Genomic DNA, 56,607 nt, shown 5'->3' with positions numbered 1-56,607 from the left:
GAAGGGGACTGGGTGGTCGCCACCCTCAAACGCCATGCGCTGGTCGACGGCAACTTCTCTGCCGAGATCATCCAGAAGATCGCCGCTCAGGAAGATCACAACGTGCCCTGGTGGGTGGTGCTGGCGCGCCACAACCTGGCCCAGGTCGAACCGGCTGATCTGCCGGAGTGGAAGGTGATCGAAGAGGAGGAGCTGCCCCGTCGTGACCTGACCAAGGTGCCTTTCTTCACCATCGACGGTGCCAAGACCAAGGACATGGACGATGCGCTGGCCATCACCAAGCTGGATAATGGCTGGGAGCTGCTGGTCGCCATCGCCGACCCGACCGCCTATGTGGCCGAAGGGAGCGAGCTGGACAAGGAGGCCGCCCAGCGCGCCTTCACCGTCTACATGCCGGGCCGCAACGTACCCATGATCCCGCGAACCCTATCGGACGAGCTCTGCTCCCTGAAGGAGGGCGAGGAGCGCAACACCCTGTGCGCCCGTCTGCTTGTCGCCGAAGATGGTCTGCTGCTGGAGGAGACCGAGTTCTTCGCCGCCCGCATCTGCTCCCACGCCCGTCTCAACTATGACGACGTCTCCGACTGGGCTGAGCATGGCAAAGAGCTGGCCATCGACGCCGGCGTGCTGGCCCAGCTGCCGCTGATGAAGGCAATGACCGAAGCGCGCATCAAGTGGCGCACCGAGCATGCCCTGGTGTTCCCGGACAGACCCGACTACGACTTCGAGCTGGGCGAAAATGGCGAAGTGCTGGCTATCCACGTCGAGCCACGCCGCATCGCCAACCGCATGGTGGAAGAGTCGATGATCGCCGCCAACATCTGCGCCGGGCGCGTGCTGGGCAAGAGCGTCGGTTACGGCATCTTCAACGTTCACACCGGCTTTGACGAAGAGTCCCTCGACGGCGCCATCGACCTGCTGAAGAGTGCCGAAGCCCCGTTCGAGCGCGACGAGATCGCCAGCCTCTCCGGCTTCTGTGCCCTGCGCCGCTGGATCGACAACCTCGATACCCGCTGGCTGGATGGCAAGATCCGCCGTTTCCAGAGCTATGCGCTGATGTCCTCCGAGCCAGGTGCCCACTACGGCCTGGGTCTGGATGCCTACGCCACCTGGACGTCACCTATTCGCAAGTACGGCGATATGGTCAACCATCGTCTGCTCAAAGCCGTTATCGCCGGCAAGACCCCTGGCGAACGCCCGAGCACCGAACTCACCGAGCATCTGACCGCCTGCCGCCGTCTGCACCGTATGGTGGAGCGTGACATCGGCGACTGGCTCTATGTTCGCTACCTCAAGGCCGATGCTGGCACCGACAAGGTGTTCAACGCCGAGATCATCGACGTGATGCGTGCCGGTCTCAAGCTGCGTCTGCAGGAGAACGGCGCAGTGGTCTTCATGCCTGCCCGTCATATCCTCGACAACAAGGATCGACTGGAGTGCAACTGGGACAATGGCCGCGTCTATCTGGACAAGACCGAGGTGGTCTACGAGCTGGGCCAAATCATCGAGGTGAAGCTAACCGAAGCGGTGGAAGAGACCCGTTCTCTCATCGCCAAACCGGCGGTAGATCTGGTACCGGGTCCGGCACCGGAAGCGCCGGTCGCCGAGAGCAGTGCGGATAACACCGCGGCACAGGCCGATGAAGCCGCCAAGGCGGAATAAATCCCTCTCTCCAGAGCCCGCCACTGTGCGGGCTCTTCTTTTCATAACCCTTCAAATCTCCCTGCCAACCTGCCACTGATTGCTGTTACCCGTAACAGTTAATCACCCCACGCAAAGCCCGTCATCACGCACCATAAAAGGAGCCAAAATCTGGGCTCTGGATCTCCATTTTGACATTTCAATCAATAAATTAAACAGACTCTATATATACTCGCGGGGTTAGACCCAAAGGGATATTGGCATGCAGGAATGGGATCCGGAACACTTCACCAACTTTGCCCAGTTATGCGAAGTCAGCCTCGCTACCATTCGTGACAAGACAGATGCCGACTACCTCTATCTCTGGCTGAAATCCCCCGAACCGAAACTCTACCGCTTCCAGCTGGAGCAGGGGCTGACGACGCTCGATCTCGCCCATCTGGATGCGTTGCCCCTGCCCCACACCTTGATCGACAAGGCCATTCATCAGGGCCAGCTGATGATCGAGCCGGTCCACCAGCCTCCGGACGAGCGGGATGAATCGGAGCCCCAGCCTCCCCGCCTGCGCGCCTGCTTCCCCCTCAAACGTCACCTGAAGCTGGAAGGGGTCATCTACCTCGAAACCCACCGCCGGATCGATCGTCTCTCCCGCCATCAGCGCCAGGGGATCCAGCTGCTGATCCACTACCTGACCGCCGAACTGAGCAACCACCTGCTCGCAGATCAGGTTGATCAGGAGCGGGACCAGCGGCTGCATACCCAGACCGATCTGGTGCAGAGCCAGGCGCTGCAGGGCTCCTTCCTCACCATGCTGCAGGCGCTGCACATGGTCAGCGTCACTCTATCCCGCAGCCGCAGCGAGAACCAGTTACTGCGTGATGCCGTGCTGCTGGCACGCAAGGAGCTGCAATTTGACCGGGTCGCCATCTTTCTCATCGAGCCCGACGGCAAGACCATGCGTGGCACCTGGGGCACCAGTGAAGAGGGAGAGCTGGTAGACGAACACGATTTTGTCAGCCCCATCCCGGATCACCCCACGGTGCAGGAGGCGCTCAAGCGCAAGGATTACGTGCTGGTGCTCGAAGATACCCCTCTCTACTACGAGAAACAGCAGGTGGGACAGGGCTGGAATGCCATGGTATCGCTCTGGGATGGCGCCATCCCCATCGGCTGGATCGCCGCCGACAACCTGCTGTGGCACCGCCCCCTCAAAGCCTATCAGAGCGAAATCTTCAAACAGTACGCCGCCATCCTGTCACAACTGCTGATCCGCCAGCGCACCCAGGAGCAGCTGGAGCGGCTCAATCGCGAGCTGGAGGAGCGGGTTGCCGAACGCACCATGCAGCTGGCCGAGACCAACCGTGCGCTGGAGGAGGCCAACCGGCGCCTTTCCCTGCTGTCGCTGGAAGATCCCCTCACCGGCATCGCCAACCGGCGCCAGTGGGATATCACCATGCAACGGGAGTGGGAGTGGGCAAGACGTACCCAGAGCCTGCTGGCCGTACTGATGATCGATGTAGACGAGTTCAAGGGTTACAACGATCACTTTGGCCACGCCAAGGGGGATGAGTGCCTCCAGCAGGTGGCCCGGGTGCTGCAGGAAGCGGAGCGCCGCCGCACCAATCTGGTGGCTCGCTATGGCGGGGAGGAGTTCGTCATCCTGCTCTGCGCACCGCAACCCGGTGAAGCGGAGCAGCTGGCGGAGCGGATTCACGAGGGACTAGCCCGCCTGCACCTGCCACATCCAGCATCCCGAGTTGCTGATTTCATTACGGTTAGCATAGGCTTTAGCTATCTGGTCCCCTCCCAGGACGAGGCATGGCAGAGCCTGACCGAACAGGCCGACCAGGCACTCTACCACGCCAAATCAGAAGGGAGGGCCCGCACACTGGCTTATCGGTGATCCCATGCTGTTGCGTCGCTATCCCATCTTCAACCGTCGCCTGGCTCTGGTGGCCTACGGCATCGACTATCAGCTCAGCTCACCGGCCGAATGGCCCGCACTGGCCCAACATAGCCACCTGCTGGCGCAGGGGCGCCAATATCTGCTCCCCTTCAACCACGAACAGCTCGATGAGCAACGCCCCCTGCTGTTTGCTCAGGAGACCATCCCGCTGATCGAGGCATCCAGCGAACGGCTACCCACCTCCTTTCCGGTGCTGGAACAGTGGCGCGACAGCCGACGCAGACTCGCCGTGCATGGCGCCAATCGCGATGCCCGCTGGCTCGGCGCAAGCCGCCTGCTGGTGTTCTGGACGGGGGAAGAGGGGATCTGCCAGCCCACCGATCACAAGCGGATGGCGCTGAACGTCGAGGCGTGGGAGGACTTTCTCCCCTTGCGGGAGGCGGGGGTCGATTTCTTCGCCGGCGGCTTTCTCGCCCGTCCCGAGCTGGTCAACCAGCGCGCCCAGCAGCCCGACATGGCACTGGTACAGCAGATCCTCCAGCTCATCTGCCACGAAGAGTTCTCGTTTGCTCAGGTCGCCCGCCTGCTGGAGCAGGATGCCTGGCTGCCGGGCCTGCTGCTCACCTATGTCAACGCCCCCGGTTTCGATCACGCCACCCCCATCACCTCGGTGCCCCGCGCCCTCTCCTATCTGGGGGAGCAGGAGATCCGCAAGTTCGTGCTGATCAACGGGCTGGCCCGGGCCAGCCAGCACATGCCCGAAGCCTGTACCCGGATGGCCATCGCTCGCGGCCGCTTCTGCGAGCTCATCGCCCTCACGGCGCTCGGTAAAGCTGACGCCAGCTGGGCCTTTCTGGTCGGGCTGGTGCAGGATGCCTCCCTGCTGTCGGAGGAGATGAAGCGCCACCTGCCAACTAACGTCAAACGGGCTATCGAGCTGCGCGAGGGGCCGCTGTTTCACCTGTTCCAGCTGGTCAACACCTACGAGCAGGGCAACTGGGCTCTGCTGGCACAGCTGGCCCCACACTACCAGCTCGATCCGGCCAGACTCACCCCCATCTATTTTCAGGCACAAATGTGGGGGCAAGCGTTTCTCACCAGCTAGGTGATGGCGAGCCGGGGAGCCACTGGCTAGAATGGGCTCCCTTTTTTCATAGACAGACCCCGCACCATGACCCTTTCCGGATTCCAAGGCCTGGTCTTTGACCTTGATGGCACTTTGGTCGACTCCATGCCGCTGCACCTCGCCGCCTGGGAGCACACTGCCCGTGAGTTTGGCTTTCGTTTCGATGCCGACTGGTTCTATGAACTGGGTGGCATGCCGAGCCGCAAGATCGCGCTGCTGGTCGCCGAAGAGCAGCAGATCCCCCTCGATCCGCTCGAGGTGACCCGCTGCAAGACCGCCCACTATGTGGCCAACCTGCACAAGGCGACGGTGTTTCCGGCCATGCAGACACTGCTAGATCGCTATCACGGCACCATCCCGATGGGGATTGGCACCGGCTCACCCCGGGTCAATGCCGAAGCGGTGCTGCGCAATACCGGGCTGGATCGCTATTTTCAGGTGGTGGTGACGGCCGACGACGTGGAGCTGCACAAGCCCAATCCGGACACCTTCCTGCTGGTCGCCAGCAAGTTGGGGGTCGCGCCGTCAGACTGTCTGGTGTTTGAAGATACCGGGATCGGCGTACAGGCGGGCGAGGCTGCCGGGATGCAGACCTGCATGGTCAAAGAGGGTAAACCGGTAGGGATCGACTTCTGATGAGATGAAAGTTATCGCCCTGGCAGGGCGATAACGGGAGTCCGCGCTCATACGGGACAGGATGGAGAATGAGCGGAACTCCCGTCAGCCGTTGACGCAGCAGGCGGTCAACGGACAGGCAGTGACGTACGATTACTCGTTGTTGCCGCCGCCCTGATTGTCGTCATAGCGACCCGGCGCACCGTGGGGACGCGGCGCCATGGAGACACGCGGCTTGCGAGCACGCTGGATGTTCACCTGCGGACGGCCGGTGTGCATGGCGATGGTGGAGATCTTGGCCTTGTAGACCAGCTGCTGGTTGCCGTGTGCATCGGTCAGCAGCACGCTGTACTGGTCAAACCCGCTGATGGTGCCCTCCAGCTTGATGCCGCTCACCAGGAAAATGGCGACCTGACTGCGGTTTTTACGCAACCAGTTGAGGGCAGAATCTTGCCCGTTCCCGAGGGAGAAGGCTTGCTCAATCGTGGAGTAGCTTGGGGATTCAGTTGTCATAAATTATTGTCCCGCGGAAAAAAAGTGGCGTTTGATTGTGCTAAATGGCCACTGGCTTGTCAAAGTCATTCTCACACACCGCCCCGCAAATCGCACCGCCGCAGGACTGGTCGCTGACCGGTACAACTGCGATAATCGCCCCTCTGGTTCTCTCGCGAGCCTAATCTGGGGTTTTATCTTGCATCCGGTTTCACACCAACACCATACCACCTACGTTCATGACGACACCGCCTGCGAAGAGTGTGACCTGCTGATCCCGGCCACACCGCTGGCGGTGGGCGAAGCCAGCCACTGCCCCCGCTGCGGTCACACCCTGAGCCAGCATCTGCCACAGCAGGAGCTGCGTCCCATCTCCTACGGGTTTGCAGCGCTCATCATGTTTGTGCTCTCCAACTCCTTTACCTTCATGTCCTTCTCGGCCAAGGGGATCGGGCAGGAGATGACCTTTCTCCAGTGCATCTCGACTCTGGTGGACGAAGGGTATCTGTTTCTCAGCGCCGTACTCAGCATCACCCTGATCGGTCTGCCGCTGGTCTATATCGGCTCCATCATGCTGGTACTGTGGCGCCTCGACAAAGACCTGCACAGCCATGCCCTGCGCTCTCTCGGCCGCCTGCTCTGCCGCATCAAGCCCTGGCTGATGGTGGATGTCTTTCTGGTGGGAGTGCTCATCTCGCTGGTCAAGCTGATGGGGATGGCCGACATCCAGATGGGCCTCTCGTTCTGGGCCTTCGTCGGTTACACCATCCTGCTCATCAAGACCATCTCGTCGCTGGATCGGATGTGGCTCTGGCAACGGTTGTTCGGCCCGACCGAGCAGCGTGAACTGGATCCCGAAGCGGGCGCCATGGCATCGGGTCTGGTGGGCTGCCATATCTGCGGCGCCCTGAGCGAGGCGGGCAGCCACAGCTGCCAGCGCTGCGGCGGCAAGCTGCATGCCCGCAAACCGGGCGGCCTGAACCGCACCTGGGCCCTGCTCATCACCTCGGCCATTCTCTACATTCCGGCCAACGTCTACCCGATTATGGACACCGTCTTTCTCGGCGATGACAGCCCCTCCACCATCCTCGGCGGCGTGGTGCTGCTCTGGGCGATGGGCTCCTACCCCATCGCCGCCGTCATCTTCTTTGCCAGCGTGGTCGTGCCGCTGGTGAAGATCCTGGCGCTGTTCTGGCTCTGTTACATGGTGCAGAGCGGCCATGCCGAGTCGCCGCTCGGCAAGCTCAAGCTCTATCGCATGACCGAATTTGTCGGACGCTGGTCGATGATCGACGTCTTCGTGGTGGCCATTCTGGCGGGCCTGATCCGGCTCGACAACCTGATGACCATCTACCCCGGCCCTGCGGCCGTCGCATTTGCAGGCGTGGTGCTGATCACCATGGTCGCCGCCATGAGCTTCGACTCGCGCCTGATCTGGGATTTACAACAAGGAGAACGCGAACGTGAGTGAGCGTAAAACAAGGTGGAAACCGGGCTCTGACTTTCTGAGCTCCGCCGCCGCAATCTGGATGGTGCCCCTGCTGGCACTGTTCATCGGTCTCTGGATGCTGTTCCAGCACTGGTACTCCCAGGGCCCGAGCTTCACCCTGACAGTCGCCACCGCCGAAGGCATAGTGGCAGGCAAGACGGAGATCCGCTCGCGCGAGGTCACCGTCGGCCGCATCGATGCCGTCCAGCTGAGCGATGACTACAGCCACGCCGTGCTCAAGGGCCGCCTGACCAACGACGCCGCCAGCATGCTGCGCGGCGACAGCAAGTTCTGGGTGGTCAAACCCAGAGTGGGTCGCGAAGGGGTATCGGGTCTCAGCACCCTGCTCTCCGGCGCCTATATCGAACTCGCCCCCGGCAAGAAGGGCAAGGCGCGCGACGAGTACGCCATGCTCGACAAGCCGCCGCTCGCCTCGCTGGATGCCAAAGGGCTGCGCCTCACCCTCTCCAGCCGTGAAGCCAAGGCACTTGGCGAGGGCTCGCCCATCAACTATCAGGGCTTCACCATAGGTCAGGTGGAAGAGGCGAAGTTCCTGCCTGAAAAGAGCGAGATGCAGTATCAAATCTTCATCCACGCTCCTTACGACATTCTGGTGAACAGCAACTCCCGTTTCTGGCTGACCCCGGGCTTCGAGGTCTCCATGAGCAGCGAAGGGATGAAGGTGAAGATGGATTCGCTGGAGAGCCTGATCGACGGCGGCATCACCATGGGCCTGCCTGCCGGCTGGTCTCCGGGTGATCCGGTCAAGCAGCACGAGGAGTTCACCCTGTTCCAGGATGAGGCGAGCGTGCTGGCCGGTAGTCTGGATCAGTTCATCGACTACGTCTTCCTGTTCGACGACAACGTGGCGGGCCTCCATCCGGGCGCAGCGGTGCAGTATCGCGGCATCCGGGTCGGCACCGTCATCTCGGCGCCCTACATGATCGAGGAGAAGGGGGTTCGCATCTTCCAGAACCGCCAGATCCCGGTACTGGCCCGCATCGAGGTGCAGCGTCTCTCCCACCGTTATGCCAAGGCGGAAAAAGATCAGTGGCGCGCCCTGTTCAGCAAACAGTTCAAGGAGGGGTTGCGTGCCAGCCTCAAGACCTCGAGCCTGCTGACCGGCGGCAAGATCATCGATCTCAACTTCTACCCCACGGCGCCCCGCTTCGATCAGGTCAAGCTGGCCGGCTATCAGGTCTTCCCGACCGTGCAGGGCGGGCTGGATCAGATCGAGCGCAAGGTGAACCTCATCCTCGACAAGTTTGTCGACATGGATATGGCCACCACCCTGACCAAGGTCAACAGCTCGCTCTCGACGCTGGATGGCACCCTGAAGAACATCAGCGCAGTCAGCGCCAATCTGGACAAGCTCACCGCCAAGGACTCCACCCAGCAGTTGCCAGCGTCGCTCAACGAGAGCCTCAAGCAGTTGCAGGAGACCCTGCAGGCTTATGATGCCCAGTCGCAAACCAATCAGGATCTGCGTCAGTCGGTGCAGACCCTCAACCAGCTGATGCGCGAGCTGCAGCCGCTGGTGCACTCTCTCAACGAGCAGCCGAGTTCGCTGATCTTCGATCGCGTCCGTCCCCGGGACCCTGAACCCAAGCGAGGCACACCATGAAAAAGTTCATCCTGACGCTGGCGCTGACCGGCCTGCTGGCCGGGTGCAGCGGCACCCAGCCAGCGCTGCACTACTACTCCCTCGCCGCCGACAGCCAGCAACCGGCAGCGGCGCCGGTTACCCCGCAGCACCAGCTGGTGCTGCGCCCCATCGCGCTGGCGGGCCAGCTCGACCGGATCAGTCTGGTCTATCAGCTGGAGGGGCAGGAGCTCCACTTCACCGAGTACCACCGCTGGGCCGGTTCGCTCGACGATCAGCTCAACCAGCTCACCCTCAACGGCCTCTCCACCCGCCTGCCGGGCTGGGTCGTCCGTCAGGATGGCGGCCGCAAGGGCCCGGTGCTGACCATACTGGTCGAGCGATTTCAGGGTCGTCACGATGGCCGCGCCGTGCTGAGCGGGCGCTGGCGCATGCTGGCGGAAGATGGCTCGGTACTGCGTGAAGCCCCCTTCAATCAGGTGCGGGTGCTACCGGCCGATGGCTACAACGCGCTGGTGAGCGAGCTGGGTCTGGGCTGGCAACAGCTGCTCGACCAGATTGCCGACGAGGTACGCAAGCAGGGCTGAACACCGCAAGCTGCGAGCATCAGATAGAAAAAACGACGCCTGTTGGCGTCGTTTTTTTATGGGCGCAAGTCAGAGGCGACTTATGCCTTGGCGGGCAGGCTCAGGCGAGCGACGGCTTCGACGTGCATGGAGTGCGGGAACATATCGACCGGCTGCACCTCGTCCAGCACGAAGCCCTGCTTGACCAGCCAGGCGAGATCGCGGGCCAGGGTCTGCGGGTTGCAGGAGACATAGACCAGACGGCGCGGCGCCATGGCCACCAGGGTCTGCAATACGGCCTTGTCACAGCCTTTGCGCGGCGGATCCATCACCACCACATCAGCGCTCACCCCTTCGGCGTGCAGGGCAGGCATCAGCTGCTCCGCCTTGCCGACGTGGAACTCGGTCTGCTCGATGCCGTTGAGAGCTGCATTGCGACGGGCGTCGCTGATGGCGCTCTCCACCGACTCGATCCCCACTACCTTGGCGGCCTTGCCAGCCAGGAACAGGGAGATGGTGCCGATACCGCAATAGATGTCGAACACCGTCTCGTTGCCAGTCAGCTCGCAATACTCCAGCGCCTTGGAGTAGAGCACATCGGTCTGGCTCGGGTTGTTCTGGAAGAAGGAGAGCGGCGAGATCTCGAATTCGAGTTCGTGGATCTTGTCGCGGATCACCCCGCTGCCCAGCAGCACCCGGTTGTTGTCGCCCAGAATGCGGTTGGTACGCGCTTCGTTGATGTTCTGCACCAGGGTAGTGATCGGCAGATCTTGCAGGGCCGCCAGCAGCTCGGCTTCGAACGGCAGCTCCTCGCTCAGGGTCACCAGCACCACCATCAGCTCACCGCTCTTGAAGCCCTTGCGGGTCATCAGGTTGCGCACACAGCCGGTGTGGTTCACTTCGTCATAGGCCGCGATGTCGTGCGCGCGCATCCAGTTGCGCACCCGGGCGTTCAGCTCCACGTGCAGCGAATCCTGCACCGCGCAATCATCGGCGGTGATGAGGTCGTGGGAGTGCTTGCGATAAAAACCGATCTCGGCACCGGCGTCACAGCCGCGCACCGCGTACTGCGCCTTGTTGCGATAGGCGAACGGGGTCTCCATACCGAGGATGGGATTGACAACGGCATCACCCAGCCCGACCTGCTCCAGGGCGCTCTGCACCAGACTCTGCTTGAGCTTGAGCTGAGCCGGATAGGCCAGCGGGCGCACCTGACAGCCACCGCACTCGGTGTTGGGGCAGAAGTCGGCTACCCGGTCGGCGGAGGGCTGGAGCAGCTCGGCGACCTTGCCGTGCAGGTAGTTGGGCTTCACCTCGGTCAGTTCGACCAACGCCTGCTCACCCGGCAGCAGACCTTCGACAAACAGGGGGCGGTCGAACAGGCGTCCTTTGCCATCTCCTTTGTCGGTCAGTTCCAGGATCTCGATCTGGTGTTGATGTCCCACTAGCGGCATGAGCGGCTCCAAAAGTACAAATAAAAGAGGGGGCGACGGGGCCGGTTTGGCCGACCCGTCACGAAAAGGTGGCAGAGTTTAGCGGAGATCCGGCCAAATTGCAGGCATTAAAAGCCCAATGGTTGTGGTACTACCCGCCCCGCTTTTGCAGCCCGGCCAAATGGCCCATGGGCAAGGCCCCGCCAGCCCCCGTTCCCGCGGGTTGCGGCAAGAGCGGCACCGTCAGGATCGGCCAATCCCCCTAGCGAGCCCTCACTGGCAAGCTGCGGCCCGTTGCAGGGCCAAACTACGCGGTATAAATAAAATTTATGGGTTTTGCCAAAATGGCCAAACTTTTACTTATACCAAGCCAATTGCGGTCACATGCGTCTCCGGCAAGCCGGTGATGGCCAGTCGGGCATCCCCTCCGATCCGCGCAAGATGGCCAGCCCGCGCCGCCCTTTCGCGGCTGCGGCAAATTTAGCCCTTGGGCCGCAACGCCCAGCCTGTTAAAATTCCGCCCTTGAAATTATCCTGGGCCCCGCGCCCGTTCTAGCTAAGGTCTACCGCGATGCGTACCAGCCAATATCTGCTTTCCACTCTCAAGGAAACCCCCTCCGACGCTGAAGTTGTCAGCCACCAGCTGATGCTGCGCGCCGGGATGATCCGTAAACTGGCCTCCGGCATGTATGCCTGGTTGCCAACCGGTCTGCGGGTACTGAAGAAAATCGAGAACATTGTTCGCGAAGAGATGAACAATGCTGGTGCCATCGAAGTCTCCATGCCGGTGGTGCAACCCGCCGAGCTGTGGCAGGAGTCCGGCCGCTGGGATGACTACGGTCCCGAGCTGTGCCGTCTGACCGACCGCCACAATCGTCCCTTCGTGCTGGGCCCGACCCACGAAGAGGTGATCACTGCGCTGGTGCGTTACGAAGTGAACAGCTACAAGCAGCTGCCGCTCAACCTCTACCAGATCCAGACCAAGTTCCGCGACGAAGTGCGCCCCCGTTTCGGCGTGATGCGTGGCCGCGAATTCCTGATGAAGGATGCCTACTCCTTCCACATCGACAAAGAGTCTCTGGTCGATACCTACGAGAAGATGCACGCGGCCTACTGCAAGGCGTTCACCCGCATGGGTCTGAACTTCCGTCCGGTGCAGGCCGATACCGGCTCCATCGGTGGTACCGGCTCCCACGAATTCCAGGTGCTGGCCGAGAGCGGTGAAGACTTGATCGCCTTCTCCGATACATCAGATTACGCCGCCAACATCGAGATGGCCGAAGCGCTGGCGCCGGCTGGCGAGCGCGCTGCCGCAACCAAAGCCCTGACCAAGGTTGCCACCCCGAACGTCCACACCATCGACGAAGTGGCTGCCTTCCTGAACGTGGCGCCGACCGCCATCGCCAAGACCCTGCTGGTACTGGCAGAGGAAGATGAGCACGGCAAGCAGGCCGTCATCGCGCTGGTACTGCGTGGCGACCACGAGCTGAACGAAATCAAGGCCGAGAAGCTGGCTGGCGTGGCCAACCCGCTGACCTTCGCCAACGACGAGCAGATCAAAGCGGCCGCCGGTTGCGATGCAGGCTCCATCGGCCCGGTCGGCTTTGCCGGTCGCATCATCGTCGATCGCAGTGCCGCCCATCTGGCGGACTTTGTCTGCGGCGCCAACGAGACCGGTTTCCACCTGACCGGTGCCAACTGGGATCGCGACATCACCGCTTACGAAGTTGCCGACCTCCGCAACGTAGTAGAAGGCGACCCGAGCCCGTGCGGCCAGGGCAAGCTGCTGCTCAAGCGCGGTATCGAAGTGGGCCACATCTTCCAGCTGGGTACCAAGTACTCCGAAGCGATGAAGGCGAGCGTGCTGAACGAAGGCGGCAAGTCCGTCACCATGGAGATGGGTTGCTACGGTATCGGGGTTTCCCGTCTGGTGGCTGCCGCCATCGAGCAGAACAACGACCAGTACGGCATCATCTGGCCGGACGCCATCGCACCGTTCGAAGTGGCCATCGTGCCGATGAACATGCACAAGTCCGTGCGCGTTGCCGAACTGGCCGAGCAGTTCTACGCCGAGCTGAAAGCGGCCGGTGTCGACGTGCTGTTCGACGACCGTAAAGAGCGCCCGGGCGTGATGTTCGCCGACATGGAGCTGCTGGGCGTGCCGCACGGCATCGTCATCGGCGAACGCGGCATGGACAATGGCGTGGTGGAGTACAAGTGCCGCCGCACCGGCGAGAAGCAGGAAGTGGCCATCAGCGACATCGTCACCATGATCAAGGCCAAGCTGGGCCGCTAAGCCCCAAAGCCGCGTTAACGAACGTACTCAAAATGGTGCCAGTCAGCCAATGCTGACTGGCATTTTTTATTGATCTCTCACGGATGGCCCTGTTACGTCAGGATGCCGGGTATCCTCCTGCACTGTCTCCTGACTCCTGACTCCTGACCGCCAAACCGCGCCACCTGCTCTGGTAAGGAGGTGTCGCTATGTTGGGGTGATCTGGCGGGAAATACCGGAAATCCCCCTGCCATGTGCTCAATATGGCTCTGCGTAAATAAACTGTGGAGCAATCCAGTCGTGCTGCGATATATAACCGTTATTTAACAGAAATATCTGCCTAGCATGCCCTTAATTACCATGAAACCCCCAAGTGAGCCCCCGCAATTACTTTTTCACCACCCGTGAGCGCTCTCACAATCAGCACCACATTCTATTGTCTCTCGTTAATTTCAGGACTATCTCTTGACCCAAATATCAATTGCGTTTTTTAACCGGGAGGATATATGCAAGTCAAAGTGATTGAGAGAACCTTCAGACTGGTCGGCGAAAATGAACTTTTTGCTCAATTTACCTTTATTACATCGGGAATTATACATATCTGGTTTCCAACGACGGGACTGCAAATGGAAGCACACCGTAACCATATTCATATTCAAGACAGCACAATTATATATACCGATGGCCTCAGCTCAGACCAGCATCGTGCCCTCTGGTCGTTAACTCTGCACAGTGAAGACATCAAGGAGTTCATCTCCATCATCTCTTGATGTACCCCATCACCCGTGAAACATGGTGACGATAGTCCAGTCCGCTCAACCGCTGGCAAAGCTCATCATAGCCAGAATGGAGAAACGATGCTGTATATAAAAAACCTTCTATTTCATGTGGTTATGTTTTTGTCGATGTGGCTTGCTTGACAAAAAACGTACAGAGATTGATGCTAAGTAATAGGCGAATTACTTTACTTCGAGACCAGACCAGATGGCGCGTCATCCCAAGCATTTACCGAGCGAAGAGCGGCAAGCCGCCACGATCCAGACGGTCATCACACTGCTGGCCAAGCATCACCCCGGGGAGCTCACCACCACCATCATTGCGCAGCACATGGGGCTCACCCAGGGGGCCCTGTTCAAACATTTTCCCACCAAGGATGCCATCTTCCAGACGGTGATGGAGTGGATCGCCAACACCCTGCTCTCCCGTCTCGAACGTGCCATAGAGGGTATCGAGTCGGCACCGGCTGCACTGGAAGCCATGTTTGTGACGCACACTGAATTTGCCGCTCATCACCCCGGTATTCCGAGAATGATGTTTGGCGAGCTGCAAAAGAGCCGAGCCTCGCCAACCAGAGCGATTGCCAAGACATTGTTATTACGTTATCGGGCGATGTTGATTAAATTAATGCAGCAAGGGATTGCAAACCATGAATTTCCATCAACTCTGGATATGGATGCTGCGGCGACATTATTCATCGGTATGCTGCAAGGTTTGATTATGCAGGCCGTCATTGCCGAGGATATGGAACAACTCCAGAAGCAGGCTCCGGGGGTATTTTCAATATTCCTTGCCGGAATTACCCATCCTGAATCAGCTTCACCAGCGACCAGCTAAATTTATTATTTATTTAATCCATCACCAAATAATATGACCGGTAATCATCGTGGCATAACATGATTGCCATATTGGCCACTGCGTGGAGCCTCTAAATTATGCGACATCCTTTGTTCATGTTAATCATCGCTCAACTATGTCTGACCCCATTAATAAGTGATGCCGCAGAAAACAAAATGGCGACGGCAATCACGACGGTGACACCACTGCGGCAGCTCTGGCCTGACATCATTCCGGCAATGGGCGTTGTTACCCCCTGGCAGGAGGCCATCGTCAGTGCCAATAGCGGCAACATGGCGGTGGTGGAGATCAACGCCGCTGTCGGTGATCTGGTCACTCGAGGCACCATGCTGGCTCGGCTGGATGACAGGATCGCCAGAGCAGATGTGCAGCGAGCCCAAGCCGAGCTCATCAAGGCCGAGGCGAGCCTGCAGCAAAACCTGGCCAATGCCCAGCGCATGCGCAGGCTCTATCAGGCAAAGAGTGTCAGCGATCAGGATCTGCTCAAAGTGGAAACCGAGCTCAAGCTGGCTCAGGCGCAGGAGCTATCTGCCAAGGCATCACTGACCAGTCAGCAGGTGCGTCTGGACGATACCCGCATCATTGCGCCGGATGATGGTCTTATTACTGCTCGCAATGCCACGTTGGGGCAGGTACCAGCCACAGGCACAGAACTGTTTCGGCTCATACGGCAAAATCGCCTTGAGTGGCGCGCCGAACTGACCGCCGCCAAGATGGAGCAAGTCAAGCCAGGCCAGCATGTCTCCTTGCTCCTGCCATCCGGCACCAGAACGGAAGGGCAAGTCAGGCAGCTGGCTGGCGCACTCGACAACAACAGCCGGATGGGTACTGCCTATGTCGATATCCTGCCGGGCAGCGGTGCCAAGTCGGCCATGTATATCGGTGGCCAAATTGAAGTCGAGAAACGGCAGGCACTGACCATCCCGGCACAGGCGCTGTTGATCCGGGATGGCCGCAGCGTCGTTTTCCGCATCGACGATGGCAAGGCCTATATGCAGGAGGTCACCGTGGGCCTGCGCCGCAACAATGCCGTCGAAATCACCCGGGGCATCCGGGAAAACGACCTGATTGCCCTCAAAGGGGCCGGGTTCCTCAACAATGGTGAAGCCATTCGCGTCATGACCGCCAAAGGCAAGGAGTAACCATGAATCTGGCAACCTGGTCGATCCGCAACCCCATTCCCTCCATCCTGCTGTTTATCATGCTGACCCTGGCCGGCGTGGCCGGCTTCCAGAAGCTGGGGATCCAGGATTTGCCGGATCTCGATTTACCGACCGTCAAACTGGAACTCCGTCAGCCGGGCGCCAGCCCCTCCCAGCTGGAAACCGATGTCGCCAAAAAGGTGGAAGATTCGTTGGCGACCGTACGTGGTCTGCGCCACATGACCACCAAAATTAACGATGGAGTGGTCACCATCACGGTGACCTTTGATCTGGAGCGCAATCTGAATGAAGCCTTGTCCGACACCAAGGATGCGGTGGATCGGATCCGCAACGATCTGCCCGATGACCTGCAGGAGCCTATCGTCAGCAAGGTAATCGCGGGACCAGGAGGCGCCATGCTCACCTATGCCATTGCCAGCGACAAGATGAGTGAAGAGGCCCTGTCGTGGCTGGTTGACAACGAACTGGCCAAGGCGGTGCAAGCCGTTCCCGGCATCACAGATTTCACCCGGATCGGTGGCGTGCGCCGGGAAGTGCGCATCGAAGTCGATCCCATTCGTCTCTCCGGGCTGGGGGCCACTGCGGCTGATGTATCGCGCGCGCTACGCAGTGTCCAGCAGGAGTCATCCGGCGGACGGGGTCAGATGGGTGGGGCTGAGCAGAGTGTGCGAACCCTGGCGACGGTACAGCAAGCCGACCAGCTGCGCGCCCTGCCTGTGGTGCTGAGTGATGGACGCAAAATCCGTCTGGACGAGATCGCGACCGTCCAGGATACAACTGCCGACAGAACCCAGTCGGCCATGCTGGATGGCAAACCTGCGGTGGGATTTCAACTCTGGCGCACCAAGGGGTTTGACGAGGTGCGCATTGCCGCAGGGGTAGAGCAAGCGCTGCAGAAGATCCAGCACAAATATCCCGATATCAAGTTGCTACGGGTCAACAGCACGGTCGAGCATACCGAGGAGCAGTACGAAGGTTCAATGCACATGCTCTATGAGGGCGCCATTATCTCCGTGCTGGTAATCTGGCTGTTCCTGCGCGACTGGCGAGCCACCCTGATCGGGGCGGTCGCACTCCCTCTCTCCATCATACCGGCCTTCGCCTATATGCACTGGGCAGGCTATACGCTCAACACCATTACGTTGCTGGCGCTGGCGGTCGTGGTCGGGATCCTGGTCGATGATGCCATCGTTGAGGTCGAGAACATCGCCCGCCATATGAACAAGGGGAAAAGTGCCCGGGAGGCCACTGAAGACGCGGTCAACGAGATTGCGCTGGCAGTAGCGGCGACTACCACCACGCTGATCGTGGTGTTCCTGCCCACCGCCATGATGAGTGGTGTCCCCGGTCTGGTATTCAAGCAATTTGGCTGGACCATAGTGATTGCCGTCGGCCTCTCTTTCATGGTCGCCCGCATCATCACCCCCATGATGGCGGTCTGGCTGATCAAACCCGGTCTGCACCAGCAAGAGCACGATGGCCTCACCATGCAATTCTATCTGCGACTGGCTCGCTGGTGCCTCGATCATCGTCTGAAGACCTTGCTCATCGGGGTCGGTCTGTTTGTACTCTCCGCCGCCCTGTTGCCGCTGCTGCCTACCGGCTTTATTCCACCGGCTGATCGGGGTAGCACCACCATCAGCATTGAGCTGCCTCCGGGAGCCAGCATCAATCAAACCATGGAGATGGCCGAGGAGGCCAGAAATGCGCTGATTGGCACTGAAGGCGTGAAGTCCATGTTCTCCTATGCCGGCAATGCCTCGGCCAATGATCCCGGTGAAGTACGCTTTGCCAGCCTGGTCGTCGTGCTTGCCGAGCGTGGGGAACGTCCGAAACAGAGGGAGATCGAGCTGGCCATGCGGCAGCGGTTGGCTGATGTTCCCGGTGCCCGCTTCTCATTTAGCAGCGGTGGCTCGGGTGAAAAACTCGAGCTGGTGCTCTCCAGCTCAGATACACACGCGCTGATGAATAGCGCCAAACAGCTGGAACAACAGCTACGTGGCTTGCCATTTCTCCACAACGTGACCTCGACAGCCAGTCTGGAGCGGCAAGATGTAGTCATCCGACCCGATGCCGATCAAGCTGCCGAGAGCGGTGTGACAACCCAGGCCATTGGCGACACCTTGCGGGTCGCGCTGGCAGGAGATCGCGAGTCCTCGCTCTCCAAACTGAATCTGGAACAGCGACAACTGGATATCCGGGTGCTGTTGCGCGGGGAGATGCGCCAGAACCTTGAGGCTATCGCGGCGCTGCGCGTGCCGGGTCGCACCGGACTGGTTCCTCTTGGCAACGTAGCCAAGATTGGGCTGGAGAGCGGCCCATCACAAATAGACAGATTTGATCGCGAACGTCAGGTCACGCTGACGGCAGATCTGGGGGGTTATGCCTTGGGCAATGCCCTGAAAGCGGCCAAAGCGCTGCCTGCTCTGCAGGATCGCCCGGAACAGGTACGGCTGCTGGAGTCTGGCGATGCAGAGACCCAGGCCGAGCTGTTTGCCGGCATGAGCGGCGCCATGATTGCGGGTGTGCTTTGCGTTTACGGGGTACTGGTGCTGCTGTTCAAGGATTGGTTCCAGCCTCTGACCATCCTCTCAGCCGTCCCGATGGCCGCGGGAGGCGCCTTTGCCGCCTTGCTGCTGACCCACGGCGAATTGAATCTGCCATCGCTCATCGGGCTGGTCATGCTGATGGGGATCGTCACCAAGAACTCGATACTGGTAGTGGATTTTGCCATCGTAGCCAGGCAGCAGGGGATGAGCCTGCTCGATGCCTGTCATAAACGGGCACAGCCGATCACCATGACGTCGGTCGCCATGACGGCGGGTTTGCTGCCACTTGCGCTGGGCTTTGGCGCGGATGCCAGCTTCCGCCAACCGATGGCCATTGCCGTAATAGGGGGGTTAGTGTCAGCCACCGCCATGAGCCTGCTGATGGTGCCGGTTGTCTACAGCTATGTGGCCGACCTGGAGAGCTGGCTGAAAGGAAAAATGGCCAGCAGAAGCGGCCAAGCAGGGGGACACCAATGATCGATTTTGCTATCAGCTAAAAAACAAGGGAGGCATCACGCCTCCCTCTTTCTTTAACCTGAGCCTGCGCGGCAAGAGAAAAATCTACTCGTTGCGACCGATAAAGAGATCGGTCACATGGCAGCTGCTGCGCGCCTCCAATGCATCGAGCATGTAGGCGGCGGCATCTTCCGGGGTCATGAAACGGGTCGGGTCGACGTGATCCGAGTTGTCCCAGAAGGCGCTGCGGATCCCGCTCGGGTAGAGGTTAACCAGTCGCAGCGGCGAGCCTTTCAGCTCGGCGCGCAACGACTCCAGAAAGCCGCGCATCCCCCATTTGGAGGCGCAGTAGAGACTCTCGTTGGCCTTGCCCACCTGAGCGGCAGAGGAGAGCACGTTGGCCAGCACCCCGCCTTTCTCGCCGATAAGGCGCACCGTCTGCTGGGCCACCAGTATGGTGGAGACAAGATTGCTCTCCACCACACTGCGGATCTGCTCGGCGGTGTAGATGCCGACCGGGCCGAACTCGCCAACTCCGGCGCAGTGGATCACCATCTCGGGCAGGCCGCCCCACTCGACGGCGGCGGCAAACGCCATCTCCACCTCTTCGTGGTGCGCGAGATCGGCGGCAATGCCGATCACCGCCTGACCGAGCTGCTCTTCCTGCTCCTGCAGCTTCTCGTAACGGCGCCCCATCATGGCAACCCGATGGCCCCGCTCAACCAGCCCTGCGGTCAAGGCGCGGCCCAGACCGGAACCGGCCCCCGTCACTATGATGTAGCCCATTACTTCTCCTTGTCGTCAGACACTCAGATTAGAAGGTGAATTCGCCGCCCATGAACCAGCCGTCGATACGCTGGTCGACGTTGTCGAAGTCCACATTGGCTTCACGCCAGCCTGCACGCAGTTTGACCGGCATGTTGGAGAACTTGTAGGAAGCGCCCAGACGGTAGTCATAGTTGTCCGCGTCGTGAGTGCGCAGATCACCGAAGAAGGCGAAACCTGTGTTCGGGATGTAGAGTTCGCTACCGGCGTAGGCCATCACGGTGTCCTTGTCGTAGCCCTTGCGACCGTAGGAGGTCAGCTCGCCATCGTAGTAACGACCGGTCAGACCCAGATCGATCTTGAACAGATCGTTGTTGAACAGACGGTAGTAGAGGTTCAGATCGTAGGCAGTCAGCTCGTTCTTGAAGGCGCCGCCGGAGGTGCTGAAGTCGGAGATCTCAAACTTGGCGTTCGGCAGGAAAATGATGCCGTGTTCCAGCTGCAGGTAGCCGTTCCAGTTGTAGTGATCGTCATAGTTGGTGCTGGCACCATAAACCTGACCACTGCCCTGGGCATTCCATACGTCGGCACCGGCGGCGAAACGCCAGTCATTGGCGGCCATGGCACCCTGGCTGCACAGGGCAAACAGAACACCGGCAATCAGCGTCTTTTTCATCACTTCACTTCCTCTTGCATACATGGAAAGAGCGCTATTTTACCCGGTGCAGCCAAAATACCCAGTCTCAAATCTGAACAAGCGACGACAAATGTCAGTGTTTCATATGCTTCATGTTCATCCCCGCCATCGGCTCGATCGGTTTGACCGGCAGGGAGAGCTCCAGCTTCTCGCCATCATCCATGGTGAGGGTGAGCGGCATCGGAGTTTTTTCGGAGAGAGCGCCAATCTCGAACAGCATGATGTGGAAGCTGCCGGGCTTGAGCGCCACTTCACCCTTGGCCGGAATCTCGATGCTCTCGACCTGACGCATCTTCATCACGCCATTCTCGTGCAGGTGGGTGTGCAGCTCGGCGCGACCCGCCGCAGGAGAGGCTGCCGCCACCAGCTTGACCGGCTTGTCGGCATCGTTCTTGAGCACCATGAAGGCGGCGGTGTTGGGAGAGCCCGGCGGCAGCAAACGCACATAACCGTCAACCGCATCCACCTTGGCCAGCGCGGGAGCCGTCATGCCGAGCACCAGCAGAGAATAAAACGCACGTTTAAACATGGTTGAAATCCTTTTATGATGTTGTTAAACGGCTCCAAGGTTACTCCGGCAGTAACCTTTGTGCACCCTTCAATAACAAGGATTTAGACATGGCCCCCATTCTCGTCGCCGAGCAGCAGGATGGCTTGCTCACCCTGACGCTCAACCGCCCCGACAAGCGCAATGCCCTCAATACCGCCCTCTATCAGCAGCTGGTGAGCGCCCTGCAACAGGCGGCAAACGATGAGGAGGTGCATGTTCTGCTGCTGCAGGGTCAGAGCGACTGCTTTACCGCGGGCAATGATCTGGCCGATTTCGTCGGCAAGAGCTCGCTGGAGCCAGACGACCCCATCCTGCAGTTCCTCCACACCCTGGCTGACTTTCCCAAGCCGGTGATTGCGGCGGTCGGCGGCCCGGCGGTGGGGATCGGCACCACCATCCTGCTCCACTGCGATCTGGTCTATCTGGCGGATAACGCCCGCCTGCAACTTCCCTTCGTCGAGCTGGGGCTAGTGCCGGAGTTCGCCTCCAGCCTGCTGCTATCGCGCATGGTGGGTCACCTCAAGGCAGCGGAGCTGTTGCTGCTGGCCGAGGCGATCGATGCCAACGAGGCGCTGCGGCTCGGGCTCGCCAACAAGGTGGTAGCGGCCGATGCCCTGCTCCCCTTTGCCCGCGAGCAGGGGCTCAAGCTGGCAGCCAAGGCGCCCAGGGCGGTGCAAAAGAGCAAGGCGCTTATGAAACAGGAGCTCAAACAGGCGGTCCACTTCGTCATCGATCTGGAGGCGCGCGCCTTCGCCCAGGCGCTGCAAGGGGAAGAGGCGCAGCAGCGCATCGCTCAAAAGCTCAAGCGCCGCAGCTAAGATCAACGCCCGTCAGTTGAGGCGAAAACGGCCGATCAGTTCACAGCCCTGTACCTTGTCCTGCAACTGGATCAGTTTGGCTATTTCGGGGTTGGGGTGGCGCTTCAAGAAGGCGAGCAGGGCGCCGCGGCAGCAGCCCAGCTCGCTGATCAGCGCCTCGCACTCCCGGTTGGGGCACTGCGGCACCAGCGCCGTCACCAGCTCGGAGGCAAGCTTGAGATAACGCAGCTCGTAGGCGGGCTCATCCATCGCCCGCCAGAAGTCGGCCAGTCGGTGGCAGGTGGCGACCCGCATGCTGGCCAGCTCGGCAAGCTCAACCTCACTCATCTCGTAGACATCCCCCAGCGCCTGCTGATAGAAGCAGACGGCGGCCCCCAGCGAACCGGACTGCCACGACCGCTCCGCCTCCAGCATGTAACGCTGCCAACTCTCTGGTGTCATTTCGTTATCCCCCACCGGCTCAATCGGGAGGTTAATGATGGCTAATTGAGAATAAATATCAACCAGATGGTTAGTGCAGGATCTCCGCTGCAGGTTGGCAAATCGCTGCAATCCCCCTTATGATCCCGCCACTTGCCGATATCAGGGCTTACCCCGAATGCGACCCCGTCTGCCCCAAATGCTGGGCTGTTCCCTGCTCTGCGTGCCCCGCATGCTGGTCTGGATCTATTAGCTGCGCTCCATCGAACGCAACCAATCAAATCCATTCAACAAAGGAGTACCAGAATGAAAACCTGCCAGCACTGGTCACAGGTCGAATACCTGCATCTGACGGCCAGCAACCCCAACATCCGCCTCAAGGGGCAACACAGCTACTACTCGGGTGCCTGGGATGGCCCCTTCGAACAGGAGGTGGTGCGCTACCTCCATGGCGACAGCTTCAGCCGTCATCCCGATACCGGCTGGGAGCCGCTCTGGCATATCGACCAGCTCCATATCGGTGACTACGTGCAGATCGCCGCCGGGGTGAAGATCATCATGGGCGGCAACCACACCCACAACACCGCTTTCATCAGCACCTATCCGTTTGCTGATCTGGAGGCGCTAAAGCGCAGTTACCGCCCTGCCGGCGATACCCGCATCGGCAACGATGTCTGGATCGGTATGGAGGCGATGATCATGCCCGGCGTCACCATCGGCGATGGCGCCATCATCGCCGCCCGGGCGCTGGTCACCAAAGATGTGCCCCCCTACGCGATGGTAGCGGGCACGCCAGCAGCCATAGTGCGGATGCGCTTCACCGAGAGCGAGATAGCCCGGCTGCAGGCACTCGCCTGGTGGGATTGGCCGAACGAACAGGTCAATGCTCTGTTGCCACTGATCCAGCAGGGCGAGGTGGCGCTACTGGAACAGGCGGTCGCCACCTGGCAGAGTCAGGCTTCAACGCCAGATGCGACACCATAACGCGCAGACAGGCATAACAAAGAGGGCGACCCACGGGTCGCCCTCTCTCGTTGTCTGGCTGTCAGCTCGCCGTTTTCGACTGGTTTAGGCTGCACTGCCGGCCGGGATAACCGGGCAGATCTTTGGCATCGCTGCCGCAGGCAAGCCGTTTGGCCTGCTGCAGCCGGGCCGCCAGATTGGCGCTGTCTATCGGCATCCACTGCATCTGCTTGCCGAGCCAGCTGGCCCAGGCGAACTCGACAAAGTAGACCTGATCCTGCTTGCTGAAGTAACCCGCATCCTGCAGCAACCCCGCCAGAGTGCGATAGGGGTAGTCGGGCAGCTTGTCGATGCTGGTCGGCAGCTGCTCCGGCGTGAGGGGTAACCCCTTCTCATCCTTGAGCCAGGCCCAGTGGTTGTTCTGCATCTGGCTCCAGAAGTTGTCTTTATCCTGCAAGCGACCGATCACCTTGACCCGCACCTGCTTGACCCCTTGCTGCCAGAGCGCCTTGGTCAGGTGATGTCGGTCCACCAGCCAGTAGCCACCATCCGGCGCAATCACCACAGGGATCTCTTTCTTTTTCATCAGCTTGTCGAGCTGCTTCGGATTCATGTCCGCCAGCATCGCCTGGGTTTCATCCACCTGCAGCTGCCCCACCCCACCCTGGGTCGGGTGCAGGGTCTCGATCCCCGCCTCGCACCAGCTACCCACCGCCGTGTCGCGCTGACACGGCGTCAACGCCCAGGCACTCTGGCTGAGCGCCCCGACCATCAGGAAACAGCCCGGCAATAACCATGCTTTCATCGTTTGCTACTCCTAGTCACATTCAATCCCGGACACGCGACAACACGGCGCCGCCCCGGCGACAGATGAGAGCCGAATGCTGGCGGTCAGACCAGTAAACGGGATATCATGATTTCCCGTCTGTCGGCGACATTTTCTCGCCGAGTTTTCTCCCCGCTTCACACAATTTGAAGGATCCGACCCATGAAAGGATGGAGCCCCTTGCTGGCCCTCTTGGGCTGTGCCGCAGTCCAGGCTGCCGATATTCCCGCCGGAACCGAACTGGCCGCCACACAGGTGGTGGTTCGCCACCTGAAAGATGAACCTGCCAGTCTCAGTCCGCTCAAGCTGGTCGGCTTGCCCGAATTGCAGGTGTTGCGGGATCTGTTCGAGGGGCTGCTGACCCAGGGGCCGGATGGCAAACCCGTCCCCGCCGTTGCCTTGCGCTGGGAGAACAAGGACAACCAGTTCTTCACCTTCCACCTGCGCCCGGATGCCCGCTGGTCCAACGGCGATCCGGTCAAGGCTGGCGACTTCGTCTATAGCTGGCGCAAGCTGGTCGACCCGAAAGAGGCGGCCACTTTCGCCTGGTTTGCCCAACTTGCCCGCTTCGACAAGGTGGACGAGATCATGGCTGGCAAATTGCCTGCCAGCGAGCTGGGTGTCAAGGCGATCGATGACCACACCCTGCAGATCAACCTCTCCCAACCAGTTCCCTATTTCCTGAGCCTGCTCACCCACCCCAGCCTGTCGCCACTGCATCAGGCCAGCATCGAGAAGTTTGGCAACAAGTGGACCCAGCCCGGCAAGCTGGTCGGCAACGGCGCCTTCGTGCTGAGCAGTCGGATGGTCAACGAGAAGCTGGAGCTGGTGCCCAATCCCCACTACTGGGACAAGGCCCACACAGTGCTGACCAGGGTCATCTTCATGCCGATCAATCAGGAGACCACCGCCACCAACCGTTATCTGGCGGGGGATCTGCAGATCACCGAATCCTTCCCCAAAGAGCAGTACGACAAGCTGATGAAAGAGATCCCGGGTGAGGTCTACACCCCGATGCAGCTTGGTACCTACTACTACGCCTTCAATACCCGTCAGCCACCGCTCGACGATGTACGGGTACGCAAAGCGCTCTCCTACACCATCGATCGCGCCCTGATTGCCGACAAGGTGCTCGGCACCGGCGAGAAACCGGCCTACCACTTCACCCCGGATGTCACCGCCAGCTTCGAGCCCAAGGCCAACCTGCTCTCGAGCAGCAGCCAACAGGAGCTGGACAGCAAGGCACAGGCGCTGCTCAAGGAGGCTGGCTACGGCCCGGACAAACCGCTCAAGCTCTCGCTGCTCTACAACACCGCCGAAGTACACAAGAAACTGGCGCTCGCCATCGCCAACATGTGGAAACAGAAGCTGGGCGCTCAGGTAGAGCTGACCAATCAGGAGTGGAAAACCTATCTCGACAGCCGCCAGAGCGGCCAGTTCGAGGTGATCCGCTCCTCCTGGGTGGCCGACTACAACGACCCGTCCGCCTTCCTCGGTCTGTGGGGCTCTCACCATAGCGGCAACATGACCGGCTTTGCCGATACAAGCTATGACCAACTGCTGGACAAGGCGGCGCAAACCCGCGACAGCGGCGCCCGCAGCCGGCTGTTCGATCAGGCGGAGAGCATCCTCGAACAGCAGGCTCCCATCGCCCCCATCTATCAGTACACCAATGCCAGGCTCATCAAGCCCTGGCTCAAGGGCTACCCCATCAACAACCCGGAAGATGTGGCCTACAGCCGCCAGCTCTATATCGTTAAACACTGAGCTGACATAGAGCACTGAAGCACAAGAGGGCCGCCTGCGGGCGGCCCTCTTATTGATACTGTTCACACCCGATATCGCCGCATAGAATGCCCGCTTTCCGATTCCATCAACCGTTGTCGATCGCCATTTATCATGCGTTACCTGTTACTGCTCTCCCTGCTCTGGACATTGCCAGCCCTGGCCGAGAGTGAATCTCACTGCCAGCAAGCATTTGTCGACTGGATGCTGCATCAGCAACAGCAGTTCAGCGATCGCAAGGCGGACAAGATGGCGCGGCGACGGGCCGAGCGGGCTATCGATCTCGCCCGGCAGGAGTACGACAAAGCAGGCAGCTTCTGCCAGACCATGCTGCAAATAGAGGCGCATCGCGACAGCGATCCCCGCTTCACCCCGCGCGAGGGGGAGATCCACAACTTCCACCCCGCCAGCTGAGCCTCCGCTCACGGCCGATGGCAATAAAAAAGCGCGTCACAAGACGCGCTTTTTTCGCTTTGCCTGACAGGAGAGTTATTCGCCCTGCTCGCTGGCGGCAAACTCCGGCACCTTGGCCATGGCATCCAGCACCACCTGAATATCCGCCCCCGGCTTGCAGGCGTTTTCGCTCAGGTGACGACGCCAGGCGCGCGCGCCCTGCATGTTCTGGAACAGTCCCAACATATGGCGAGTCATGTGGGAGAGGTAGTTGCCCTTGGCCAGCTCCTGCTCGATATAGGGCAGCATCATCCGCACCACCTCATGGCGGCTCGGCACGGCATTGTTCTGGCCGAACACCAGATTATCCACCTGCGCCAGAATGTAGGGGTTCTGATAGGCTTCGCGCCCCATCATGACACCGTCGACGTGTTGCAGGTGCTCAAGGGTCTGCTCCATGGAGGTGACACCGCCGTTGAGGGCGATGGTGAGATCCGGGTAATCCTGCTTGACCCGATAGACCCGAGGGTAATCGAGCGGCGGGATCTCGCGGTTCTCCTTGGGGCTCAAGCCGCTCAGCCAGGCCTTGCGGGCATGGACGATGAAGGTGTCGCAACCGGCATCGCGCACCTGTTCGATAAAGGCCTGCAGAAATTCGTAGGAGTCCTGATCGTCGATGCCGATACGGGTCTTTACCGTCACCGGAATATCGACCACATCGCGCATCGCCTTGACGCAGTCAGCCACCAGCGCCGGTTCACCCATCAGGCAGGCGCCAAAGCGGCCATTCTGCACCCGATCGGAGGGGCAGCCGACGTTGATGTTCACCTCATCATAGCCACGCTCCTCAGCCAGCTTGGCACAGCGCGCCAGATCGGCCGGATTGCTGCCACCCAGCTGCAGGGAGATGGGGTGCTCCTGCTCGCTGTAACCCAGATAATCACCCTTGCCGTGGATGATGGCGCCAGTGGTCACCATTTCGGTATAGAGCAAGGTCTGGCGGCTCATCAGTCGATGAAAATAACGGCAATGCCGATCGGTCCAGTCCAGCATGGGGGCGATGGAAAAACGCTGCGCCTGCATAAAAATCATCCGGGTTGGCTAAAGAAAGGGGCGGATTTTATCACAACGTGAAGCAGCCCCAGAAAATGAATTTTGTCGCCGCGCCATGCGAGGCCCTGTGATAGTATCCAGCTAATAGAAAGGGCAATTGCGCGATCATGAATCAAGACCAACTTTTACAACGAGCCGAGCGACTCTGTGTACAGCGAGGGATCCGCTTCACCCCGACCCGACGTCAGGTATTTCGCCTGCTGGCGGCACATGGCAACGCCATCAGCGCCTATGATTTGTTGGCTCAACTGCAGCAAACGGAAGCCAACGCCAAACCGCCAACCGTCTACCGGGCACTCGATTTTCTGCTCGAACAGGGCTTTGCCCACAAGGTGGAATCGCTGAACGCATTTATCTTCTGCTGCCACTTCGATCATGCTCACCCGATGCAGCTGCTCATCTGCGATGACTGCGGCGAGGTGGTTGAGCTGCACGACACGGCGATCGATAGCGCGTTTTCCGAGCAGGCCCATCTGCATGGTTTTACTATTACCAATAAGACGATAGAGGCACATGGCCAATGTGCTCGCTGTACGCCCACTGTAGGAAGTCATCATGAAGGCTGATTTTGTAAATCCGTTCCTGCTCTCTCTGCTCAATGTGCTCTCCACCATGGCACAGCTGGAACTCAAACCGGGCAAACCGAAACGCAAGATGGACGAGCTGGCTCGCGGCGATGTCTCCGGCCTGATCGGCATGGTCGGCCCGCAGACCCGTGGCTCGCTCTCCATCAGCTTCGAAAAAGGGCTGGCGCTGGAGATCATGCGCCGCATGCTGGGGGAAGCTCCTGCCACCATCAATGAAGAGGTGACCGACATGGTGGGCGAGATCACCAACATGGTGACCGGTGGTGCCAAGCGGATGCTGGGCGAGAAGGGCTACGAGTTTGACATGGCCACTCCGGTTATCGTTTCCGGCCCCAACCACACCATCACTCACCGCGCCGATGGCACCAAGATCATGATGCCTTTCGAATCTGATTTTGGTCGTGCCACCATCGAAATCTGCTTCGAGTAGTCACGATGTGGACTGCCTTGAAATGGTTCTTTATCTGCTGGGCGTTGTTGCTGATCCTCTCTGATATCCAGATCAGCACCTCTCTCTACAAATACGAAGACAATCGGGTGGTCATCAACTTCCCCCGCTGGCAAGCCAAGGCGCCGTGGGGCACCTTCGAATGGCATGCCGGGCGCGTTCAGACCCACTGGTATGGTCTGGATGGCAAACCCAAGCCGGAAGGCCCGCGCATCTAGTTCGTCTGCTCGAAGACCCATACCAAGAGGCCAGCATCAGCTGGCCTCTTTTGTTATGCGGACGGGTGAGTCACCTGTTTACGCTGCCTCGGCAGCCAGATCGTCGACCGGCCGCACCAGCATGCCAAGCAGACAGGCCAGCAGGGTTGGCATCAGCCAGGCGAGCCCCTTGTCAAACAGCGGCAGGAAGGCAAACGCCTCCATCTTCATGCCGGCAGCTCCCAGCCCATCGAGACAGCCAAACAGGAAGGCCACCGCCAGCACAGAGCGGAATGCCAGACGCGGGCGACCAAAGTAGCTCTTGAGGAAGGTGACCAGCACCAGCGCGATGGCGACCGGATAGATGGCCACCAGCACCGGAATGGAGAGGCCAATCAACTCGCTTAGACCCACATTGGCCACCAGCGCACAGAGCGCCCCCAGCAGCATAACCCAGTCGCGATAGGCCCAACCGGTCAGGCCGTGGAAGTAGTCGGCACCGGCACAGAGCAGGCCAACCGCGCTGGTAAAGCAGGCCAACGTGATAATGGCCGCCAGAATGAACTGACCCGGCTGACCAAACAGGCTCAACACATAGGCATTGACGATGGCGCCGCCATTGCTGATATCGCTCGCCACCCCTTCAGCACTGTTGCCCAGATGAAAGAGCGAGATATAGACAGCCGACAACCCGACCGCCGAGATCAACCCCGCGATGGTCAGATATTTGAACTGGCTGCGATAATCCTCAATCCCCTTCTGGCGCAGCAAGCCGATGATCAGGGCACCGAACATCAGGGAGGCCAGAGTATCCATGGTGTTGTACCCTTCCAGCATCCCCTTGGTCAGGGCAGCGTCTATGTACTCGCCACTGGCATCGGGCATGGAGCCCTGCGGCGCCACAAAAACCCCGACCGCCAGAATGAGCAGCATCACCATCAGGGCCGGCGTCAGGTACTTGCCGACCGCATCGAGCAGCTTGCCGCGATCGAGCGCCACCAGGATCACCAGCGCAAAGAAGCTCAGGGTATAGAGCAGCAGCCCCCCATGACCGGCATCGCCGAGCCAGGGCTTGAGCCCCATCTCGTAGGCAACCAGACCGGTGCGGGGAATGGCAAACGCAGGCCCCATGATGATGTAGATGGCGATGGCCAGCGCAGTGGCGACCCCTGCCGGCAGATAGCGGGTCAGCTCGGTCCAGCCACCGGCACCACGGCCAGAACTACCCTTGGCTACCGCAATCAGGGTGATCAGCGGCAGCCCCACCGCCGTCAGCAGAAAACCGCACATGGCGGCGACCAGATGCTCACCAGCCATAAAACCGGCCAGCGGCGGAAAAATGATATTGCCTGCCCCCAGATAGAAGGCGAACGTCATAAACCCCAATCCGAATACGTCGGACAACTTCAATGATTTCGTCAAACCCAACCTCATCTGCCTTATCAGCTTGTTCTTGTTGATTACACCCACTGCCTGGCAGATAACCTGACAACCATATGCTCGCTTCCCGCTCTCCCCGACAATCGGATGAGGAGCGCCATCCTGAGCATAAAGAAGAGATATTTGATCTCAATCACACATTAATATCTTGAAACAATTTGCTTGGCCAGAATTAATCACTGAATGACCACAGTGGGGAAGGAGGTGAAGCGCGGCAGAGAGAAAGGAAGCGGGCAAGCATCCGGCAGCAGTGCAGGTATCAACAAACAAAAGAGCCTGCACAAGGCTGGCTCTTTGTTCAGAGAGAAGGAAGCTATCAGGCAACTTCGGCGGCCAGCTTCTCGGCCGGGCGAACCACCATCCCTACCACGCAAGCCAGCAGGGTCGGCATCAACCAGGCAAGGCCCTTGTCAAACAGCGGCAGGAAGGCAAACGCATCCATCTTCATACCGGCAGCACCCAGACCATCCAGGCAACCGAACAGGAAAGCCACCACCAGCACGGCGCGGAACACCAGACGCGGGCGACCGAAGTAACCCTTCAGGAAGGTGACCAGCACCAGCGCCACGGCAACCGGATAGATGGCAACCAGCACCGGAATGGAGAGGCTGATGAGCTGGCTCAGACCCACGTTGGCCACCACGGCGCAGATAACGCCCAGCAGCACGACCAGCTTCTTGTAAGCCATGCCGGTCAGATTGTGGAAGAAGTCGGAGCAGGCGGAGATCAGACCCACGGCAGTGGTAAAGCAAGCCAGAGTAATGATGGCCGCCAGAATGAACTGACCCGGCTGACCAAACAGGCTCAGCACATAGGCGTTGACGATGGCGCCACCATTGCTGACATCGGTCGCTACGCCTGCGGCAGTGTTGCCCAGCTCGAACAGGGAGATGTAGACCACGGAGAGGCCGATGGCCGAGATCAGGCCGGCGATGGCCAGATACTTGAACTGGCTCTGGTAGTCATTAATCCCTTTCTGGCGCAGCAGGTCGACGATCAGGGCACCGAACATCAGGGAAGCCAGGGTATCCATGGTGTTGTAGCCTTCCAGAATCCCTTTCACAAACGGGCTGTTCTGATAGTCACCGGCAGATTCAGGCATGGTGCCCTGCGGCGCCACGAATACCCCGATCGCCAGGGTCAGCAGCAGCAACATCAGTACCGGAGTCAGGTATTTGCCGATGGCGTCCATCAGCTTGCCCTGGTTCATGGAGACCAGCACGGCCACCCCGAAGAAGAGCACAGTGTAGGCAGCCAGACCCGCCTGACCCATATCACCGATAAAAGGCTTGAGGCCCATCTCGTAGGCCACCAGACCGGTACGGGGAGCCGCAAAGGCCGGGCCGATGATGATGTAGATGGCAACCGCCAGCGCAGTGGCCACGCCCGCAGGCAGCAGTTTGGTCATGCCGGCCCAGCCGTTACCAGCCTTGGCGACGGCAATGATGGTGATGAGCGGCAGGCCCACAGCGGTAACCAGAAAACCCAGCATCGCCAGAGAGAGGTGTTCGCCAGCCATGTAACCAGCGAGCGGCGGGAAGATGATGTTACCGGCGCCCAGGTAGAAGGCGAAGGTCATGAACCCCAATCCGAGTACGTCGGACAACGTGAGTGATTTCTTCAAGTTCAACCTCGTCTGTCTTGTAAATTATTGCTTGTTATAGTTTTTATCGGTCATTGACCAGTTTGTTCATATGGGTAAAAAAAAGAGCCCCGCTTGATTTTTCATCGCGACCAGTGGTTTTGGCTGGTCTGGAGCGGGTGCTCGATCTGGAACCAGCATAATGGCATGAAAAAATAGTTCAAGACGAAATTTACATCTTCAAATAGAAGGGGCTGGTCAGTTGGATATATCTGTCGGAATAGGCTCCATCAGCAGAATGGATCACAATATCCCCCCTTTCACACCTGTTTAATCCTCTGCCAAGTCGCAATAAAACACGATTTGCCTCTTTACCCTCTCTGGTGATAACAGCTGTATAACAAATGCCATGCAGATCATAATCCGCCGAGATGCATAAAATTTCATCAGCCATGGCCGTCGGCAGCACCAGTGCCACCTCCCCATTCGGGGCCAGCAGTCGGTCGCAAGCAGCTAGCAGTGCATGGCTGTCGAGGGCGCCGGTATGGCGGGCCATCGCCCGCGCCGGATCGCTAAATGACTGGCCTGCCACGAAGTAAGGGGGGTTGGAGACAATTAGATCGTAAGGGGCGCCCTGATACCCCTGCACCGCGCTTTCGGTGATGGCCACACGTTCGGCCCAGGGGGAGGCGGCGACGTTCTCTCTGGCCTGGATCACTGCATCACTATCCAGCTCCACCCCGTCGATATGGCAGTCAGATCTGCTGCGCTGGGCCAGCATCAGGGCGATGAGGCCGCTGCCGGAGCCGATATCGAGCACCCGGCGCGCCTGTTCGACCGGGGCCCAGGCACCGAGCAGGATGCCGTCGGTGCCCACCTTCATGGCGCAGCGATCGTGATTGATATGGAACTGTTTGAAGGTAAAACCGCGACTACGCCCCATCTGGCCCCCGTCATCTGAAAAAATGGTTGGCGATTATAGCGACTAAGCCACACTCGCCATAGGAGCCGACGAGATAATCGCCTATAATCTGCCGTTTCCTTAATGACCGAGTATTGCCATGAGCCAGTCCTTTGATGATTTCGACCTGCACCCTGCCCTCAACCGGGCTTTGGCCGAGATGGGATTCACCCGCCCCACTACCATCCAGCAGATGGTACTGGAGCCAGCCCTGGACGGCCGCGATATTCTGGCATCCGCTCCGACCGGTACCGGCAAGACCGCCTCTTTCCTGCTGCCGGCGCTTCAACACCTGCTGGACTTCCCGCGCCGCAAGCCGGGCCCCTGCCGTATGCTGATCCTGACCCCGACCCGCGAGCTGGCGCTGCAGGTGACTGCCCACGCCAAGGCGCTGGCGGCCCACACCAACCTCAGCATCGAGACCATAATCGGCGGCGTCAGCCATGAAGAGCAGCTGCCTGCCCTGACCAAAACCACCGACATCGTGGTCGCCACCCCGGGCCGCCTGCTCGAGTACATCGAGAAAGAGGAGTTCGAGAGCCACGACATCGAGGTGCTAGTACTGGATGAAGCGGACCGCATGCTGGACATGGGCTTTATCAAGGATGTGAACCGCATCGTAGAAGAGGCGCGCTACCGCAAGCACACCATGCTCTTCTCCGCCACTCTGGAAGGGGCCGGCCTTGAGAAGTTCGCCAGCGAAATCCTCAAAGATCCGGTGGAGCTGCACGCCGAGCCGCCGCGCAGCGAGCGTCGTCCCATCACCCAGTGGATCCATCTGGCCGATGACGCCGCCCACAAGCTGGCGCTGCTGACCCACATCCTGAAAAACCCGGAAACCCAGAAGGCGATCATCTTCGTCAAGACCCGCGAGCGTCTGGCGGAGCTCTCCGGCCAGCTGCAGGCGGCAGGCATCTCCTGCGCCTGGATCCGCGGCGAGATGGAGCAGAGCAAGCGTATCGAGTCGATCCGCAAGTTCCACGAAGGTGAAGTGCCCTTCCTGATCGCCACCGACGTCGCAGCCCGCGGCATCGACCTGCCGAACGTCAGCCATGTCATCAACTACGACATGCCCTACGGCGCCGACGTTTACGTCCACCGGATCGGTCGTACCGGCCGCGCCGGCAACCGTGGCTGTGCCATCAGTCTGGTGGAAGCCCACGACATGGCGATGGTCGCCAAGATCGAACGCTACACAGAGGAGCGCCTCAAGCGCCGGGTGATCGACGAGCTGCGCCCGAAACACAAAGAAGCGCGGGTACCGGTGAAGAAGAAAAAGCCGGTCGACAAGAAGAAGTCCGCCAAGAAGAAAAAGAAGAAGTGATCGCCTGGCGATAAAGAGAAGGGCCATCCCGCGGGATGGCCCTTCTGCATTCTATGTATCTGGCCAATCGGAGCTGTATTGCTCCGGGCTCGCCACCGCCGTTGCAGGGCTATTTGCAGCCAGAACGACTCACTATAAATTTAATTTATGGGTTTTAGCTGAATGACCTAACCAAAACTTATAGTGAACCTCATCCGATCATCAGGGCATCAATCTGCCCGTCAGACACCCTGTCGGGCCATCGCCCGATCCGGGCAACGAATCCCCCCTGAATGCAGCCGGCCTGTCAGGCCACCGTCTTGCGCATGCCGATATGGGGGATATCGTCCTCGACATATCCCTCCCCCTCAGCCACAAAACCGTGCTGGCCATAGAAGCCCTGCAGATGGGCCTGCGCCCCCAGCCAGATGCTGTGGGTCGGCCAGCGTGCCTCGCACGCCTTGACCGCCTCGCCGATCAGCTGGTGACCGAGACCACCACCGCGCGCCTTGGGTGAAGTCACCACCCGACCGATGGCGGCACCGCTCTCGTCGCCGATGCCGGGCGCCATGATCCGCGCATAGGCGGCCAGCAGATCGCCCTGATAGCCGAGCAGGTGCCAGACCCCTTCGCGGCGATCGAGCCCGTCCAGATCCTGAAAGGGGCAGGTCTGCTCCACCACGAACACCTCGGCCCGCAGCGCCAGCAACTCATACAACTCGTCAGTGGTCAGTTCAGACCAGGGTTTCAGGATCCAGTTCATCGGCAACTCCTTATCAGTTCGGCCTGCCAGCATAATCGTGACGCCAGTGCCCTGCATTAACCTTTGTTAAGTTCTTTCAGTCGCTTGCGAATGCGGCTCAGGCTGATGGGAGTAATGCCGAGATAGGCGGCAATCTGGTGGTCGGGCACTCTGGCATCGAGTGCGGGAAAACTGTCGAGAAAGTGCTGATAGCGCGCCTGCGGGCTGCCGGTGAGCAGCAACTGCTCCTTCTCCTCCTTGATGCGCAGCTGCACCTCCAGCAGGTGCTGGTACCAGTGCGGCCAGCCGGGCAGCTGGCGCAAGTCGGCCAGACTGAACAGCAGCAAACGGCAGGGCTCCAGCGCCTCCACGCTGTAGCGAGCCGGCTCACCACTGAGCAGGTGGTGGAAGTCGAGAAACTCGTCCCCCTCCCAGTAGAACTCCTTGATGTACTCGCGGCCATCCTCCAGCACCAGCTTGGCCCGCAGCAGCCCCTGCTCCACCCTGACCAGCAGATCCGGGCTGTCGCCGGCATGCCAGAGGCAGCTTTTCGGGCTGAGAGTCAGCGGGCGGGCAAAAGAGAGGAGGCGCGCGGCCTCCTCTTTATCTGCGACCTGCGCCCAATCGAAGGGGGGCCTGTCAGTCAGCATGATCAAGCACGGCGCTGACGCACGGCTTCAAACAGGCAGACGCCGGTTGCCACCGAGACGTTGAGACTGGATACCGCCCCCGCCATCGGGATGCTCACCAGCTCGTCGCAGTGCTCGCGGGTCAGGCGACGCATGCCTTTACCTTCAGCCCCCATCACCAGCGCCATCGGGCCGGTCAGCTTGGCCTGATAGAGGTCGTGATCGGCCTCGCCAGCGGTGCCGACGATCCAGACGCCGCGCTCCTGCAGCTCGCGCAGGGTGCGGGCCAGGTTGGTGACCTGAATAAGCGGCACCACTTCGGCGGCGCCACAGGCGACCTTGCGCACGATCGGGGTGAGACCCGTGGCCTTGTCGCGCGGCACGATCACCGCGTGCACCCCGGCGGCATCGGCACTGCGCAGGCAGGCGCCGAGGTTATGCGGGTCAGTCACGCCATCCAGCACCAGCAGGAAGGGCTGGCTCTGTTGTGCCGCCAGCTCGTCCAGCAGGCTGGCCAGGTCGTGCTCGGCGAGCTTCGGCGCCTCTTTCACCCGGGCCATGATGCCCTGGTGATTGTTGCCTTCCGCTTTGTCATCAAGGGTCTTGCGGTTCACGCTCTGCACGCGCAAGCCGAGGGACTCCAACTCGGCCAGCAGGGGTTGCAGCCGGTCGTCATCCCGCCCCTTGAGGGCCCACACTTCGATGAAGCGCTCGGGAGTGCGCTCCAGCAGCGCGGTGACAGCGTGAATGCCGTAGATCAGTTCAGTACTCATTTAGTGCTCTTGGCCTTATCGCGAGCTTTTTTGCCCGGTCGTCTGTTGCTGGGTTTGGCACGGCCACCCTTGGCGGGTTTGCCGCTCTCCTTGCCATCTTTCTCTTTGCGCTTTTCGTGGCGCTCGGCGCTCTTGGCCTTCTCCTTCTTGATCTCGGCCATCTTGCGAACCGCCTGCTTGGCATTCTTGCCGGTGATCTTGAGGGGCTCTTCCACCATCACGAAGTCGATCTTGCGATCATCCAGATTGACGCCCATCACCTTGACCCGCACCTTGTCGCCCAGACGGTAGCGGCGGCGGAAGTTCTCGCCGATCAGCTGCTGGTGCAGCGGGTCGAACTGGTAGTAGTCGTTGGTGAGGGTGCTGACGTGCACCAGACCGTCGATGTGGATCTCGGCCAGACGCACGAAGAAACCAAAGCCGGTGACGCTGGCGATAACGCCGTCGAACTCGTCACCCACGTGATCCAGCATGTACTCGCACTTGAGCCAGTCGGCCACGTCGCGAGTGGCATCGTCGGCACGGCGCTCGGTCATGGAGCAGTGCTCGCCCATCGGATCCACTTCTTCCAGCTGGTAGTGGTAACCACCGCTCGGGGTCCACTTGTGGCGCAGGTTGGCCTGCTGCTCCTTGGCGGTCTGATACTTGATCGCGCGGTGCAGGATCAGGTCGGGGTAACGACGGATCGGCGAGGTGAAGTGGGCGTAGGACTTCAGGGCCAGGCCGAAGTGACCGATGTTGTCGGCCTGATAGATGGCCTGACGCATGGAGCGCAGCAGCATGGTGGAGAGCAGCTCCGCATCGGGGCGCCCTTCAAACTTGGCAGCCAGCTCGGCGAAATCCTTCGGCTCGGGCTCAAGACCGCCCTTGAGCTCCAGACCCAGTTCGGCCAGGAAGTCACGGAAACCGGTCAGGCGCTCTTCGCCCGGACGATCGTGTACCCGGAACAGGGCGGCGGCTTCGTTCTTCTCGATGTAACGGGCAGCAGCCACGTTCGCCTGGATCATGCACTCTTCGATGATCTTGTGGGCGTCGTTGCGCACCAGCGGCACGATGCGGTCTATCTTGCGCTGGGCATTGAAGATGAAGCGGGTCTCCTCGCTCTCGAACTCCACCGCGCCGCGCTGATGACGAGCCTGTTTGAGCGCCTTGTAGAGGTTGTTGAGCTCCTCAATATGGCCCACCAGCGGGTCATACTGCTGACGCAGCTTGGGATCCCCGTCGAGGATCGCTGCCACCTTGGTGTAGGTGAGACGGGCGTGAGAGTTCATCACCGCTTCGTAGAACTTGTAGCCGGACATGCGGCCAGAGGCGGAGATGGTCATCTCGCACACCATGCAGAGGCGGTCAACCTGCGGGTTCAGGGAACAGAGACCGTTGGAGAGCACCTCCGGCAGCATGGGCACCACGAACTCGGGGAAGTAGACCGAGTTGCCGCGCTGATAGGCTTCGGTGTCGAGGGCCGTGCCCGGCTTCACGTAGGCGGAGACGTCGGCAATGGCAACCCACAGGCGCCAGCCGCCACCACGCTTGGCCTCACAGAAGACAGCGTCATCGAAGTCGCGGGCATCTTCCCCGTCGATGGTGACCAGCGGCAGGGCACGCAGGTCGATACGGCCCTCTTTGGCCTTCTCCGGCACCTGCTCGCCGAGACCAGCAACCTCTTTGGTCACCTCTTCCGGCCAGGTGTGCGGAATGCCGTGGGTACGCAGGGCGATTTCGATCTCCATGCCGGGCGCCATGTTCTCACCCAGCACCTCCAACACGGTGCCGACCGCGTTGAAGCGGGCTGTGGCGCGCTGGTTGATGCGCACGACCACGACCTGGCTCTGACGAGCCCCCTTGTTCTCCCCTTCCGGGATGATGATGTCCTGACCGATGCGGCTGTCGTCAGGCACCACAAAACCAACGCCGTTCTCGACGAAGTAACGGCCGACAATATCCGCCTCGCGGGATTTGAGCAGACGCACCAGACGCGCCTCCTGGCGCCCCTTGCGGTCGATTTCGGTCGGCTGCACCAGCGCATAGTCGCCGTGCATCAGACGTTGCATTTCACGGTTGTTGAGGAACAGATCCGGGCCACCACCCTCGGGACGCAGGAAACCGAAGCCATCCTTGTGGCCGAGTACGTAGCCTTTCACCAGATTCAGACGATCCGGCAGGGCATAACACTGGTTGCGCGTGAAGACCAGCTGTCCATCGCGCTCCATGGCACGCAGACGGCGACGCAGGGCTTCCAGTGGCTCTTCATCGGTCAGCTTGAGAACCTTGGCCAGCTCTTCCCGTGACATGGGTTTTTCGTGGCCCTTGATGAGGTCGAGGATCATCTCGCGACTGGCGATGGGATTCTCGTATTTTTCGGCCTCGCGTTCGAGGAAAGGATCTTTTTGAGACATAAGCAGGCCTTAGGGTAGGTGGTAACGGTGCCATTATATCGGAGGGGGGGGCGAATGGCATCCATCGGCTGCCTTTTGGCCAATCTCTCTGTCATACTATCTTCAGTTCGCTGGCATGATGAGACACAGAACTCATGAGTAAGGACACATTTGCCCAATCTGCCGCCTATCTCAAGCAGGCAGTCCCCCTGATGATCAAGTACCAGATCCCCACGACGCCGGATAACTATCACCTCTGGTACAACTACGTTGCGGCCAGCATGCCCGAGCTCAATCAGGCGATCGATCAGGCAGTCAAGTTGCAGGGCACCTGCTCTCTCACCACCTGCGAGCGCCTCTACCACCAATATCTGGCGGCTCAGGACGAGAAGCAGATGGAGGCAATGAAGCTCAACCTCGCCGCCATGGCCAACGAGCTGGGCCACTCCATGCAGGACGCCATATCGGATACCGGCATGTTTCAGGAGATGCTCGACAAGAGTTTTGACAAGCTGAGCCGTATCGACGACGAAGGCTTCAGTCTGGAAGACACCATGGGGATCCTGCGGGATTTGGTGCGCGAATCGCGGGATGTACGCATGTCCACCATGCACTTTCGCAACCAGCTCAGCAATGCCGAAAAAGAGATCAAGGAGCTGCGGGCGGCGCTCAACGAGACCCGCAAACTGGCCAACGAGGATGCCCTCACCAGCCTGCTCAACCGGCGCGCCTTTGACCTTGAACTGGATAGCCTGATCCGCAGCCAGCAGCCCTTCTCGCTGATCCTTGCCGACATCGACCGCTTCAAGAACTTCAACGACGAATATGGTCACCTGCTTGGCGATCAGGTGCTGCGCGCTTTCAGCAAACGGCTGCGCGATGCCTGCAAGGAGGGAGTGACCGCCTATCGGCTGGGTGGCGAAGAGTTCGCCATGCTGGTGCCCCATCGCAATCTGGCACTGACCAGACAGATGGCAGAGAGCATGCGCCGCGCCATCGAGCGGATGTCGATTCTGGATCGCAAGTCAGGCCGACGCATCGATCACATCACCGCCTCGTTCGGCGTGGGCGAGTTCAACGGTCAGGAGAGTGCCGACTGTCTGGTCGAACGAACCGACAAGCTACTCTACAAGGCCAAAGAGCTTGGCCGTAACCGGGTCATGCCACTTCCCTCCTGAGAGCCGTCTAATTGCCGGATCTTCCCCAATAGAAAAGCCAGTCAGATCACTGACTGGCTTTTCTTCATCTCTTACCGGTGCCGCCGGGGTGGAACCATGGCGGCATCGGTCAGACGATTACTGCTGGGCCTCTGTGACCCCTTCCACTTTCACTTCGACACGGCGATCCGGAGCCAGGCAGACGATCAGCTCGCGCTTGGACTTGCTGACACAGCTGTCGCCGGTAACCGGGGAAGCCTTGCCACGCCCTTCCACATTGACCTTGCTGGCCGGGATCCCTTTGCCAACCAGATAGTTGGCAACGGTCTGGGCACGCTGCTCGGAGAGCTTCTGGTTGTAGGAGTCAGAACCGATGCGGTCGGTGTAACCGATCACGGTGGCGACGCCATCCTTCGGACGCGCAGACTCAATCTGGCTGTAGAGGTTGTCCAGAGCCTCGCTGGCTTTCGGCTTCAGCGTTGCCTTGTTGAAGTCAAACAGCACGTCGGAGCTCAGGGTGAACTGCTTCTCGACAATAACAGGCTCGGGAGCGGGTGCCGGCGCAGGAGCCGGTGCGGCAACCACAGGAGCAACCTGACCGAAGCGATAGACAGCGCCCAGCGAGAGCAGGCCGTTGTCCATACGCAGACCAGTGTCGTCACGGCTGCCATACGGAGTGGAGTATTGATACTCAAGGCGAGCAGCCCAGTCGCGGTTGAAGGCATATTCAGCGCCCAGCGCACCTACGACAACAAAGCGGCTGTCGCTTCCCTCGCCGCTGTTGTCAGCCCAGCCATAGCCACCACCTACACGACCGTAGAGGTCCAGGCTCTCGGTCACCGGGAAGCCCAACTTCAGGGTCAGTTGCGCCAGTTGTGCCTTCACGGAGTCGTTAAATGCTGTGCCGGTTGATTTCTCTACGGCATCAAACTTGTACTTGCCCAGATAGTCATAACCCAGCTCAACACCCAGATTCTTGTTAACCTGATAGCCGCCAAACACACCGGCCCCCAGGGAATCATTGGTCTCATTGCCAAGAGTAAAAGCGTTGCTTTCATCAATGCCATAGAAGTTGGACCAGCCCAGTTTGGCACCGCCATACCAGGTGTTGTCCTGACCGGCCGCCTGTGCGTTGGCAGCGAGCAAACCGGTAACCAGTAAGGTAATCAATGATTTTTTCATGTCTTAGCCTCTGCAACTTTATGTAGGAGGAGGTTGATTGATATCACCTCGTCTTATAGGCGCAATCGCACAAACACGATCGCAGCATATCAACGTTAGCCTATTTTCAAGTACCTGATATCAATTAACAAATAACACTTTAACTCAATGACACCACAAAAACAGCAACAAATGTCTGTTATTTGACCAGGAAAGGGATGAATGCATCATTCTGCGGGGAAACGGGCCAGCCTGTCGCTGGCCCGGAAGGGTTGTTACTGACGGATGAACTCGTAGTTCTTCTCGATAAAATCGGCCACACGCTGACCCAGAACTTTATGCACGGTACGAGTCGGGTGCACCTGATCCCAGAACATGTTGCCCTCGCAATTGGCCGTCATGGCCGCCCGCATCAACTCGGGGCTGACCACAGCCTGCGCCAGGATCGGGTTGCTCGCAATGGCAAGCTGCTCCGGCAGCGTCAGCGCAGCCGCTTTCGGCATCTTGGCAAAGGGCTTCCAGACATAGCCACCGCCGTAGCAGGCATGTTCGATATCACTGAGCCCGAACTGCTGCGGGTCGCGCACCATCTCGTCAAACTGCTTGTCGACTTCGAACAGCTTCACGATGCCAAGAGGGGCAAGCTCGTTGGTGAGCGCCTGCAAACGCTGGTTATGGTATTTGGCTACATGGCGCACCTTGTCGACCACCTTCATGCTGTGAGCCGACGGGGTTTGCCCCAGATCAGGAATGTTGAACAGCAGTATCTGTTTGGCGCCATTTAAAACCAGATTATTCGCTGCCGCCTGAATGGTGGCTATCACCCGATCTGCATCCTTCTCCTTGTTCCAGCCATAGGCCAGATAGTCGTTGGCTCCCACCCAAATCACCACCAGATCATCGGGGCGGAACTTGTCTTTTTTCAGGAACTGTTTGATCTCGTACTCCAGGTTATTGATCACCTGATACTTGGGATCCCAGGACCAGAAGCCAAGCCAGCCATTCAGGGGGCCAAGGTGGTTATAGGCCACCGCAGTGGCACCGCCTTCAGCCTCGTTGGCCAGTTTAAGCCCCGGGAAATGCTCTTGTTGCAACACTTCCAGCCAGACTGGCCCATTACTGAAACGCCCCTTGAAATAGGGGGGACTGGAGGGGAGATACCCTTTCATCTTCTGGTACATTTTGCCGGTATCGGAGAGGCTGTCGCCAAACATCACGATACGGGAAAAGGCAGGACGCTCGACCGCCTGAACGGTCAATGCCATCAACCCCAATAAACAAACAAGCCACTTTTTCATATTGTTATTCTCATTGTTCGGCAAGGGTTACCCTTGCTCGCTTTCCTCGAACGGAGATCTCTTTGGGAAGAAGCAGATCTCCACTGACGCCTGATCAAGACGACAGATTAACGAGCTGGCTAAACCTTCACCTACTCTTTCGCGCAATAGAATCGATTGCGCTCACAAAACAGGCGATCTCTTATTCCATTTTCACCCCATTTCGGCTCCTGCCACAGTCGGAAATAGCGCGTGCTTTTTGTGCTCTATCCCCTTCTCGCAAATAAAACGGATGCTTTCACGCTTGTTTCACGCCCCCCTCCGCACAATGCCCCCATCCCAACGACAGGAGCATGAAATGAACAAAGCAAGCGCAGCCATTATCGGAATGTTGACCCTGATGTCCGTATCCTCTTTCGCCATGGCGGCTTATACGGGCCCGATGGAGCAGAACAAGGTCTCCGTGGCGCAACTCAAGGATCTGGCCGATGACAGCTGGGCCACGCTGGAAGGCAAGCTGGTCAAGCACCTCGGCGGTGAAAACTACCTGTTCCGCGACGAGAGCGGCGAAGTAGAGGTCGAGGTAGACGAGAAGGTATGGCGCGGCACCGAGGTAGGGCCGGATGACCTGATCCGCATCCGTGGCGAGGTGGACCACAGCTGGAACAAGACCGAACTTGATGTGGAAAGTCTGGAGAAAGTGGGCGCGGCGCCCAAGGCTAAAGGCGGCTTCATCGCCAAGTAAGGCCGGGATGATCCCTGACTGACCAGACGTAAAAAAGGGCGCTGTTGAAAGCGCCCTTTTTCATTTTCCTGTCTGCCGCTGCGACCCGTTAACCGGAACGGCTGGCAAATGTTCGCTTGAACCCCTTCTCGGCCTGATTGACCTTGTAGAGATAGCGACGAGCTTCCGCCTTGGGATGCTGCTCGGTCAGCACCTGATAGACCGCCTCGGGTGAGAGCTGGTTGATCATCCCTGGCGCCGCCTTGCGATCGCTGGAGAAGGTGTTGAGCACCCCGCCAGCCCCACCGTTATAGGCGGAGATCACCGCATAGCGACGGGATTGGGGATCCTGAATATCCGACAGATAGACAGTCTGCAGCAGATGCAGATAGGCAGTCCCGACATCGATGTTGTAGGCCGGATTGAACAGGTCTTCCCGGGTCGGTTGACCGCTCTTGCCCTTGACCCGCACATAGACGTCACGCCCAGCCGTCGCCGGAATGACCTGCATCAGGCCATAAGCATTGGCATGGCTCACCGCATAGGGGTTGAAGCTGCTCTCGGTCTTGATCACCGCATAGATCAGGCTTTCAGAGACCCCGTATTTGCGGGAGGCTTCACGGATCAGGCTGGCGTACTTGTAGCCCCGTCTGTCTTCGTGGTTGGCCACCATGGGGATATCGACGAAGAAGATGGTGCGAATACCAAGGGTGCGCTTCTTCATTGCCGTGTTGAGCAGGTAGTCGGCGTAGCGTTCGGCACGCCAGGAGGCCCGAATGGGCTGACGCTGATTGTCCACCACCTGGCCATAGAGGAAAGGCTCGCCGCCGGGCATGATCTCCCGGTCGGAGTAAAGATCCACTTCGGCCGGATCGTCCGGTGTCAGCAGGGTCTCGACAATGGCGCGACGCAGGTGAGCACGGGGATCTATGCCAGATACCGTCTCGACCATGATATGGCCGCTGGAGAAGTCGATGTGGGCACGGCTCTTGTACTGATCCGTGTATTTGACGTAGTCATACTTGCCCGCAAACAGCGCCTCTCGCCCCCATATTTCGTTCACGTTATGGGAGAGCGCACTGATCATGTGTTCAAAGCCGCGGATGTCCTTGCCGTTGACGAGATCATCATCCTCATTCCCGCTGGGCTTGGGAGAAGATGAACAGGCAGAGAGAAACAGCAGGGTGCACAGCAGCCAGAAAATTCGGCCCATAGGATCCTCAAACAGGGCGGCAGTGCCGCCCATCATTCATATGCCGCGAGTAAACAAGGGGAGGCTGGCCACCTTTGGCTCCACTCCCCGCTCACAGGTACTACAGCTCGATTGCTTACTGGCTGGGAGGGGTATAACCCTCGATCTGCACTTCACCCGCTTCAAACAGGTAGCTGACCATCTCTTTTTCCAGCAACTGACGATGCTCAAGATTCATCATATTGAGCTTTTTTTCGTTGATCAGCATCACCTGCTTCTTCTGCCACTCGGCCCAGGCTTCCTTGCTGATGTTGTCAAAAATCCGCTTGCCGAGTTCACCCGGGTAGAGTTGAAAATCCAGGCCCAGGCCCTCTTTTTTCAGGCGTTGGCAAAATACAGTACGGCTCATGTTGACCTCTATGGTTGTAGCTCCGGATAGGCGAGCAGACGGGCCGTGGCGGCCGCCAGCCCCACCTCGGCAGGATGGCGTAAGTTATACCAGAGTCGGTTATCTGCTTCCATGAGGCGCAGCGCTGGCGCTGCCTCAATCTCGATCAGCAGCGGCTGGATATCGAGGTGGAAGTGACTGAATGTATGGCGAAAACCAGCCAGCTCCCGATAACCGTGATGACTCAGGCCAAGGGACGCCAGCAGACCATCCACCTCCGCCGGCGAGGCGACCTGCGGGAAGCAGTAGAGCCCACCCCAGATCCCCTGCGGCGGCCGCTTCTCCAGCAGCAGTTCGTCGCCATGGCGGATCAGCAGCATGATGCCATCCCGCGCCGGAATGCTCTTCTTCGGCTTGCTGTTGGGGTAGGCAGTCGGGTTGCCTTGCGACAGCCCCTGGCAATCGGCCCGCACCGGGCAACGTTCACAGGCAGGCTTGCTGCGGGTGCAGATCGTTGCCCCGATATCCATCATCGCCTGATTGTATTGTGCCACGCCCAGCTTGGGAGTGAGCCGGATGGCGATCTCCCACAGCTCGTTCTCAACCTGCTTCTGGCCGGGCCAGCCCGGCAGCGCCAGCCAGCGGGTGAGTACCCGCTTCACATTGCCATCAAGGATGGCGTGAGGCTGACCGAGAGAGAGCGACAGCACGGCCCCGGCGGTTGAGCGACCAATCCCCGGCAGCGCCATCACCTCGTCAAAGCGCTCGGGAAAGAGGCCGTGGTGATGATCGCGGATCTGCTGGGCCGCCTTGTGCAGGTTGCGGGCCCGGGCGTAGTAGCCCAATCCGGTCCAGTGATGCAGCACTTCGTCCACGGGGGCATCGGCCAGCGCCACCACATCGGGGAAGCGCGCCATAAAACGCTGGTAATAGGGGATCACGGTAGCGACCTGGGTCTGCTGCAGCATGATCTCCGAGACCCAGACCCGGTAAGGAGTCTTCTCCTGCTGCCAGGGCAGGCTCTTGCGGCCATGAAGCTCATACCACTCCAGAACCCGGCTTGCGAAGGTTGATTGATTCACGTTGTTCTCATGTCGTTGATATATAGGGAACTCTGCGGTTCCTTCGACTTATTTTGGCTGTTCGGTAGTAAAGCCATTGCGCAATACAGAGCCAGCCGTCTGGTGCGGCAGGGTACGGCCTCGTCACGCCCAAGTCAAAGCCCTGCTGACACACTCGATTACCCCACATTTTCCCGGTCACGGCCGGGCAGCAATGCAGTAACAAAGACGATATACTCGGCCCCACGATTGTTGACGGGAGAGATGGTTTGCAGACTTATCTGGTTGGGGGAGCAGTACGGGATCGCCTGCTGGGATTGCCGCAGGGCGACAGGGATTATCTGGTGGTCGGCGCCACCGTGGAGCAGATGCTGGCGCTGGGCTTTACCCAGGTCGGTCGCGACTTTCCCGTGTTTCTTCACCCCAAAACCCAGCAGGAGTATGCCCTCGCCCGTACCGAACGCAAGCAGGGTCAGGGCTACACCGGCTTTGTCTGCCACGCAGCCCCCGATGTGACGCTGGAGCAGGATCTGCTGCGCCGGGATCTCACCATCAACGCCATCGCCGAAGATGAACAGGGAGAGCTCCATGATCCCTACGGTGGCATCAAGGATTTGGAGAAACGGCTGCTGCGCCACGTCTCCCCCGCCTTTGCCGAAGATCCGCTGCGCATCCTGCGGGTCGCCCGCTTCGCCGCCCGCTTCCACGCTCAGGGCTTTACCATAGCGCCGGAAACTCTGGCCCTGATGAGCGAGATGACGGCCGCTGGCGAGCTGGCCCACCTCACGCCGGAGCGAGTCTGGAAGGAGTTGGAGAAGGTGCTGCTGGGGCCAACCCCGCAGATCTTTATCGAGGTGCTGCGCCAATGCGGCGCCCTCAAGGCGCTCTTCCCCGAGATCGATGCGCTGTTCGGCGTCCCCGCCCCGGCCAAGTGGCACCCGGAGATCGACACCGGCATCCACACCCTGATGGTGCTGGAGCAGGCGTGCCGGATCTCCCCGGAATTGACCGTCCGCTTTGCTGCCCTCTGCCACGACCTTGGCAAGGGAGTGACCCCCAAGGAGTTCTGGCCCAGCCATCACGGTCACGGCCAGAAGGGGCTGCCGCTCATTCGCGCCCTGTGCGAACGGTTCCGGGTACCCAACGAGTGCCGGGATCTGGCGCTGCTGGTGAGCGATCTGCACACCCACATCCACATCGCCTTTGAGCTCAAGCCCGCCACCCTGCTCAAGGTGTTTGACAAGGCAGATGCCTGGCGCCGCCCCGAGCGCTTTGCCCAGCTGCTGGATGCCTGCCGCGCCGACTTCCATGGCCGTACCGGTTTCGAGGAGCGGGTATACGCCGAGCCAGACTACGTGGCCGAAGCGTTGGCAGCCGCCCAGGCGGTGCCGGTCAAAGAGATAGTGGCGGCCGGTTACAAGGGGGAAGAGATCAAGGAGCAGCTCGCCAAAAAGCGGACCGATGCCATCAGCCGCATCAAGGATGAGTGGACCTTTATCGAGGAGTAACCCTCCACCCGTACAAGAACAGACGGCCGTACTGGCGAGGCTCCCGCAGGAAACCTCACCAGTACGGCCGTTTTGTCATTTAGCAGAGTTCCGACTGGCGGTTTACGCCGGGCCGATGCGCTCCAGCAAGCTCATATGGGATGAGCCATCATGGCGCTTGAGGTTCTGACGATACTCGAACTGGCGCTGGCTCTCCTGTTTGAGCCCCAGCATCAGCGAATAGCACATCGCCAGCATGATCACCGAGAAGGGCAGCGCGGCTATGATGCTGGCCGCCTGCAGGGCAGCAAGACCGCCGGAGACCAACAAAATCGCAGCGACCAGCCCCTGACCCAGCCCCCAGAGCGCGCGGTGCGGCACCGGAGGATCCTGATCACCGATGGAGAGCAGGGTCGTAATCACCAGCGTGCCCGAGTCACTGGAGGTAATGAAGTAGGTGCAGATAAGCAGGGTCAGCACGCCCTTGGCAATCCAGCCGAAGGTCTCCCAGTGCAGCAGTTCGACCGTCTTGTAGAGCGCCAGCGTCACATCCTGATTGACCGCCGCGACCACGCCGCCGCCACCAAACAGCTCCAGATTCATCGCCGTACCACCGAACACGGTGAGCCAGAACATGCCGAGCAGCGAAGGCACCAGCAGCACGCCGAGCACGAACTCGCGGATAGTACGCCCCTTGGAGATGCGGGCGATAAACATGCCGACAAACGGCGCCCAGGCAATCCACCATCCCCAGTAAAACGCTGTCCAGCTCGACTGCCAGGCCGAGGTGCCATTGTCTTCGGTGTTGGTCCAAAAGCTCAGTTTGACGATGTTCTGCAGGTAATCGCCGATGTTCTGCACATAGGCGTTGAGGATATAGGTGGTCGGCCCCAGCACCAGAAAGAGCGCGAGCACGAAGACGCTCAACCAGATATTGAGTTCGGAGAGGATCTTCACCCCGCGCCCGACCCCGGAGACCGCCGAGAGGGTGGCGATCAGGCTGATACCACCGATAAGCCAGAGTTGGTTCGTCTGCGATACTTCCATGCCAAACATCTGGTTGAGGCCGGTATTCATCTGGGAGACCCCCAGTCCAAGGGAGGTCGCCACCCCGAACACGGTGCCGAACACCGCCAGCACGTCAGCGGCGTGGCCCCAGAAGCCGTAGATGCGATCGCCGAGCAGCGGATAGAGCACGGAACGAATGGCCAGTGGCAGCTTGCGCCGGTAGCTGAAGAAGGCGAGCGACAGGCCGACGATCACATAGATTGCCCATGGATGGAGGCCCCAGTGGAAAAAGGTGAGGCGCATGGCGATCTGGGCCGCCTCCGGGGTCATCCCTTCGGTAATAAAAGGGTTGCCCTGCAGGTGGTTCATCGGCTCAGCGATGCTCCAGAACACCAGCCCGATCCCCATGCCCGCGCTAAACAGCATGGAGAACCAGGCGAAGTAGCCGAACTCCGGTACCTGGTCGTCGTCGCCCAGCCGGATGTTGCCGAAGCGGCTGAACATCAGGTAGACGGCGAAGAACAGGAACAGGGCGACCACCAGAATGTAGTACCACTTGAACCCGGCAATAATCTGATCCTTGGCCCCGACAAACCAGCTGGCGGCCGTCTCGGGGACAAAGACCCCGAACAGCAGAAATAGGGTGATAACGGTCAACGCCGTCATGGCCATGGTGGGGTTGAGGCCTTTAAATAGCCCTTTGCTTGCTCTCATCCAGCCTCCTTAGTCGTTGTTGAAAAACTCTTCGCCCACGTGATCACCGGCACCACCGATGGCGCGATAGACCAGCTTGCCTGCCGCTTGTTCACGGTGATCCACAAGAGTGACCGAAGGTTGACCGTTCACCGCGTGGCGCTTGCCGAGGAAAATGGCCATGGGCACGCCCAGATTGGAGATACCGCTGGTGATCCAGAGCCGGTTGAAGTCGTAGGAGCCGCCGATGAACTCCAGCTGGGCCAACCCGGTATCGAGGCCGGTCAGATAGAACTGCATGGCACTTTCGTCAGGAAAGAGGTGCACCAGCACATAAGCGTAGCGCAATTCGTTCACCAACTCCTTTAGGTTGAAAGTACCTGTTTCGCTACAGGAGAGCGGCAGTTCGCCGTCGTAGTGGTGAACCTTGAGGTTGTTGGGATCTTCATCGTAGGTGGGCTGATAGCGGACAAAGGCTGACGTATCAGGCAGTTCATAGCGAACCCGCACGACTTTCAGGCCGTTGGCCAGGGTCTTGATATCCAGTTCATTGGTCATGTTTACTCCTCTCTTGTCAGGTTAAACAGCGCAAAGAGGGGCTAAACTAACACAAAATTAATTTGAACATAAACCATTTGAGTAATAACTATATTGACCTTTTTATCTGCCGGGAGCAGAATTTTCCCCCTTTCAACCCGACTTCCTACTCCGACACCATGGAAAAACATGATGAAGTGCTGGTAGCGCTGCGCCAGATCATTCGTGCCATCGACATGCACTCCAAGCGCTTGATCAAGGAGGCCGGTCTCACCTCGCCACAACTCTTGCTGCTCAAAGGAATTGATGAGCTGGGCCAGATCTCCATGCGTCAGCTGGCCGACCACACCAACATGAGTCAGGCCACCGCCACCACCATCATGGATCGCCTCGAGAGCCGTCAGCTGGTACAGCGCGTTCGCAGCGAGACCGACAAGCGCAAGGTACACGCGACCCTGACCGATGCCGGACGCGCCCTGCTGGCCGAGGCGCCGACACCACTTCAAGAGAGCTTTATCCAGCGTTTTCAATCCCTTGAAACCTGGGAACAGACCCTGCTGCTCTCCTCTCTGCAGCGCATCTCCGCCATGATGAATGCCGACGGGATAGATGCCGCCCCGGTGCTGAGCGTCAGCCCCCTGACCGCCGAGCAGGCATAAAAAAAGCTCCCGAAACGGGAGCTTTTTTAGTGGGCCGGCACCGGCGATTACTCTTCCAGGCTGATACCGATGTTGGAGACGCCATCCTGAGCGGCAAAGGCCTTGATGGCCAGAATGCGGTCGCTGTCGCGCTCATGGGCAACCCGCTTGAGCAGCTCGACCTGAAACTCCAGCTCGGCTTCCATATATTCGTGCTCGTAGAGCTCCTCTTCAGTCAGATCCCGCTCTTCCATCATCTCGATAAAACCGGCAACGGTACCGACGGAGGCATGACTGGCATCGTTGGCCTCTTCCCCAACACGGCAGATCACCGAGTTGTAGGCACAGCCCAGCGCCACGCAGGCATCCAGAGCCGGATAGGCACCGTAGGATTCAAACTTGCGGGGATCCGGAATATGGGCTTCGAACTCTTCGAGAATGGCACCCAGATTGACCCGGGAACCCTTGACGGTCAGGTAGTTCCACATCTGATCCAGCGCATGCCGGAAGGCCTCTGCATTGCCAAAGCCGGAGGCCTGACTGAACAGGGCATAGTTGGGGTACATGCGCTCTGCCAGCGCCAGGGTGTAGACGGTCTGTTGCCAAGGCTGTAGCTCGGCCAGTCGCTTATAAAACTTGTCACCAAACACTGGAGTCGGATCCTCTGCAAAATGTGGGGCAGATTGTAGCCCACGAGGGGCGCGGCGAAAACGAAAAAGCGCCCTGGTCGGCTATGTTGCGCTGGCAACTCGGGTAAGATGGGACGAGAGCGGCATCTTGTTGCGCCGCAAATTCTGATAAGGAACAAGAGTATGAGCCAACGTACCCTTCTTTTGCTCAGCCAGGATAATGCTCACTACGAACGTCTGCTCAAGGCCGCCAATCTCCCCCATCTGCGCATTCTGCGAGCCGATAACCAGAGCGATGCCGAGAAGCTGATCGGTGAAGCCCATATTCTGATGGCAGAACCGGCCCGCGCCAAACCGCTCCTCCCCAAGGCGGGAAAACTCAAATGGTTCCAGTCTACCTATGCCGGAGTTGACGTATTGCTCGACCCGGACAGCCGGCGCGACTACCAGCTTACCAACGTGCGCGGCATCTTCGGCCCGCTGATGAGCGAATATGTCTTTGGCCATCTGCTCAGCCTGATGCGACAAATTCCTCTCTATCGGGAACAGCAAAGGCAGCGTCTCTGGCAGAGCCACCCCTATCAGGGGCTCAAGGGGAAAACCATGCTGATCCTTGGCACCGGCAGCATTGGCCAGCATATCGCCCAGACCGGCAAGCACTTTGGCATGAAGGTACTTGGCATCAGCCGCAGTGGCCGGGAGCGGGCCAGCTTTGATCAGGTTTACCAGCTGCCGGCGCTCAACAAGATCCTGGCGCAGGCCGATGTCATCGTCAGCGTGCTGCCGGCGACCCGCGACACCCGCCACCTCTTCAATGCCGCCCGCTTCGAGTTCTGCAAACCGGGCGCCATCCTGTTCAACGTGGGACGCGGCAATGCCGTCCACTCCGGCGATCTGCTGACAGCCCTGCGCACCGGCAAGCTGGCGATGGCAGTGCTGGATGTGTTCGAGCAGGAACCACTGCCCGCCGACAGCCCGCTGTGGGGGCAACCCAACCTCATCGTTACCCCTCACAACAGCGCCTACAGCTTCCCCGAGGATGTGGCCCAGATCTTCGTGCGCAACTATATCCGCTTCATCGACGGCCAACCCCTCGACGGCAAAATAGACTTCGACAAGGGCTACTAGCGCCTGATTTCGCATGCAAAAAGGCCCCGCCAATCTGGCGGGGCCTTTTCATTTCAAGCGGTGACAGGTATCAACCCGCGGCCAGCTCCTTGCGGTAGCCTTTCACCTTGGCCAGGAACTGGCGACGCTCCTTGCCGCTGAGCGGTTCGGCCATCGGCAGCTTGGCAGTCATGGCGTTGACCGGCCGATTGTTGATGCGCAGCTCGTAGTGGAGGTGAGCACCGGTCGAGCGCCCCGTGTTGCCGGAGAGGCCAATCTTGTCACCCATCTTGACCCGCTGACCCGGTTTGACCAGCAGTTTGCTCAGGTGCAGATAACGGGTCGAGAGGGTACGGCCATGCTTGATGACGACATAGGTACCTGCCAGCGGGTGGCTGGTGGCCTTCTGGACGACACCGTCACCGGTTGCCAGCACCGGAGTGCCGACCGGCACTGCAAAGTCGGTGCCCTCGTGAGGACGCACCATACCGGTTACCGGATGTTTACGCGCCGGGTTGAAGTTGGAGCTGATCCGGTAGCGGCTGTGGGTCGGATAGCGACGGAAGCCGCGCTCCAGACTGTTGCCCTGACCGTCGTAATAGTTGCCGTCATCGGAGAGCCAGGCCGAAACCGTCTGGCCCTGGCTGGTCACTTCCACACCCAGCAGCTGGCTGTTGCCGGTGCTCTTGCCCTCGACGGTCTCCTGACGAACCAGCACCTTGAATTTGTCACCCTTTTTCAGGTCCTGGGCAAAGTTCATCCGCCACTGGAACAGGTTGGCAATCTTCTGGATATGGTTGGCCGGAATACCGGCATTACGGGCGCTGACATAGAAGCTGCCATTGATCACGCCATCGTAGCGCTGCGGCTGCCAGTCCACCTTCTCGTTGATCATCGAGGCGGTATAGGTGTCGTCGGTGCGCGCCATCACCAGCGTCTGCTTGATGTTCAGGCGGATCTTGAGCTGTTGCAGGATGTTGTCCTGATCAATCAGCAGCTCGATGGTCTGGCCCGGTTTGAGCCGCGCCAGATAATTCTTGTTGTCCGCATCCAGCACCTTGTAGAGGGTGGTGGTCGAGAGCCCCAGATTGTTGAAGATGGCGGTCAGATTCTCGCCATTGCGCACTCGGTAATCCTGCCACTGCGGCGCGGTATCAACCGGAATATCATCGTCCGGCGTGGCGGGGTCGACCAGTTCGTGATCGGGGATTTCGTTAAAGTCGGTGTTGTTTTCGTTGGTTGCCGTACCCGCGGTATCAATCGGCAACTCTAAACGCAGGGGCCGCTCCAGAATGTCACCCGGAGCCGGCAGCAACGCCACTGCTGACAGGGTCATCGCCGTCAGCATCACCATTGCGTAAAAGTGTTTGCGGGGAACCGGTGGTTCCCAATTGGCAGCCTGTGCTACCAAGGGACGGAGACGTTTCATCCGCTATCCTGTCTTTATATCTGAAGAGTGTGAGTTGCGATGTGGTAGTACCAAATCCGCATAAAACTGTCTGTTTGACAAAAAACGATACAAATAGTTCATCGCAATCTGCATGAACTTCACATTTTATGCATAACCAGCCCGGATGGGCAGAAATGATCGTCTTTTTTAACCATTTTTTCCTATTTTTAAGAACCGGCTCGCCATAGCGCCAGAATAAAAACCGCAAATGTTGCAATAACTTTTCCATGGAGTGGAGATGACGTTATCAAAACTATTGAGCAGGATAATCCTCATCCTGTTTCTGATCGGTGCCATCCTGCTGTTTGTGCTGGAAATCACCACTGTCCGCCAATCCATCATCGACCAGATGTCTGCCAATCTGGAGACTGCCGTCACCGCTCTGGGTCTGGTGCTGCAAGGTACTTTGCTCAACGATGACAAGGTGCTGGCCGAAACCATCGTCAATGCCATGTTCGATGGCGGCTTCGTCAGCTCTGTCAGGTTGGTCGACCCGGACGGACAACTGCTGTTCCAGAAGGTGTTCCAGGCCACCCAGCAAAACGTGCCTGGCTGGCTTCCCTCGGTTATCGGCATGCCACCGGTCAAGATTGAGCAAGAACTGACCGATGGCTGGCGCATGCTCGGAACCCTGACACTGGAAGGTCACAGCGGCTACGCCTACCAGCACCTGTGGAATGCCATCAGCCGTATCGGACTGGCACTGCTGGGTGGACTGGTTGTCTTTACCCTGGTGATCTCCCTGGTCAGCCAACGGCTGCTAAAGCCGCTGGCGCAGATCAACCAGCAGTTAATCCGGGTCCGCAAGCACCAGTTCAACAGCGCCCTCCCCACCCCCTGGCTGCTGGATCTCAAAGAGGTAGTGCTCTCCATCAACCAGCTGGTCTCTGAGCGTAAGCGGGATCTGCTGCAGCAACGCCTCAAAATCACCCAGATGGGCAAGCAACTGCGCCCATCCGCAGCGCAGCCCTTGCAAGGGCTAACCGACAACCGTGGCGGCCACCTGCAAACCTTCGTCTCGACACAGGGCGAGATCACCCTCTACCAACGCTTCCTGCCACACCCGGCACTCACCGCCGACAGCGAGCTGGCCACCATTCAAGCGGTTCTGGAACAGTGGTTGCAGCACCATGTTGAAGGGATCTCGCTACCACTCTCCCTGCTCCACCACCCGCAATGGCAAGCTATAGCACCGCTACTGACCCGGGGAAGAGGCAAGACACTCGACTGGCGCTGGGATGTCACCGCTTTCCCAGCTGAGGGTGAGTCGATATTGACCCGCTTGCAGGAGCAGGGGGTAGAGCTGGCGTTTAGCGCTATTCCGCTCAATACGGAGACCTTCAATCAACTCGATCCCCTCAATCCTGTCTTTGTCTGCTGTCAGCTGAGTGAGGAGCCGCTCTACTGGCATCTCCTCTCGCAAACCATGCATGCGGCTGGCTACACCCTGTTGGCCGAGGCGGGCAGTGGCAGCGACATCGACAAGCTGCGCACCTGGGGAATTGATGGTTATGCGAGGGAGGCACAATCATGAAAAAGCTGGCTATCTTGCTGATGCTGTTCGGCCAAGCCGGAGCAATGGCCGTACCGGCCACCATAGCAACAGGGGGTGAACAGGGGATCTACTATCAGGTCACCAGCGAATTCTGCCGGCTGGCACACAAGACTGACCGGCAGATCAGCTGTGCGCTGCAGGCAACCTCCGGTTCGATGGAGAACCTGCAGCGACTGCGGAGCGGTGAAAGCCGCTACGCCATGGTGCAGTCTGACTGGCTCTATCAGGCCAGTCAGGGTAGCGGCCCCTTCGCCAACGCCGCACAAACCGGCCTGCGCGCGCTGTTTGCGACCCACGCCGAACCCTTTACCATAGTGATCCGGGCCGACGGCGACATCACCTCGCTAGAGCAGCTCAAACTCGCCCCCATCGATATGGGATTAAAGGGCTCCGGTACCCGCCAGACTGCGCTGGCTCTTTTCAACTTGCTGGGCGCCAAGGAGCAGGAGCTCGATCTGAAAAGCATGGCCAATGAAGCCGAGGCGCTCTGCAGCAAACAGATCGATGCCTATGGACTGGTGATGGGACACCCCAACCGGATTGTGCTCGATACCGCCAAGCGGTGTGCCATCCGATTTCTGCCGGTCGATGGCGATCTGCGCGACCAGCTGATCAAGGGGGTCAGGTATTACCAGCGCAGCCAGGTGCCCGCGCGCATCTATCCGGGCAATCTGAAAGCCACCCCCACCTTTGCCATCGCGGCCACTCTGGTGACCAATGCAACCACTCCCGAAGAAGAGGTCTATAACCTGACCCGTTCCATGCTGGCACAGCAGACCAAGTTCAACGAACAGACTTATGGCTACGCAAACATGTTCCATCAGGCGCGCAACAAAACCGGCCCGGTGCTGAGCATTGAGCAGCATCCGGGCGCAGCCCGTTATTTTGCCGAGTTGAAAGCCGCCGGGAAGCTATAGCTGGCGGCGGGGAGAGCGCAACTGCTCGCTGGAGAACCGGGTCTTCATCGACGTCCACTGCGCCAGCCTGTCGGCACTGCCTGCCAGCGTTCCCTCACGGCGGGACTTCATGATCCAGATGCTCTTGGCATCGAAGCTGTAGACAGGGATAAGGTCGGTGCGCTGGCTGCCGGGCAGAATGCGGCTGTTGATGTTGTCGAGCACCAGCGGATCTGATTTGAGGGTCGCGAAATAGAGCGTCACCATGTGGAACTGGTTGTAACGCACCGCCTTGACGTAAGCCAGCCGCAGCTTCTTCTCGTCCACCCCCAGCTCCATCAGGGTGTAGTACTTGGAGATGCTGTAATCCTCGCAATCCCCACCCCGGGCGCCGATAAACTCCAATGGATTGGCCCAGTAGTCCGCCTCTCCCCACAATCTTGGATCATCGCTGTAGGTCAGGTTATTGAAGTAGTGATTTACCAGCTCGATCTTCTGCTGATCCGTGGTGCCGGCTCTGGGCGTCAGCAAGCGGGAAAACGCCTCGGCGCGCTGAATGGCACGCCCGCCGTAGACCTCCTGCAACTTCTCCCGCAGCTCGGGGCTGGCGATATATTCCGACAGGCGGGAAGCCTGCACGCCGGCACAACCGAGTGCCAGCATGCAGGTGGGGATTAACAGCCATTTCATACCGGACACTCCATGTCAGATGCTGGAGGTCAGTATAGTCCCAGACAACAGAGAGCAGGCTCTTCGGGCCCAGTGTCAACGACACTGGGCAAAAGCGTTGGCCAACTGATCCATGAACTGGGGATAACCATCCGGGCCGAGCGGAACCTGCTCACCCACCTCATCCAGCAGCAGCACTCTGGCGCCGGTATTGCGGGCAACCGACTCGATCACCGCTGGCGAGAATTGCGGCTCGGCATAGATGCAGCTTGCCTGCTTCTCCTCCAGCGCCTTGCGGATCTCGACCAGTGTTTTTGCTCCCGGACGACGCTCCGGACTGACGGTAAAGTGGCCCTTGGAACTCATGCCGTAGTGGCGCTCCCAGTATCCATACGCTTCGTGGAATACGAAGAACCCCTTCTGGTTCACCGCTTTCATCTGCCCGGCAATCACCTTGTCTCTGGCATCGACCTTGGCGGTAAAAGCGGCCAGATTGGCCTCGTAGCGCGCCTTGTTGGCCGGATCCTGCTTGCCCAGCTCGCTGGCGATAGCGCCGGCAATCACCTTGGCCTGCATCGGGCCGAGCCAGATATGGGGATCGATCCCTTCATGATGATGCCCCTCATGACCTTCATCATCATGGTCATGAGCCGCATGGTCAT

General features: G+C 59.5%; 53 protein-coding genes (2 of these 53 running past the window's edge). 27 read left to right on the top strand and 26 right to left on the bottom strand.

Annotated features, from left to right (window positions below):
* From AACR93_RS13715 to AACR93_RS13700, 4 genes are all read left to right on the top strand, one after another.
* On the top strand, positions 1–1,662 hold the 3' portion of the coding sequence (locus AACR93_RS13715) for an exoribonuclease II (RefSeq protein WP_043849713.1). It extends 372 nt beyond the left edge of the window; 1,662 of the gene's 2,034 nt are visible here — the last part of the coding sequence; its start codon lies beyond the left edge, outside the window; it ends in the stop codon at positions 1,660–1,662.
* A gap of 241 nt (positions 1,663–1,903) precedes the next feature.
* Positions 1,904–3,544: a sensor domain-containing diguanylate cyclase gene (locus AACR93_RS13710; protein ID WP_043849712.1), complete on the top strand. Its 1,641-nt coding sequence runs from the start codon at positions 1,904–1,906 to the stop codon at positions 3,542–3,544.
* Positions 3,545–3,548: 4 nt separating this feature from the next.
* On the top strand, positions 3,549–4,652 hold the full coding sequence (locus tag AACR93_RS13705; RefSeq protein WP_043849711.1) for an EAL and HDOD domain-containing protein: 1,104 nt from the start codon (positions 3,549–3,551) through the stop codon (positions 4,650–4,652).
* Between the two features lie 66 nt (positions 4,653–4,718).
* On the top strand, positions 4,719–5,309 hold the full coding sequence (locus AACR93_RS13700; protein WP_043849710.1) for an HAD family hydrolase: 591 nt from the start codon (positions 4,719–4,721) through the stop codon (positions 5,307–5,309).
* A 132-nt stretch (positions 5,310–5,441) separates the two neighbouring features.
* Here the strand turns inward: AACR93_RS13700 and hfq are convergent, their stop codons facing one another.
* A complete protein-coding gene (hfq, locus tag AACR93_RS13695; RefSeq protein ID WP_005335772.1) occupies positions 5,442–5,801 on the bottom strand; it encodes an RNA chaperone Hfq in 360 nt (119 codons plus the stop codon).
* Positions 5,802–5,979: 178 nt separating this feature from the next.
* Between hfq and AACR93_RS13690 the strand changes: the two genes are divergently transcribed.
* From AACR93_RS13690 to AACR93_RS13680, 3 genes are read left to right on the top strand one after another with little or no spacing between them, the layout of a single operon-like run.
* Positions 5,980–7,251: a paraquat-inducible protein A gene (locus AACR93_RS13690; protein WP_042032577.1), complete on the top strand. Its 1,272-nt coding sequence runs from the start codon at positions 5,980–5,982 to the stop codon at positions 7,249–7,251.
* On the top strand, positions 7,244–8,893 hold the full coding sequence (gene pqiB, locus AACR93_RS13685) for an intermembrane transport protein PqiB (protein WP_043849709.1): 1,650 nt from the start codon (positions 7,244–7,246) through the stop codon (positions 8,891–8,893). Before AACR93_RS13690 ends, pqiB begins: the two co-directional genes overlap by 8 nt.
* Positions 8,890–9,459, top strand: coding sequence for a PqiC family protein (locus AACR93_RS13680; RefSeq protein WP_043849708.1), 570 nt, complete (start codon positions 8,890–8,892; stop codon positions 9,457–9,459). The genes pqiB and AACR93_RS13680 overlap by 4 nt, the downstream gene beginning before the upstream one ends.
* A gap of 80 nt (positions 9,460–9,539) precedes the next feature.
* Here the strand turns inward: AACR93_RS13680 and rlmD are convergent, their stop codons facing one another.
* The gene (rlmD, locus tag AACR93_RS13675; RefSeq protein WP_043849707.1) at positions 9,540–10,892 is read right to left on the bottom strand and encodes a 23S rRNA (uracil(1939)-C(5))-methyltransferase RlmD; all 1,353 of its coding nucleotides are present in this window, start codon (positions 10,890–10,892) and stop codon (positions 9,540–9,542) included.
* A gap of 550 nt (positions 10,893–11,442) precedes the next feature.
* Between rlmD and AACR93_RS13670 the strand changes: the two genes are divergently transcribed.
* From AACR93_RS13670 to AACR93_RS13650, 5 genes are all read left to right on the top strand, one after another.
* Positions 11,443–13,167, top strand: a complete 1,725-nt coding sequence (locus AACR93_RS13670; RefSeq protein ID WP_043849706.1) for a proline--tRNA ligase — start codon at positions 11,443–11,445, stop codon at positions 13,165–13,167.
* 485 nt (positions 13,168–13,652) lie between these two features.
* A complete protein-coding gene (locus AACR93_RS13665; protein ID WP_050490107.1) occupies positions 13,653–13,916 on the top strand; it encodes a hypothetical protein in 264 nt (87 codons plus the stop codon).
* A gap of 214 nt (positions 13,917–14,130) precedes the next feature.
* Positions 14,131–14,760 carry a TetR/AcrR family transcriptional regulator gene (locus AACR93_RS13660; protein WP_043849705.1) on the top strand — a complete coding sequence of 210 codons (630 nt, stop codon included), beginning with the start codon at positions 14,131–14,133 and terminating at the stop codon, positions 14,758–14,760.
* Between the two features lie 176 nt (positions 14,761–14,936).
* Positions 14,937–15,923, top strand: a complete 987-nt coding sequence (locus tag AACR93_RS13655) for an efflux RND transporter periplasmic adaptor subunit (RefSeq protein WP_197077924.1) — start codon at positions 14,937–14,939, stop codon at positions 15,921–15,923.
* A gap of 2 nt (positions 15,924–15,925) precedes the next feature.
* The gene (locus AACR93_RS13650; protein ID WP_043849703.1) at positions 15,926–18,970 is read left to right on the top strand and encodes an efflux RND transporter permease subunit; all 3,045 of its coding nucleotides are present in this window, start codon (positions 15,926–15,928) and stop codon (positions 18,968–18,970) included.
* Between the two features lie 84 nt (positions 18,971–19,054).
* On the opposite strand, the gene AACR93_RS13645 is transcribed toward AACR93_RS13650, so the two are convergent.
* The 3 genes from AACR93_RS13645 to AACR93_RS13635 all read right to left on the bottom strand — a co-directional run bounded on the left by AACR93_RS13645 (position 19,055) and on the right by AACR93_RS13635 (position 20,940).
* Positions 19,055–19,735, bottom strand: a complete 681-nt coding sequence (locus AACR93_RS13645) for an SDR family oxidoreductase (protein WP_043849702.1) — start codon at positions 19,733–19,735, stop codon at positions 19,055–19,057.
* 28 nt (positions 19,736–19,763) lie between these two features.
* Positions 19,764–20,390 carry a TIGR04219 family outer membrane beta-barrel protein gene (locus tag AACR93_RS13640; protein ID WP_043849701.1) on the bottom strand — a complete coding sequence of 209 codons (627 nt, stop codon included), beginning with the start codon at positions 20,388–20,390 and terminating at the stop codon, positions 19,764–19,766.
* Positions 20,391–20,484: 94 nt separating this feature from the next.
* The gene (locus AACR93_RS13635; protein ID WP_042032588.1) at positions 20,485–20,940 is read right to left on the bottom strand and encodes a copper chaperone PCu(A)C; all 456 of its coding nucleotides are present in this window, start codon (positions 20,938–20,940) and stop codon (positions 20,485–20,487) included.
* 89 nt (positions 20,941–21,029) lie between these two features.
* Between AACR93_RS13635 and AACR93_RS13630 the strand changes: the two genes are divergently transcribed.
* Positions 21,030–21,779, top strand: coding sequence for an enoyl-CoA hydratase-related protein (locus AACR93_RS13630; RefSeq protein ID WP_043849700.1), 750 nt, complete (start codon positions 21,030–21,032; stop codon positions 21,777–21,779).
* 12 nt (positions 21,780–21,791) lie between these two features.
* On the opposite strand, the gene AACR93_RS13625 is transcribed toward AACR93_RS13630, so the two are convergent.
* Positions 21,792–22,220 (bottom strand): DUF2753 family protein, encoded by a 429-nt coding sequence (locus AACR93_RS13625; RefSeq protein ID WP_033115108.1) that lies wholly within the window; start codon positions 22,218–22,220, stop codon positions 21,792–21,794.
* A gap of 285 nt (positions 22,221–22,505) precedes the next feature.
* Here AACR93_RS13625 and AACR93_RS13620 point away from each other — a divergent pair, with 285 nt between their 5' ends.
* On the top strand, positions 22,506–23,183 hold the full coding sequence (locus AACR93_RS13620) for a CatB-related O-acetyltransferase (RefSeq protein WP_043849699.1): 678 nt from the start codon (positions 22,506–22,508) through the stop codon (positions 23,181–23,183).
* A gap of 61 nt (positions 23,184–23,244) precedes the next feature.
* On the opposite strand, the gene AACR93_RS13615 is transcribed toward AACR93_RS13620, so the two are convergent.
* A complete protein-coding gene (locus AACR93_RS13615) occupies positions 23,245–23,967 on the bottom strand; it encodes a ParB-like protein (protein ID WP_043849698.1) in 723 nt (240 codons plus the stop codon).
* A 183-nt stretch (positions 23,968–24,150) separates the two neighbouring features.
* On the opposite strand from AACR93_RS13615, the gene AACR93_RS13610 reads away from it, so the two are divergent.
* Together AACR93_RS13610 and AACR93_RS13605 are read left to right on the top strand one after the other, a co-directional pair.
* A complete protein-coding gene (locus AACR93_RS13610) occupies positions 24,151–25,755 on the top strand; it encodes a peptide ABC transporter substrate-binding protein (RefSeq protein ID WP_043849697.1) in 1,605 nt (534 codons plus the stop codon).
* Between the two features lie 132 nt (positions 25,756–25,887).
* A complete protein-coding gene (locus AACR93_RS13605) occupies positions 25,888–26,187 on the top strand; it encodes a hypothetical protein (protein WP_043849696.1) in 300 nt (99 codons plus the stop codon).
* 75 nt (positions 26,188–26,262) lie between these two features.
* Here the strand turns inward: AACR93_RS13605 and dusA are convergent, their stop codons facing one another.
* Positions 26,263–27,249, bottom strand: coding sequence for a tRNA dihydrouridine(20/20a) synthase DusA (gene dusA / locus AACR93_RS13600; RefSeq protein WP_043849695.1), 987 nt, complete (start codon positions 27,247–27,249; stop codon positions 26,263–26,265).
* 137 nt (positions 27,250–27,386) lie between these two features.
* Between dusA and zur the strand changes: the two genes are divergently transcribed.
* Genes zur through AACR93_RS13585 form a run of 3 tightly spaced genes read left to right on the top strand, consistent with a single transcriptional unit; the run spans position 27,387 to position 28,532 of the window.
* The gene (gene zur / locus AACR93_RS13595) at positions 27,387–27,845 is read left to right on the top strand and encodes a zinc uptake transcriptional repressor Zur (RefSeq protein ID WP_041209211.1); all 459 of its coding nucleotides are present in this window, start codon (positions 27,387–27,389) and stop codon (positions 27,843–27,845) included.
* Positions 27,835–28,296: a chemotaxis protein CheX gene (locus tag AACR93_RS13590; protein ID WP_033115052.1), complete on the top strand. Its 462-nt coding sequence runs from the start codon at positions 27,835–27,837 to the stop codon at positions 28,294–28,296. Before zur ends, AACR93_RS13590 begins: the two co-directional genes overlap by 11 nt.
* Before the next feature lie 5 nt (positions 28,297–28,301).
* Positions 28,302–28,532, top strand: a complete 231-nt coding sequence (locus AACR93_RS13585; RefSeq protein ID WP_041209212.1) for a hypothetical protein — start codon at positions 28,302–28,304, stop codon at positions 28,530–28,532.
* Positions 28,533–28,610: 78 nt separating this feature from the next.
* Here AACR93_RS13585 and brnQ (AACR93_RS13580) read toward each other — a convergent pair whose 3' ends face one another.
* The 3 genes from brnQ (AACR93_RS13580) to AACR93_RS13570 all read right to left on the bottom strand — a co-directional run bounded on the left by brnQ (AACR93_RS13580) (position 28,611) and on the right by AACR93_RS13570 (position 32,476).
* On the bottom strand, positions 28,611–29,888 hold the full coding sequence (brnQ, locus tag AACR93_RS13580) for a branched-chain amino acid transport system II carrier protein (protein ID WP_043849693.1): 1,278 nt from the start codon (positions 29,886–29,888) through the stop codon (positions 28,611–28,613).
* 379 nt (positions 29,889–30,267) lie between these two features.
* Positions 30,268–31,575, bottom strand: coding sequence for a branched-chain amino acid transport system II carrier protein (gene brnQ, locus AACR93_RS13575; protein ID WP_082044040.1), 1,308 nt, complete (start codon positions 31,573–31,575; stop codon positions 30,268–30,270).
* Between the two features lie 190 nt (positions 31,576–31,765).
* On the bottom strand, positions 31,766–32,476 hold the full coding sequence (locus AACR93_RS13570; protein ID WP_043849691.1) for a tRNA1(Val) (adenine(37)-N6)-methyltransferase: 711 nt from the start codon (positions 32,474–32,476) through the stop codon (positions 31,766–31,768).
* A 118-nt stretch (positions 32,477–32,594) separates the two neighbouring features.
* On the opposite strand from AACR93_RS13570, the gene srmB reads away from it, so the two are divergent.
* Positions 32,595–33,818: an ATP-dependent RNA helicase SrmB gene (gene srmB, locus AACR93_RS13565; RefSeq protein ID WP_043849690.1), complete on the top strand. Its 1,224-nt coding sequence runs from the start codon at positions 32,595–32,597 to the stop codon at positions 33,816–33,818.
* 286 nt (positions 33,819–34,104) lie between these two features.
* Here srmB and AACR93_RS13560 read toward each other — a convergent pair whose 3' ends face one another.
* From AACR93_RS13560 to rnr, 4 genes are read right to left on the bottom strand one after another with little or no spacing between them, the layout of a single operon-like run.
* Positions 34,105–34,560: a GNAT family N-acetyltransferase gene (locus AACR93_RS13560; RefSeq protein ID WP_043849689.1), complete on the bottom strand. Its 456-nt coding sequence runs from the start codon at positions 34,558–34,560 to the stop codon at positions 34,105–34,107.
* A 56-nt stretch (positions 34,561–34,616) separates the two neighbouring features.
* A complete protein-coding gene (locus tag AACR93_RS13555; RefSeq protein WP_043849688.1) occupies positions 34,617–35,189 on the bottom strand; it encodes a Crp/Fnr family transcriptional regulator in 573 nt (190 codons plus the stop codon).
* Between the two features lie 2 nt (positions 35,190–35,191).
* Positions 35,192–35,941 (bottom strand): 23S rRNA (guanosine(2251)-2'-O)-methyltransferase RlmB, encoded by a 750-nt coding sequence (rlmB, locus tag AACR93_RS13550; protein ID WP_040067006.1) that lies wholly within the window; start codon positions 35,939–35,941, stop codon positions 35,192–35,194.
* Positions 35,938–38,337 (bottom strand): ribonuclease R, encoded by a 2,400-nt coding sequence (rnr, locus tag AACR93_RS13545; RefSeq protein ID WP_041209218.1) that lies wholly within the window; start codon positions 38,335–38,337, stop codon positions 35,938–35,940. Before rnr ends, rlmB begins: the two co-directional genes overlap by 4 nt.
* A 134-nt stretch (positions 38,338–38,471) precedes the next feature.
* Here rnr and AACR93_RS13540 point away from each other — a divergent pair, with 134 nt between their 5' ends.
* Complete coding sequence (locus AACR93_RS13540) at positions 38,472–39,494, top strand: GGDEF domain-containing protein (RefSeq protein ID WP_043849687.1); 1,023 nt, start codon at positions 38,472–38,474, stop codon at positions 39,492–39,494.
* Between the two features lie 117 nt (positions 39,495–39,611).
* Here AACR93_RS13540 and ompA read toward each other — a convergent pair whose 3' ends face one another.
* Together ompA and AACR93_RS13530 are read right to left on the bottom strand one after the other, a co-directional pair.
* Positions 39,612–40,655, bottom strand: coding sequence for a porin OmpA (gene ompA / locus AACR93_RS13535; RefSeq protein WP_043849686.1), 1,044 nt, complete (start codon positions 40,653–40,655; stop codon positions 39,612–39,614).
* 254 nt (positions 40,656–40,909) lie between these two features.
* A complete protein-coding gene (locus tag AACR93_RS13530; RefSeq protein ID WP_043849685.1) occupies positions 40,910–41,932 on the bottom strand; it encodes an SGNH/GDSL hydrolase family protein in 1,023 nt (340 codons plus the stop codon).
* Between the two features lie 337 nt (positions 41,933–42,269).
* On the opposite strand from AACR93_RS13530, the gene AACR93_RS13525 reads away from it, so the two are divergent.
* Positions 42,270–42,656, top strand: coding sequence for a YgiW/YdeI family stress tolerance OB fold protein (locus AACR93_RS13525; protein WP_033115065.1), 387 nt, complete (start codon positions 42,270–42,272; stop codon positions 42,654–42,656).
* Positions 42,657–42,744: 88 nt separating this feature from the next.
* Here the strand turns inward: AACR93_RS13525 and mltC are convergent, their stop codons facing one another.
* The 3 genes from mltC to mutY form a co-directional block, all read right to left on the bottom strand.
* Positions 42,745–43,848 (bottom strand): membrane-bound lytic murein transglycosylase MltC, encoded by a 1,104-nt coding sequence (mltC, locus tag AACR93_RS13520; protein WP_033115098.1) that lies wholly within the window; start codon positions 43,846–43,848, stop codon positions 42,745–42,747.
* A 115-nt stretch (positions 43,849–43,963) separates the two neighbouring features.
* Positions 43,964–44,236 (bottom strand): oxidative damage protection protein, encoded by a 273-nt coding sequence (locus tag AACR93_RS13515; protein WP_043849684.1) that lies wholly within the window; start codon positions 44,234–44,236, stop codon positions 43,964–43,966.
* A gap of 8 nt (positions 44,237–44,244) precedes the next feature.
* Entirely contained in the window at positions 44,245–45,297 is a 1,053-nt protein-coding gene (gene mutY / locus AACR93_RS13510; protein WP_043849683.1) for an A/G-specific adenine glycosylase, read from the bottom strand.
* 248 nt (positions 45,298–45,545) lie between these two features.
* Between mutY and AACR93_RS13505 the strand changes: the two genes are divergently transcribed.
* Positions 45,546–46,784 carry a multifunctional CCA addition/repair protein gene (locus tag AACR93_RS13505; protein WP_043849682.1) on the top strand — a complete coding sequence of 413 codons (1,239 nt, stop codon included), beginning with the start codon at positions 45,546–45,548 and terminating at the stop codon, positions 46,782–46,784.
* A 102-nt stretch (positions 46,785–46,886) separates the two neighbouring features.
* On the opposite strand, the gene AACR93_RS13500 is transcribed toward AACR93_RS13505, so the two are convergent.
* Together AACR93_RS13500 and AACR93_RS13495 are read right to left on the bottom strand one after the other, a co-directional pair.
* A complete protein-coding gene (locus AACR93_RS13500; RefSeq protein ID WP_043849681.1) occupies positions 46,887–48,485 on the bottom strand; it encodes a BCCT family transporter in 1,599 nt (532 codons plus the stop codon).
* A 9-nt stretch (positions 48,486–48,494) separates the two neighbouring features.
* Complete coding sequence (locus tag AACR93_RS13495; RefSeq protein ID WP_043849680.1) at positions 48,495–49,022, bottom strand: hypothetical protein; 528 nt, start codon at positions 49,020–49,022, stop codon at positions 48,495–48,497.
* 158 nt (positions 49,023–49,180) lie between these two features.
* Here AACR93_RS13495 and AACR93_RS13490 point away from each other — a divergent pair, with 158 nt between their 5' ends.
* A complete protein-coding gene (locus AACR93_RS13490; RefSeq protein ID WP_041209315.1) occupies positions 49,181–49,660 on the top strand; it encodes a MarR family winged helix-turn-helix transcriptional regulator in 480 nt (159 codons plus the stop codon).
* Between the two features lie 47 nt (positions 49,661–49,707).
* Here the strand turns inward: AACR93_RS13490 and AACR93_RS13485 are convergent, their stop codons facing one another.
* Positions 49,708–50,289: a YjaG family protein gene (locus AACR93_RS13485; RefSeq protein WP_041209226.1), complete on the bottom strand. Its 582-nt coding sequence runs from the start codon at positions 50,287–50,289 to the stop codon at positions 49,708–49,710.
* 162 nt (positions 50,290–50,451) lie between these two features.
* Between AACR93_RS13485 and AACR93_RS13480 the strand changes: the two genes are divergently transcribed.
* Complete coding sequence (locus tag AACR93_RS13480) at positions 50,452–51,396, top strand: D-2-hydroxyacid dehydrogenase (RefSeq protein ID WP_033115071.1); 945 nt, start codon at positions 50,452–50,454, stop codon at positions 51,394–51,396.
* Between the two features lie 70 nt (positions 51,397–51,466).
* On the opposite strand, the gene mepM is transcribed toward AACR93_RS13480, so the two are convergent.
* The gene (gene mepM, locus AACR93_RS13475) at positions 51,467–52,804 is read right to left on the bottom strand and encodes a murein DD-endopeptidase MepM (RefSeq protein ID WP_043849679.1); all 1,338 of its coding nucleotides are present in this window, start codon (positions 52,802–52,804) and stop codon (positions 51,467–51,469) included.
* 259 nt (positions 52,805–53,063) lie between these two features.
* Here mepM and AACR93_RS13470 point away from each other — a divergent pair, with 259 nt between their 5' ends.
* Both AACR93_RS13470 and AACR93_RS13465 read left to right on the top strand, forming a co-directional pair.
* The gene (locus AACR93_RS13470) at positions 53,064–54,359 is read left to right on the top strand and encodes a LapD/MoxY N-terminal periplasmic domain-containing protein (RefSeq protein ID WP_043849678.1); all 1,296 of its coding nucleotides are present in this window, start codon (positions 53,064–53,066) and stop codon (positions 54,357–54,359) included.
* Positions 54,356–55,297, top strand: coding sequence for a TAXI family TRAP transporter solute-binding subunit (locus AACR93_RS13465; RefSeq protein ID WP_043849677.1), 942 nt, complete (start codon positions 54,356–54,358; stop codon positions 55,295–55,297). The genes AACR93_RS13470 and AACR93_RS13465 overlap by 4 nt, the downstream gene beginning before the upstream one ends.
* On the opposite strand, the gene AACR93_RS13460 is transcribed toward AACR93_RS13465, so the two are convergent.
* Together AACR93_RS13460 and znuA are read right to left on the bottom strand one after the other, a co-directional pair.
* Positions 55,292–55,966 (bottom strand): transglutaminase-like cysteine peptidase, encoded by a 675-nt coding sequence (locus tag AACR93_RS13460; RefSeq protein ID WP_043849676.1) that lies wholly within the window; start codon positions 55,964–55,966, stop codon positions 55,292–55,294. The genes AACR93_RS13465 and AACR93_RS13460 overlap by 6 nt on opposite strands.
* A gap of 75 nt (positions 55,967–56,041) precedes the next feature.
* Positions 56,042–56,607 carry the 3' portion of a zinc ABC transporter substrate-binding protein ZnuA gene (gene znuA / locus AACR93_RS13455; RefSeq protein ID WP_043849675.1) on the bottom strand. It continues 355 nt past the right edge of the window, so 566 of the gene's 921 nt are visible here — the last part of the coding sequence; the start codon falls outside the window, past its right edge; it ends in the stop codon at positions 56,042–56,044.

Source organism: Aeromonas sp. L_1B5_3, assembly GCF_963866575.1.
Lineage (GTDB): Bacteria > Pseudomonadota > Gammaproteobacteria > Enterobacterales > Aeromonadaceae > Aeromonas > Aeromonas jandaei.
Note: the sequence above shows the minus strand (reverse complement) of the source record. Positions and strands in the feature narration are given on the sequence as shown.

Excerpts from the sequence above, each read along its gene's own strand:
- hfq (WP_005335772.1), bottom strand. The coding sequence starts at position 5,801 with ATGACAACTGAATCCCCAAGCTACTCCACGATTGAGCAAGCCTTCTCC.
- AACR93_RS13670 (WP_043849706.1), top strand. The coding sequence starts at position 11,443 with ATGCGTACCAGCCAATATCTGCTTTCCACTCTCAAGGAAACCCCCTCC.
- AACR93_RS13515 (WP_043849684.1), bottom strand. The coding sequence starts at position 44,236 with ATGAGCCGTACTGTATTTTGCCAACGCCTGAAAAAAGAGGGCCTGGGC.
- srmB (WP_043849690.1), top strand. The coding sequence starts at position 32,595 with ATGAGCCAGTCCTTTGATGATTTCGACCTGCACCCTGCCCTCAACCGG.
- AACR93_RS13530 (WP_043849685.1), bottom strand. The coding sequence starts at position 41,932 with ATGAAAAAGTGGCTTGTTTGTTTATTGGGGTTGATGGCATTGACCGTT.
- brnQ (WP_043849693.1), bottom strand. The coding sequence starts at position 29,888 with ATGACGTTCGCCTTCTATCTGGGGGCAGGCAATATCATTTTTCCGCCG.
- AACR93_RS13490 (WP_041209315.1), top strand. The coding sequence starts at position 49,181 with ATGGAAAAACATGATGAAGTGCTGGTAGCGCTGCGCCAGATCATTCGT.
- AACR93_RS13665 (WP_050490107.1), top strand. The coding sequence starts at position 13,653 with ATGCAAGTCAAAGTGATTGAGAGAACCTTCAGACTGGTCGGCGAAAAT.
- AACR93_RS13650 (WP_043849703.1), top strand. The coding sequence starts at position 15,926 with ATGAATCTGGCAACCTGGTCGATCCGCAACCCCATTCCCTCCATCCTG.
- AACR93_RS13645 (WP_043849702.1), bottom strand. The coding sequence starts at position 19,735 with ATGGGCTACATCATAGTGACGGGGGCCGGTTCCGGTCTGGGCCGCGCC.
- AACR93_RS13540 (WP_043849687.1), top strand. The coding sequence starts at position 38,472 with ATGAGTAAGGACACATTTGCCCAATCTGCCGCCTATCTCAAGCAGGCA.
- rlmB (WP_040067006.1), bottom strand. The coding sequence starts at position 35,941 with ATGAGTACTGAACTGATCTACGGCATTCACGCTGTCACCGCGCTGCTG.
- AACR93_RS13495 (WP_043849680.1), bottom strand. The coding sequence starts at position 49,022 with ATGACCAATGAACTGGATATCAAGACCCTGGCCAACGGCCTGAAAGTC.
- dusA (WP_043849695.1), bottom strand. The coding sequence starts at position 27,249 with ATGCAGGCGCAGCGTTTTTCCATCGCCCCCATGCTGGACTGGACCGAT.
- AACR93_RS13620 (WP_043849699.1), top strand. The coding sequence starts at position 22,506 with ATGAAAACCTGCCAGCACTGGTCACAGGTCGAATACCTGCATCTGACG.
- AACR93_RS13500 (WP_043849681.1), bottom strand. The coding sequence starts at position 48,485 with ATGAGAGCAAGCAAAGGGCTATTTAAAGGCCTCAACCCCACCATGGCC.
- zur (WP_041209211.1), top strand. The coding sequence starts at position 27,387 with ATGAATCAAGACCAACTTTTACAACGAGCCGAGCGACTCTGTGTACAG.
- AACR93_RS13625 (WP_033115108.1), bottom strand. The coding sequence starts at position 22,220 with ATGACACCAGAGAGTTGGCAGCGTTACATGCTGGAGGCGGAGCGGTCG.
- AACR93_RS13660 (WP_043849705.1), top strand. The coding sequence starts at position 14,131 with ATGGCGCGTCATCCCAAGCATTTACCGAGCGAAGAGCGGCAAGCCGCC.
- rnr (WP_041209218.1), bottom strand. The coding sequence starts at position 38,337 with ATGTCTCAAAAAGATCCTTTCCTCGAACGCGAGGCCGAAAAATACGAG.
- AACR93_RS13460 (WP_043849676.1), bottom strand. The coding sequence starts at position 55,966 with ATGAAATGGCTGTTAATCCCCACCTGCATGCTGGCACTCGGTTGTGCC.
- ompA (WP_043849686.1), bottom strand. The coding sequence starts at position 40,655 with ATGAAAAAATCATTGATTACCTTACTGGTTACCGGTTTGCTCGCTGCC.
- AACR93_RS13705 (WP_043849711.1), top strand. The coding sequence starts at position 3,549 with ATGCTGTTGCGTCGCTATCCCATCTTCAACCGTCGCCTGGCTCTGGTG.
- AACR93_RS13630 (WP_043849700.1), top strand. The coding sequence starts at position 21,030 with ATGGCCCCCATTCTCGTCGCCGAGCAGCAGGATGGCTTGCTCACCCTG.
- AACR93_RS13480 (WP_033115071.1), top strand. The coding sequence starts at position 50,452 with ATGAGCCAACGTACCCTTCTTTTGCTCAGCCAGGATAATGCTCACTAC.
- AACR93_RS13610 (WP_043849697.1), top strand. The coding sequence starts at position 24,151 with ATGAAAGGATGGAGCCCCTTGCTGGCCCTCTTGGGCTGTGCCGCAGTC.
- AACR93_RS13560 (WP_043849689.1), bottom strand. The coding sequence starts at position 34,560 with ATGAACTGGATCCTGAAACCCTGGTCTGAACTGACCACTGACGAGTTG.
- rlmD (WP_043849707.1), bottom strand. The coding sequence starts at position 10,892 with ATGCCGCTAGTGGGACATCAACACCAGATCGAGATCCTGGAACTGACC.
- AACR93_RS13710 (WP_043849712.1), top strand. The coding sequence starts at position 1,904 with ATGCAGGAATGGGATCCGGAACACTTCACCAACTTTGCCCAGTTATGC.
- AACR93_RS13585 (WP_041209212.1), top strand. The coding sequence starts at position 28,302 with ATGTGGACTGCCTTGAAATGGTTCTTTATCTGCTGGGCGTTGTTGCTG.
- AACR93_RS13680 (WP_043849708.1), top strand. The coding sequence starts at position 8,890 with ATGAAAAAGTTCATCCTGACGCTGGCGCTGACCGGCCTGCTGGCCGGG.
- mepM (WP_043849679.1), bottom strand. The coding sequence starts at position 52,804 with ATGAAACGTCTCCGTCCCTTGGTAGCACAGGCTGCCAATTGGGAACCA.
- AACR93_RS13590 (WP_033115052.1), top strand. The coding sequence starts at position 27,835 with ATGAAGGCTGATTTTGTAAATCCGTTCCTGCTCTCTCTGCTCAATGTG.
- AACR93_RS13570 (WP_043849691.1), bottom strand. The coding sequence starts at position 32,476 with ATGGGGCGTAGTCGCGGTTTTACCTTCAAACAGTTCCATATCAATCAC.
- AACR93_RS13635 (WP_042032588.1), bottom strand. The coding sequence starts at position 20,940 with ATGTTTAAACGTGCGTTTTATTCTCTGCTGGTGCTCGGCATGACGGCT.
- AACR93_RS13605 (WP_043849696.1), top strand. The coding sequence starts at position 25,888 with ATGCGTTACCTGTTACTGCTCTCCCTGCTCTGGACATTGCCAGCCCTG.
- AACR93_RS13470 (WP_043849678.1), top strand. The coding sequence starts at position 53,064 with ATGACGTTATCAAAACTATTGAGCAGGATAATCCTCATCCTGTTTCTG.
- AACR93_RS13655 (WP_197077924.1), top strand. The coding sequence starts at position 14,937 with ATGGCGACGGCAATCACGACGGTGACACCACTGCGGCAGCTCTGGCCT.
- mltC (WP_033115098.1), bottom strand. The coding sequence starts at position 43,848 with ATGGGCCGAATTTTCTGGCTGCTGTGCACCCTGCTGTTTCTCTCTGCC.
- AACR93_RS13465 (WP_043849677.1), top strand. The coding sequence starts at position 54,356 with ATGAAAAAGCTGGCTATCTTGCTGATGCTGTTCGGCCAAGCCGGAGCA.
- AACR93_RS13700 (WP_043849710.1), top strand. The coding sequence starts at position 4,719 with ATGACCCTTTCCGGATTCCAAGGCCTGGTCTTTGACCTTGATGGCACT.
- AACR93_RS13555 (WP_043849688.1), bottom strand. The coding sequence starts at position 35,189 with ATGCTGACTGACAGGCCCCCCTTCGATTGGGCGCAGGTCGCAGATAAA.
- AACR93_RS13615 (WP_043849698.1), bottom strand. The coding sequence starts at position 23,967 with ATGAAAGCATGGTTATTGCCGGGCTGTTTCCTGATGGTCGGGGCGCTC.
- AACR93_RS13525 (WP_033115065.1), top strand. The coding sequence starts at position 42,270 with ATGAACAAAGCAAGCGCAGCCATTATCGGAATGTTGACCCTGATGTCC.
- AACR93_RS13640 (WP_043849701.1), bottom strand. The coding sequence starts at position 20,390 with ATGAAAAAGACGCTGATTGCCGGTGTTCTGTTTGCCCTGTGCAGCCAG.